The sequence below is a fragment of the Planococcus donghaensis genome (genome assembly GCF_001687665.2).
GTDB lineage: Bacteria > Bacillota > Bacilli > Bacillales_A > Planococcaceae > Planococcus > Planococcus donghaensis.
The window spans coordinates 979,888-1,037,558 of the sequence record NZ_CP016543.2; the positions used below are offsets into that span (position 1 = coordinate 979,888).

The 57,671-nt window shown below is 39.2% G+C and carries 55 protein-coding genes (2 of these 55 only partly in view); 35 read left to right on the forward strand and 20 right to left on the reverse strand.

What is annotated here, in order from left to right:
• Both BCM40_RS04845 and BCM40_RS04850 read left to right on the forward strand, forming a co-directional pair.
• Nucleotides 1-460 carry the final stretch of a GAF domain-containing sensor histidine kinase gene (locus tag BCM40_RS04845; RefSeq protein ID WP_238323771.1) on the forward strand. Its footprint begins 593 nt before the window's first position, so the window shows 460 of its 1,053 coding nt (coding positions 594-1,053); the start codon falls outside the window, past its left edge; it ends in the stop codon at nucleotides 458-460.
• Between the two features lie 13 nt (nucleotides 461-473).
• Nucleotides 474-1,115, forward strand: coding sequence for a response regulator (locus BCM40_RS04850; RefSeq protein WP_065526910.1), 642 nt, complete (start codon nucleotides 474-476; stop codon nucleotides 1,113-1,115).
• 34 nt (nucleotides 1,116-1,149) lie between these two features.
• Here the strand turns inward: BCM40_RS04850 and rsgA are convergent, their stop codons facing one another.
• A complete protein-coding gene (gene rsgA / locus BCM40_RS04855; protein WP_065526909.1) occupies nucleotides 1,150-2,205 on the reverse strand; it encodes a ribosome small subunit-dependent GTPase A in 1,056 nt (351 codons plus the stop codon).
• Between the two features lie 343 nt (nucleotides 2,206-2,548).
• Between rsgA and BCM40_RS04860 the strand changes: the two genes are divergently transcribed.
• From BCM40_RS04860 to BCM40_RS04870, 3 genes are all read left to right on the forward strand, one after another.
• Nucleotides 2,549-3,616: a phosphotransferase family protein gene (locus BCM40_RS04860; RefSeq protein WP_065526908.1), complete on the forward strand. Its 1,068-nt coding sequence runs from the start codon at nucleotides 2,549-2,551 to the stop codon at nucleotides 3,614-3,616.
• 120 nt (nucleotides 3,617-3,736) lie between these two features.
• On the forward strand, nucleotides 3,737-5,029 hold the full coding sequence (locus BCM40_RS04865; RefSeq protein WP_065526907.1) for a DUF2254 domain-containing protein: 1,293 nt from the start codon (nucleotides 3,737-3,739) through the stop codon (nucleotides 5,027-5,029).
• Nucleotides 5,030-5,064: 35 nt separating this feature from the next.
• Nucleotides 5,065-6,117, forward strand: coding sequence for a mechanosensitive ion channel family protein (locus tag BCM40_RS04870; RefSeq protein ID WP_083394474.1), 1,053 nt, complete (start codon nucleotides 5,065-5,067; stop codon nucleotides 6,115-6,117).
• 41 nt (nucleotides 6,118-6,158) lie between these two features.
• Here the strand turns inward: BCM40_RS04870 and BCM40_RS04875 are convergent, their stop codons facing one another.
• The gene (locus BCM40_RS04875) at nucleotides 6,159-7,052 is read right to left on the reverse strand and encodes a cation diffusion facilitator family transporter (protein ID WP_065526906.1); all 894 of its coding nucleotides are present in this window, start codon (nucleotides 7,050-7,052) and stop codon (nucleotides 6,159-6,161) included.
• 334 nt (nucleotides 7,053-7,386) lie between these two features.
• Between BCM40_RS04875 and chrA the strand changes: the two genes are divergently transcribed.
• The 3 genes from chrA to BCM40_RS04890 are packed head-to-tail and all read left to right on the forward strand — an operon-like array spanning nucleotide 7,387 to nucleotide 10,468.
• Complete coding sequence (chrA, locus tag BCM40_RS04880; RefSeq protein ID WP_065526905.1) at nucleotides 7,387-8,559, forward strand: chromate efflux transporter; 1,173 nt, start codon at nucleotides 7,387-7,389, stop codon at nucleotides 8,557-8,559.
• 19 nt (nucleotides 8,560-8,578) lie between these two features.
• Nucleotides 8,579-9,829 carry a kynureninase gene (gene kynU, locus BCM40_RS04885; RefSeq protein WP_420330053.1) on the forward strand — a complete coding sequence of 417 codons (1,251 nt, stop codon included), beginning with the start codon at nucleotides 8,579-8,581 and terminating at the stop codon, nucleotides 9,827-9,829.
• 3 nt (nucleotides 9,830-9,832) lie between these two features.
• A complete protein-coding gene (locus BCM40_RS04890) occupies nucleotides 9,833-10,468 on the forward strand; it encodes a cyclase family protein (RefSeq protein WP_065526903.1) in 636 nt (211 codons plus the stop codon).
• Between the two features lie 53 nt (nucleotides 10,469-10,521).
• Here BCM40_RS04890 and BCM40_RS04895 read toward each other — a convergent pair whose 3' ends face one another.
• On the reverse strand, nucleotides 10,522-10,965 hold the full coding sequence (locus tag BCM40_RS04895) for a phosphatase (RefSeq protein WP_065526902.1): 444 nt from the start codon (nucleotides 10,963-10,965) through the stop codon (nucleotides 10,522-10,524).
• Nucleotides 10,966-11,134: 169 nt separating this feature from the next.
• Nucleotides 11,135-11,653, reverse strand: a complete 519-nt coding sequence (locus BCM40_RS04900; RefSeq protein ID WP_065526901.1) for a universal stress protein — start codon at nucleotides 11,651-11,653, stop codon at nucleotides 11,135-11,137.
• 412 nt (nucleotides 11,654-12,065) lie between these two features.
• Here BCM40_RS04900 and BCM40_RS04905 point away from each other — a divergent pair, with 412 nt between their 5' ends.
• Together BCM40_RS04905 and BCM40_RS04910 are read left to right on the forward strand one after the other, a co-directional pair.
• Entirely contained in the window at nucleotides 12,066-13,802 is a 1,737-nt protein-coding gene (locus BCM40_RS04905) for an ABC transporter ATP-binding protein (RefSeq protein WP_065526900.1), read from the forward strand.
• A gap of 2 nt (nucleotides 13,803-13,804) precedes the next feature.
• The gene (locus BCM40_RS04910) at nucleotides 13,805-15,559 is read left to right on the forward strand and encodes an ABC transporter ATP-binding protein (protein ID WP_065526899.1); all 1,755 of its coding nucleotides are present in this window, start codon (nucleotides 13,805-13,807) and stop codon (nucleotides 15,557-15,559) included.
• 104 nt (nucleotides 15,560-15,663) lie between these two features.
• Here the strand turns inward: BCM40_RS04910 and BCM40_RS04915 are convergent, their stop codons facing one another.
• On the reverse strand, nucleotides 15,664-15,867 hold the full coding sequence (locus BCM40_RS04915) for a YheE family protein (RefSeq protein WP_008430643.1): 204 nt from the start codon (nucleotides 15,865-15,867) through the stop codon (nucleotides 15,664-15,666).
• A 109-nt stretch (nucleotides 15,868-15,976) separates the two neighbouring features.
• On the opposite strand from BCM40_RS04915, the gene BCM40_RS04920 reads away from it, so the two are divergent.
• The 3 genes from BCM40_RS04920 to BCM40_RS04930 all read left to right on the forward strand — a co-directional run bounded on the left by BCM40_RS04920 (nucleotide 15,977) and on the right by BCM40_RS04930 (nucleotide 18,329).
• Complete coding sequence (locus tag BCM40_RS04920; protein ID WP_065527738.1) at nucleotides 15,977-17,092, forward strand: DUF445 domain-containing protein; 1,116 nt, start codon at nucleotides 15,977-15,979, stop codon at nucleotides 17,090-17,092.
• Nucleotides 17,093-17,113: 21 nt separating this feature from the next.
• The gene (locus BCM40_RS04925) at nucleotides 17,114-17,461 is read left to right on the forward strand and encodes a YlbF family regulator (RefSeq protein WP_065526898.1); all 348 of its coding nucleotides are present in this window, start codon (nucleotides 17,114-17,116) and stop codon (nucleotides 17,459-17,461) included.
• An 88-nt stretch (nucleotides 17,462-17,549) separates the two neighbouring features.
• Nucleotides 17,550-18,329, forward strand: coding sequence for an enoyl-CoA hydratase (locus tag BCM40_RS04930; protein WP_065526897.1), 780 nt, complete (start codon nucleotides 17,550-17,552; stop codon nucleotides 18,327-18,329).
• Nucleotides 18,330-18,368: 39 nt separating this feature from the next.
• Here BCM40_RS04930 and BCM40_RS04935 read toward each other — a convergent pair whose 3' ends face one another.
• Complete coding sequence (locus BCM40_RS04935; protein ID WP_065526896.1) at nucleotides 18,369-18,554, reverse strand: YhzD family protein; 186 nt, start codon at nucleotides 18,552-18,554, stop codon at nucleotides 18,369-18,371.
• A gap of 126 nt (nucleotides 18,555-18,680) precedes the next feature.
• On the opposite strand from BCM40_RS04935, the gene BCM40_RS04940 reads away from it, so the two are divergent.
• The 5 genes from BCM40_RS04940 to yhaM all read left to right on the forward strand — a co-directional run bounded on the left by BCM40_RS04940 (nucleotide 18,681) and on the right by yhaM (nucleotide 25,937).
• Nucleotides 18,681-19,580 (forward strand): ABC transporter ATP-binding protein, encoded by a 900-nt coding sequence (locus BCM40_RS04940; RefSeq protein ID WP_065526895.1) that lies wholly within the window; start codon nucleotides 18,681-18,683, stop codon nucleotides 19,578-19,580.
• Complete coding sequence (locus BCM40_RS04945) at nucleotides 19,573-20,823, forward strand: ABC transporter permease (RefSeq protein ID WP_065526894.1); 1,251 nt, start codon at nucleotides 19,573-19,575, stop codon at nucleotides 20,821-20,823. The genes BCM40_RS04940 and BCM40_RS04945 overlap by 8 nt, the downstream gene beginning before the upstream one ends.
• A 116-nt stretch (nucleotides 20,824-20,939) precedes the next feature.
• Nucleotides 20,940-22,157 carry a metallophosphoesterase family protein gene (locus BCM40_RS04950; protein WP_065526893.1) on the forward strand — a complete coding sequence of 406 codons (1,218 nt, stop codon included), beginning with the start codon at nucleotides 20,940-20,942 and terminating at the stop codon, nucleotides 22,155-22,157.
• A 4-nt stretch (nucleotides 22,158-22,161) separates the two neighbouring features.
• Nucleotides 22,162-25,002: an AAA family ATPase gene (locus BCM40_RS04955; RefSeq protein WP_065526892.1), complete on the forward strand. Its 2,841-nt coding sequence runs from the start codon at nucleotides 22,162-22,164 to the stop codon at nucleotides 25,000-25,002.
• Nucleotides 24,999-25,937 carry a 3'-5' exoribonuclease YhaM gene (gene yhaM, locus BCM40_RS04960; protein ID WP_008430630.1) on the forward strand — a complete coding sequence of 313 codons (939 nt, stop codon included), beginning with the start codon at nucleotides 24,999-25,001 and terminating at the stop codon, nucleotides 25,935-25,937. Before BCM40_RS04955 ends, yhaM begins: the two co-directional genes overlap by 4 nt.
• A gap of 65 nt (nucleotides 25,938-26,002) precedes the next feature.
• Here yhaM and BCM40_RS04965 read toward each other — a convergent pair whose 3' ends face one another.
• The 7 genes from BCM40_RS04965 to BCM40_RS04995 all read right to left on the reverse strand — a co-directional run bounded on the left by BCM40_RS04965 (nucleotide 26,003) and on the right by BCM40_RS04995 (nucleotide 30,273).
• Complete coding sequence (locus tag BCM40_RS04965) at nucleotides 26,003-26,893, reverse strand: peptidylprolyl isomerase (RefSeq protein ID WP_065526891.1); 891 nt, start codon at nucleotides 26,891-26,893, stop codon at nucleotides 26,003-26,005.
• Between the two features lie 106 nt (nucleotides 26,894-26,999).
• A complete protein-coding gene (locus BCM40_RS04970) occupies nucleotides 27,000-27,185 on the reverse strand; it encodes a hypothetical protein (RefSeq protein ID WP_006828367.1) in 186 nt (61 codons plus the stop codon).
• A gap of 61 nt (nucleotides 27,186-27,246) precedes the next feature.
• A complete protein-coding gene (locus tag BCM40_RS04975; protein WP_065526890.1) occupies nucleotides 27,247-27,792 on the reverse strand; it encodes a DUF3267 domain-containing protein in 546 nt (181 codons plus the stop codon).
• A gap of 100 nt (nucleotides 27,793-27,892) precedes the next feature.
• Entirely contained in the window at nucleotides 27,893-28,456 is a 564-nt protein-coding gene (locus BCM40_RS04980; RefSeq protein WP_065526889.1) for an HTH-type transcriptional regulator Hpr, read from the reverse strand.
• A gap of 206 nt (nucleotides 28,457-28,662) precedes the next feature.
• Nucleotides 28,663-29,082, reverse strand: a complete 420-nt coding sequence (locus tag BCM40_RS04985) for a YtxH domain-containing protein (protein WP_065526888.1) — start codon at nucleotides 29,080-29,082, stop codon at nucleotides 28,663-28,665.
• A 124-nt stretch (nucleotides 29,083-29,206) separates the two neighbouring features.
• Nucleotides 29,207-29,737, reverse strand: a complete 531-nt coding sequence (locus BCM40_RS04990; RefSeq protein WP_065526887.1) for a tryptophan transporter — start codon at nucleotides 29,735-29,737, stop codon at nucleotides 29,207-29,209.
• 104 nt (nucleotides 29,738-29,841) lie between these two features.
• On the reverse strand, nucleotides 29,842-30,273 hold the full coding sequence (locus tag BCM40_RS04995) for an HIT family protein (protein WP_065526886.1): 432 nt from the start codon (nucleotides 30,271-30,273) through the stop codon (nucleotides 29,842-29,844).
• A gap of 109 nt (nucleotides 30,274-30,382) precedes the next feature.
• On the opposite strand from BCM40_RS04995, the gene BCM40_RS05000 reads away from it, so the two are divergent.
• Nucleotides 30,383-31,132: an ABC transporter ATP-binding protein gene (locus BCM40_RS05000; RefSeq protein ID WP_065526885.1), complete on the forward strand. Its 750-nt coding sequence runs from the start codon at nucleotides 30,383-30,385 to the stop codon at nucleotides 31,130-31,132.
• A complete protein-coding gene (locus BCM40_RS05005; RefSeq protein WP_065526884.1) occupies nucleotides 31,116-32,318 on the forward strand; it encodes an ABC transporter permease in 1,203 nt (400 codons plus the stop codon). Before BCM40_RS05000 ends, BCM40_RS05005 begins: the two co-directional genes overlap by 17 nt.
• A 39-nt stretch (nucleotides 32,319-32,357) precedes the next feature.
• Here the strand turns inward: BCM40_RS05005 and BCM40_RS05010 are convergent, their stop codons facing one another.
• The 3 genes from BCM40_RS05010 to BCM40_RS05020 form a co-directional block, all read right to left on the reverse strand.
• The gene (locus BCM40_RS05010) at nucleotides 32,358-33,530 is read right to left on the reverse strand and encodes a M20 metallopeptidase family protein (RefSeq protein ID WP_065526883.1); all 1,173 of its coding nucleotides are present in this window, start codon (nucleotides 33,528-33,530) and stop codon (nucleotides 32,358-32,360) included.
• Nucleotides 33,531-33,678: 148 nt separating this feature from the next.
• The gene (locus BCM40_RS05015; RefSeq protein WP_065526882.1) at nucleotides 33,679-34,674 is read right to left on the reverse strand and encodes a sodium:calcium antiporter; all 996 of its coding nucleotides are present in this window, start codon (nucleotides 34,672-34,674) and stop codon (nucleotides 33,679-33,681) included.
• A 53-nt stretch (nucleotides 34,675-34,727) separates the two neighbouring features.
• Nucleotides 34,728-35,240: an antibiotic biosynthesis monooxygenase family protein gene (locus BCM40_RS05020; RefSeq protein WP_065526881.1), complete on the reverse strand. Its 513-nt coding sequence runs from the start codon at nucleotides 35,238-35,240 to the stop codon at nucleotides 34,728-34,730.
• A 208-nt stretch (nucleotides 35,241-35,448) separates the two neighbouring features.
• Between BCM40_RS05020 and hemE the strand changes: the two genes are divergently transcribed.
• The 3 genes from hemE to BCM40_RS05035 all read left to right on the forward strand — a co-directional run bounded on the left by hemE (nucleotide 35,449) and on the right by BCM40_RS05035 (nucleotide 38,000).
• Nucleotides 35,449-36,495 (forward strand): uroporphyrinogen decarboxylase, encoded by a 1,047-nt coding sequence (gene hemE / locus BCM40_RS05025; protein WP_065526880.1) that lies wholly within the window; start codon nucleotides 35,449-35,451, stop codon nucleotides 36,493-36,495.
• 24 nt (nucleotides 36,496-36,519) lie between these two features.
• Nucleotides 36,520-37,449: a ferrochelatase gene (gene hemH / locus BCM40_RS05030; protein ID WP_065526879.1), complete on the forward strand. Its 930-nt coding sequence runs from the start codon at nucleotides 36,520-36,522 to the stop codon at nucleotides 37,447-37,449.
• An 80-nt stretch (nucleotides 37,450-37,529) separates the two neighbouring features.
• Nucleotides 37,530-38,000 carry a FixH family protein gene (locus tag BCM40_RS05035; protein WP_065526878.1) on the forward strand — a complete coding sequence of 157 codons (471 nt, stop codon included), beginning with the start codon at nucleotides 37,530-37,532 and terminating at the stop codon, nucleotides 37,998-38,000.
• Between the two features lie 145 nt (nucleotides 38,001-38,145).
• Here BCM40_RS05035 and yhfH read toward each other — a convergent pair whose 3' ends face one another.
• Entirely contained in the window at nucleotides 38,146-38,271 is a 126-nt protein-coding gene (gene yhfH, locus BCM40_RS05040) for a protein YhfH (RefSeq protein WP_065526877.1), read from the reverse strand.
• A gap of 144 nt (nucleotides 38,272-38,415) precedes the next feature.
• On the opposite strand from yhfH, the gene BCM40_RS05045 reads away from it, so the two are divergent.
• The 7 genes from BCM40_RS05045 (at nucleotide 38,416) to BCM40_RS05075 (ending at nucleotide 47,392) form a co-directional block, all read left to right on the forward strand.
• Nucleotides 38,416-39,408 (forward strand): lipoate--protein ligase, encoded by a 993-nt coding sequence (locus tag BCM40_RS05045; protein ID WP_065526876.1) that lies wholly within the window; start codon nucleotides 38,416-38,418, stop codon nucleotides 39,406-39,408.
• 70 nt (nucleotides 39,409-39,478) lie between these two features.
• Complete coding sequence (locus tag BCM40_RS05050; RefSeq protein WP_238323756.1) at nucleotides 39,479-40,186, forward strand: response regulator transcription factor; 708 nt, start codon at nucleotides 39,479-39,481, stop codon at nucleotides 40,184-40,186.
• Nucleotides 40,186-41,214 (forward strand): sensor histidine kinase, encoded by a 1,029-nt coding sequence (locus BCM40_RS05055; RefSeq protein ID WP_065526874.1) that lies wholly within the window; start codon nucleotides 40,186-40,188, stop codon nucleotides 41,212-41,214. Before BCM40_RS05050 ends, BCM40_RS05055 begins: the two co-directional genes overlap by 1 nt.
• Nucleotides 41,192-41,965, forward strand: coding sequence for an ABC transporter ATP-binding protein (locus tag BCM40_RS05060; RefSeq protein ID WP_065526873.1), 774 nt, complete (start codon nucleotides 41,192-41,194; stop codon nucleotides 41,963-41,965). Before BCM40_RS05055 ends, BCM40_RS05060 begins: the two co-directional genes overlap by 23 nt.
• Nucleotides 41,937-43,874: an ABC transporter permease gene (locus BCM40_RS05065; RefSeq protein ID WP_065526872.1), complete on the forward strand. Its 1,938-nt coding sequence runs from the start codon at nucleotides 41,937-41,939 to the stop codon at nucleotides 43,872-43,874. Before BCM40_RS05060 ends, BCM40_RS05065 begins: the two co-directional genes overlap by 29 nt.
• A gap of 97 nt (nucleotides 43,875-43,971) precedes the next feature.
• On the forward strand, nucleotides 43,972-45,525 hold the full coding sequence (locus BCM40_RS05070; RefSeq protein WP_065526871.1) for a fatty acid--CoA ligase family protein: 1,554 nt from the start codon (nucleotides 43,972-43,974) through the stop codon (nucleotides 45,523-45,525).
• A gap of 196 nt (nucleotides 45,526-45,721) precedes the next feature.
• Nucleotides 45,722-47,392, forward strand: a complete 1,671-nt coding sequence (locus BCM40_RS05075) for a S9 family peptidase (protein WP_420330054.1) — start codon at nucleotides 45,722-45,724, stop codon at nucleotides 47,390-47,392.
• A gap of 35 nt (nucleotides 47,393-47,427) precedes the next feature.
• Here the strand turns inward: BCM40_RS05075 and BCM40_RS05080 are convergent, their stop codons facing one another.
• Entirely contained in the window at nucleotides 47,428-48,204 is a 777-nt protein-coding gene (locus tag BCM40_RS05080; RefSeq protein WP_065526869.1) for an enoyl-CoA hydratase-related protein, read from the reverse strand.
• A 102-nt stretch (nucleotides 48,205-48,306) separates the two neighbouring features.
• Between BCM40_RS05080 and BCM40_RS05085 the strand changes: the two genes are divergently transcribed.
• Nucleotides 48,307-49,923 carry an ABC1 kinase family protein gene (locus BCM40_RS05085; protein ID WP_065526868.1) on the forward strand — a complete coding sequence of 539 codons (1,617 nt, stop codon included), beginning with the start codon at nucleotides 48,307-48,309 and terminating at the stop codon, nucleotides 49,921-49,923.
• Nucleotides 49,924-50,041: 118 nt separating this feature from the next.
• On the opposite strand, the gene BCM40_RS05090 is transcribed toward BCM40_RS05085, so the two are convergent.
• A complete protein-coding gene (locus BCM40_RS05090) occupies nucleotides 50,042-50,596 on the reverse strand; it encodes a competence protein ComK (RefSeq protein ID WP_065526867.1) in 555 nt (184 codons plus the stop codon).
• A gap of 177 nt (nucleotides 50,597-50,773) precedes the next feature.
• Between BCM40_RS05090 and BCM40_RS05095 the strand changes: the two genes are divergently transcribed.
• The 4 genes from BCM40_RS05095 (at nucleotide 50,774) to BCM40_RS05110 (ending at nucleotide 57,395) form a co-directional block, all read left to right on the forward strand.
• Nucleotides 50,774-51,016: an IDEAL domain-containing protein gene (locus BCM40_RS05095; RefSeq protein WP_065526866.1), complete on the forward strand. Its 243-nt coding sequence runs from the start codon at nucleotides 50,774-50,776 to the stop codon at nucleotides 51,014-51,016.
• A gap of 228 nt (nucleotides 51,017-51,244) precedes the next feature.
• Entirely contained in the window at nucleotides 51,245-53,227 is a 1,983-nt protein-coding gene (uvrB, locus tag BCM40_RS05100) for an excinuclease ABC subunit UvrB (RefSeq protein WP_065526865.1), read from the forward strand.
• 6 nt (nucleotides 53,228-53,233) lie between these two features.
• Nucleotides 53,234-56,116, forward strand: a complete 2,883-nt coding sequence (gene uvrA / locus BCM40_RS05105) for an excinuclease ABC subunit UvrA (RefSeq protein ID WP_065526864.1) — start codon at nucleotides 53,234-53,236, stop codon at nucleotides 56,114-56,116.
• Nucleotides 56,117-56,216: 100 nt separating this feature from the next.
• Nucleotides 56,217-57,395: a DUF4097 family beta strand repeat-containing protein gene (locus tag BCM40_RS05110; RefSeq protein ID WP_065526863.1), complete on the forward strand. Its 1,179-nt coding sequence runs from the start codon at nucleotides 56,217-56,219 to the stop codon at nucleotides 57,393-57,395.
• A gap of 62 nt (nucleotides 57,396-57,457) precedes the next feature.
• Here BCM40_RS05110 and BCM40_RS05115 read toward each other — a convergent pair whose 3' ends face one another.
• Nucleotides 57,458-57,671: the 3' portion of a DUF1801 domain-containing protein gene (locus tag BCM40_RS05115; protein ID WP_065526862.1), read on the reverse strand. It continues 212 nt past the right edge of the window; 214 of the gene's 426 nt are visible here — the last part of the coding sequence; its start codon lies beyond the right edge, outside the window; it ends in the stop codon at nucleotides 57,458-57,460.

Consider the following 57,671-nt stretch of genomic DNA (forward strand, 5'->3'; position numbering starts at 1 on the left):
ATTTCGCGATATACAGCACTTAACGCAAGAAGCGTTAAATGAAATGAGGGCGTTAATTTGGCAACTGCGTCCAAAGGGACTTGAAAGTGGGTTACTTGAGGCGATTAAAGGTTATGGGGAAATGCTCGGCATCACCGTTGAAACAAAAATGACGGGTGTGATTCAGTTGCCATCTCGTATTGAAGAAACCTTATTTCGAATTGCACAAGAGTCATTAAACAATGTTCGGAAACACGCAGGCGTCAATAAAGTCGAATTGTATTTGTCAGTTACCGCAACGGATGTATTGTTGGTTTTAAAAGATGAAGGTCGAGGATTCGCTTTTGAACATAGCGTAAATCTTCCCTCTATCGGTATTCAAAGTATTCAAGATCGCGCAAAAGCAGAAGGTGGAACAGCTGATTGGTCGAGTGAAATTGGCAAAGGTACAGAAATTTTAGTGCGAATCCCGTATAGATAGAGAGGTGCAGATCATGGTGAAAGTGTTAATTGTAGACGACCATCACGTTGTCAGAAGAGGGTTGCTATTCTTCTTAAAAACACAAAAAGACATAGAAGTAGTAGGAGAAGCTGTAAATGGGAAAGAGGCTGTGGAAATGGCAGCAACGCTTCAGCCGGATATTGTGTTAATGGATTTGGTTATGCCTGTCATGGATGGAATTCAAGCAACGCGATTGATTAAAGAACAATTTCCGCATATCATCGTTTTAATGTTGACTAGTTTTTCTGATCAAGACCATGTAGTGCCAGCAATTGAAGCAGGAGCGGCAGGCTATCAATTAAAAGACATTGAGCCTGATGAATTGGTTGCTTCGTTGCGCAGTTTGATGCGTGGGGAAAACACGCTTCATCCAAAAGCTACATCGGAGCTACTAAAAGCGCCAGCTGAACCTGCTCCGCATACCCTTAACCAACTAACACCGAGAGAACAAGAAGTGTTAGCTGAATTGACAAAAGGCAAAAGCAACCGAGAAATCGCATCTGCATTGTTTGTCACGGAAAAAACAGTAAAGACCCATATTTCTAATATCTTTATCAAACTGGCTGTTCAAGACCGGACGCAAGCAGCGTTGTATGCAGTAAAGCACGGACTAACAGAAGTCGGGAGAAACTAAAAAGCGTGCAACGGAATCTCCGTTGCACGCTTTTTTACCGCTTTTTCACTGGACGTTTGCGGTAGTCTTTGGTCAATTGCTTCCATTTGTTTCGCTCTGCTTTTTGGGCAGCGGCATCGCTTTTACGCTCCATATGAGCAAGTTCGCGTTTGAGTTTTAAATAACTTTGATAACGTGCAGCGTCTAATTGACCATCTCGAATGGCTTCTTGAACGCGACACCCCGGTTCATCGTGGTGAGCACAATCGCGGAATCGACAAGAAGAAGCCAACTCTTCTACATCACTAAATCCTGATGCCACACCTTCTGAGTAATCACCTAGCTGAAATTCACGCATGCCCGGTGTATCGATCAATAACCCACCACTAGGCAACAAAACCATTTCTCGGTGAGTTGTTGTATGACGGCCTTTGCTATCGTCTTCTCGTATATCTTGTACCAGCATCTTGTCGCTGCCTGATAAAGCGTTGATGAGCGAGGACTTTCCAACCCCGGAAGAACCAAGTAAAGCACCTGTTCTTGATCCTGCTAGTTGATTTTGTAGGTTTTCAATGCCCTCGCCCGTAACAACAGAGACAGCAAAGAGGGGAACCCCAAATGCTACACTTTCAACTTGTTGGATAAACGGATCACTATCTACACATTGATCTTTTTTGGTTAATACAATAATTGGATTTGCGCCCGAATCCCACGCTGCCACTAAATAGCGTTCCAAACGCCGAATATTAAAATCATCGTTTAGCGACATGACCAAAAAGACCAAGTCAACGTTGACCGCAATCAACTGAATATCCGTCGTTTCACCAGCTCCTTTTCTAGAGAACTGCGAAGTGCGGGGGAGGACTTGGTGGATAATACCTTTTTCCTCTCCAGGCATTTGCTCAACGATGACCCAATCGCCAACACACGGAAATTCAGTGCCGCTATGTTGATGTCTGTATTTTCCTGATAACGAACAAAGCCATTCGCCGTGATTTGTTACCACACGATATAAATTTTTGTGTTCAAGTGTCACACGTCCTGGAATCCCACTCGTTGTTATTTTTTCTTGCCAGCTGTCGTTCCAGCCGTATTGTTCAATTTTCTTCAATGTAATTTCCTCCTAATTATGCAAAATAAAAAACCACGGATGCGCGCAATTCGCAGTCCGTGGTCTCTGGGCATAATGGAAGAAGCATATCGTTAACGATACACAGAAGGAGACACTATAGACTGGAATTGCGTATTCAAAAATAAAATAGCCATAATGCCTCACCTCTTTCTTCAAGTTAAGTTAACGATAAATTAGTTTCCATTTTTCGTCAAGATAAAAATTAGATAATTGAAAAATAATTTCCTTCAACTTGCATTCAAGAAATGACAACGCTAACATTAAGTGACTATTCCGATTAATTTCAATAGCGATATCTACTGATATGAGAAGAGGTGAAAAAATGGGAGAGCAGCAAAATGGGATTATTCCTGTAAGAGCAGGAGAAGAACTTGATAAAGACCGCCTTGAACAGTTTTTGCGAAAGGAAATAGTAGGGTTACCGAACAATCAGCTCGAAATTCGTCAATTTGGAACAGGACATTCGAATTTAACGTATGCATTGCAAATAGGGGACTGGGAAGCCGTTCTTAGAAGACCGCCACGTGGACCTGTAGCACCTAAAGCGCATGACATGGAACGTGAGTACAAAATTTTATCCGCTTTGCATCCTTTTTTCAACACAGCTCCGAAACCGTTTGTGTTTTCAGATGATCTCTCAATTGTAGGAAGTCCTTTTTTTGTGATGGAGAGACGACATGGCATTGTACTGGATAGCGATTTCCCCGAAGGAGTAGAACCAACTTCTGAACTGGGACGAAAAATATCGGGGAAAATGGTCGACTTGTTAGTTGAACTTCACTCGCTCGATTACAAGAAAACGGGTTTAGCAGAAATGGCTAAACCCGAAGGCTTTATGCAACGGCAAGTTGAAGGCTGGATCGGTCGCTATGAACGTGCGCAGACAGATCAACTGGAAGGTGTAGCTCAATTAACTGAATGGCTGCAAAAGAATATTCCGGTTTCACAAGAACCTGCAATTATCCATTATGATTTCAAACTAAATAATGCTTTATTTTCAGAAGACTTTACAGAAATAACAGGACTGTTTGATTGGGAAATGACGACCGTTGGTGATCCGTTGGCAGACTTGGGAGCTGCGATGAGTTATTGGATTCAAGCAGATGATCCTGAACTGTTAAAAGAAGGACTCGGCAAAGCACCTGTTACAGTGTTAGAGGGCTTTTATAGTCGAGAAGAATTTATCGCCAGCTACGGCAAAAAAAGCGGACGAGATGTATCGGGTATGAATTTTTATTTGACCTTTGCTTATTTTAAGCTCGCGGTTATTGTTCAACAAATTTACTATCGTTACGAAAAAGGACAAACACAAGATCCACGGTTTATGCATTTTAATCATTATGTGAAAAGCTTGATACACCATGCTTTATCAATTGCTTTAAAAAGCTGAATGATAGGGAAGTATAAAAAAGTAGATAGAAAGGCGGATTTGCTATCCGCCCTTTTTGTTTGTCAAAAAGACATCAAGGGAAAAGAAAAAGACAGCGATAGAATAGAGAGGAGAATTTACATGAAAGCATTTTCACTTTGGCTAAAAGAAAAGCTATGGCTTACACCAGCTATTTATATCGTTATGGCTATTTTGCTATCGATTACTTTTTTTTATATAGACTTATTATATGTGGAGAGAATGAAACCATTTATTCCTTCCATTCTTTTAACCAATGTTGATTTAGCAAAAACAATAATGGGGAGCTTATCAGGTGCCCTATTAACCATGACGACCTTTACTTTTTCGACAATTCTAGTCGTCCTAACTATGTACTCATCTCAATTTTCTCCAAGAACGTTAAAAAACTTTGTTCACGATAAAATTACATGGCGTGTGTTAGGAATTTTTCTTAGCGGATTTATTTACAACACCTTGTCATTACTATTCATGAGAGATGATTTATACGAAACTGACATTCTCTCCACTTTTGTAGGGATTGTCCTTGCGTTCTTTTGTCTTTCCACCTTCGCTTACTTTATCCACTACATTGCAACCAATGTTCAAGTTGGACAATTGATCAACCAGTTGATTGCAGATGCAGAAGAAACGATTTCCAAACTAAAAGATTTGCAGGAAGAAGAAGAGGCAACTACTGAAGAAACAGCTTGGTATCCTGTAGGTATTAAAGAAACCCATCAAGCTGACCAAGAAGGCTATATTCACTATATTTCTTTTGATCGATTAGTGGATTATGCACAAGAACAAGAACTTAAAATAGAAATTCTTGTAAATCCGGGTGACTATGTATACGAAGGAAAAGAAATTTTCCATATTTACAAAACGAGTGAAGCAGAACTGTCTGTCGGTAAATTTTACTCACTTGGTAATTCTAGAACTTCAGAACAAGATTTGGATTTCGCCATCCAAAAAATGGTGGAAGTAGCGCTTCGTGCGATATCACCGGGAATAAATGATCCAAATACAGCCAATGACATCATTATCCGTTTAGGAAGGTTACTTGGCCAATTGGGTTGTTTGAAAACCGGCACAATTTTGTTAGGGGACAAGCACGTATTGTATCGTTTTCCTTCCTACAAAAAAGCGTTATATAAAACCTTTTATCAATTGTCGCATTATGGAAAAGAAGATATATCAGTTTTGATCTCCATATTGGAATCTTTACAAGTGACTGCTGACGTAGTACCTAATCGGCATCATATAGAATTATGGGAAATTCATAGTTATATTCTAGAAGGGGTAAATATTCTAGAATTAAAGACATTAGACATTGAAAAACTGCAAGAGAAAGTAGACGTCTTAGCTGTAGCTACGGGTCAGCACTCGTATAATTTACGTTTAGCGGAACAATAAGGATCTAGTGTAATAAGCTGAAAAGGGGAAAGTCTATGCAGGGAAATCAATTGTTTGAAGGAATTGGCTTTTTGAAAAATTTATCTATGTCTGAATTTCTCATGTTCTTTGTTTATTTAGCTATAATTTTTGCTATGAAATTTATTGGGTTATTGCTATTGAGAAAGCTCATTCCTTCTAAAGATTTCAAACTGCGTGTTTATCCGGTAATTGAAGACATCTCAAATTGGCTGGTCTTATATGGCGGTATTCTATTCTTTGTGTTTTATTTTTCAAAAGAACAATGGTTAACTTCTGCTTTTTATGAAACAGAAGGCGTGGAAATATCCGTATTGCTCATAATAGTTGCCGTACTGATTGTGACTTTTGCAAATCGGATTACAAAAGCGCTTACTCGTTATGTTATGCCATTTATATACGAGCAATTTGATGTCGATATTGGCATGAGCTATACCATCAATCGGGTCTTGTATTACATGGTAATGGTGTTGGCTTTAGCAATCAGTTTTACCACAGTCGGTTTAGACTTAACAGCGCTCGGGGTTGTTTTTAGTGTGCTCGGCATCGGTATAGGCTTTGGCGTTCGTAATATTGCCGCCAACTTTGTTTCCGGTATTATCATTTTGTTTGAACGGCCAATGGAAGTCGGGGAAATGGTAGAAATCGATGGGAAGATCGGGCGTATTTCGAAAATTAAACTGAGGTCTACAGTGATAGAAACCTTGAAAGAAGGGACGCTTGTTGTACCCAATCAATATTTTATCGAACAGATCGTTAGAAATCGTTCAAGTGCGCAACTCTACGCTAGAGTAATAGTCAGCGTGCAATATGGTAATGATACAAAAAAAATTGAACAACTCCTTACCGAATCAGCTTTAAAAACGATAAGTGCAATGGACCAAATGCCAGAAAAAAGTGTAGAAGTCCAGTTTATTGATTTTCGGAATTCGGCTTTAGATTTTCAAGTAGAAGTACAAGTAATTGATGTGGAGATGAAAGAAAATCTAGAAAGTCGAATTCGTCATGAAATTGCCGAATCTTTTCTCCACAATAACATAAAGTTAGCTGAAGAAACTTCTGAGGAATAGAAAAGGCGATGGATTGCAACCCATCGCCTTTTCTAATTTGTTTAATCGTCCGCTTCATCCATAGAAAATGAAGAGTCTGGTTCAATGTGTACGAGAATGACACAGTTTGGTTTTACTTTTTGTATTTTCTTTTCAATTTCTTCGGTAATCCAATGACTTTCAATTACATTCAAATGAGGCGCAACGCTAACCGTTAAGTCGATAAACATAACATTGCCGTGATTGCGGCCTTTAAAGTCGCGTAATGTAATGACGCCAGGTACTCGACGAACCAATACAGACAAGGTTTCGACTTCGTCTTCATCAAACCCATCCGTTAAAGTCATGACAGACTCTTTAAATATATCCAACGCCGTTTTTATAATAATCAATCCAATAATAAAGGCGGTGATAATATCCAATATGGGTGCTCCAAACACTGCGCCAAATATCCCGATACCAGCACCCACACTAACGAGAGCATCGGAACGGTTGTCGTACGCTGCAGCACGAACAGCAGAACTCTTGATTTCTTGACTGAGTTTTAAGTTATAGCGGTAGACGCCGTACATGATAATGGCGGAGAAAAAAGCAATCCATGCAGTAATTAATGAAGGTGCTTCAGCAATCGGTTCGAAGATCGAACGAAATGCATTGGTTAAAACTTGTAAGCCAATGACCGCCATAATAAAAGAAGCCAAAAGAGAGGCAATGGTTTCAGCGCGCAAATGACCGTAATGATGATTTTCATCGGGTGGCTTCTGAGAAATTCTAAGTCCTACTAATACGGCAATAGAAGCAAGAATATCGGTCAAGTTATTAAAGCCATCCGCTTTTAATGCTTCAGAAGATCCCAAAAAACCAAAGGTCAACTTAATAGAACTAAGAAATATATAAGCACCAATACTGATCCAAGCGCCTTTTTCCCCTTTGCGTAAATTTGTATACAGGTCCATAATGTTTCCCACCTCCAAGTCGCTGAAACAAAGTGAAACGACCCTCACATGAGGGTCGTTTCACTCTTATTATTTATAGTCGCGTTATTAAAATATCCTCTTAAAAAAGCAAATCTCATATTAAAGTAAAAAGAGTCTGCATATATGTTTAGCAAATGAAATGGCTCACTGTTTTTACAGTTGGTCCTTTAATAGTATCAAGCTCTTTATAACCGTTGTCAACACTGAAAGAACTTTCCGGATTGTTTGTTAAGAATTTTACACAATTTTAATGTTGAAACATATAAGTGAACGGTTATGCTTAAAGAAGATGAATTATGTAAAGGAGAGACTTATGACGAAGAAAAACAACTATCTAGAGATACTCAAAGCTTCTACGAAATTAGGATTAACGTCTTTTGGAGGACCAGTTGCGCATATTGGTTACTTCCGAGATGAGTATGTCACGAAAAGAAAGTGGCTAGATGATAAAGCTTACGCAGATATAGTCGCGTTATGTCAATTTCTTCCTGGACCAGCAAGTTCTCAAGTTGGGATATCGGTTGGTATGTTGCGCGGTGGAATATTTGGAGGGTTTTTGTCTTGGTTTGGATTTACGATGCCTTCAGTTATTTTATTGTTGTTATTTGCACTTGTTGTCACAAATGGATCTTTTGATAGCGGCTGGATTCAAGGGTTAAAAATTGTGGCAGTAGCAGTTGTGGCACATGCTTTACTTGGGATGGGCAAAAATTTAGCGCCTGATCGCCAGCGAATTGCTATAGCGGTTGGAGCAGCTATCTTAATTTTATTAATCCCTGAGACTTGGGCGCAAATTGGGGTCATTGTTTTGGCAGGGGTTCTTGGGTATGCAATTTATCGAAAAGAAGAAGCGCCTAAACCTGTAAACTTAGCATTGAGTTTTGGTAAGAAAACAGGAATTGCTGCATGGGGGATTTTTGCAACATTGTTAATCGGATTGCCACTTGTACGTCCATTTATCGAATCGACATCGTTTGCGATATTTGATGTGTTTTATCGAGTAGGTTCTATTGTATTTGGTGGGGGACATGTCGTGTTGCCAATGTTAGAGAGAGAGGTCGTCCCGAACTGGATGACAGCAGATGCTTTTATCGCAGGTTATGGTGCAGCTCAAGCAGTACCGGGTCCACTTTTTACTTTAGCAGGATATTTAGGTCAATTGATGAATGGTGGCTGGGGCGTTGTCATTGCAGTGATTGCTATGTTTTTACCGTCCTTCTTATTGATCATTGGAACATTGCCTTTTTGGAGCATGATTCGTACAAAATCTGGCGTGCAAGCAGCATTAAAAGGCGTCAATGCAAGTGTGGTTGGAATTTTGTTGGCGGCATTATACGATCCTGTTTTCACCTCGGGAATTCGAGGGCCAGTCGATTTTGCAATTGCGATAACAGCCTTTACAATGTTAGTCTATTTTAAACTAGCTCCATGGATTGTTGTTTTGGTGACGACCATTCTTGGCGCAATTACTTACGCAGTTTTATAACTAAAGGGGGATGGATTGGATGGCGGGAAAAGAGTTGGACCGACAAGATGTTATGGCAAAATATAAGGAAGAGTTTTTTGTAGAAAAAGATACAATCTATATGGACGGAAACTCTCTTGGCCTAATGTCTAAACGGGCTGAAGCAAAACTACATAGTGTAATGGAGAGCTGGAAGACATTCGGAATCGACGGATGGACAGAAGGAGAGCATCCTTGGTTTACTTTAGCAGAAGACATGAGTACACGTATTGCTCCTTTAGTTGGGGCAAAGGCTCATGAAGTGATGGTAACGGGATCCATCACGTCAAATATCCACCAAATGCTATCAACCTTATTTCAGCCGACGCCAGAGCGTTTTGCAATTCTTGTAGATGATTTAAACTTTCCGTCGGACATTTATGCGGTAGAAAGCCATCTTCGTCTACGTGGCCTCGATCCATCTAAAGCACTGAAGAAAGTTGGAAGTCGAGACGGGTATACATTACAACTAGAAGATATTATCGAACAATTGACCGACAATATAGCCATATTATTATTGCCATCTGTTTTGTACAGAAGTGGCCAATTGTTAGAAATTCGAGAAATTACAGAAGCCGCACATAAAAAAGGGATCTTGGTGGGTTTTGACTTGGCGCATTCGATTGGCGCAATGCCGCATCAATTGCATGATGACGGAGTTGATTTTGCTATATGGTGTCATTATAAATACATGAACTCAGGTCCGGGTGGAACAGGTGGACTTTATATTCATGAACGTCATCATCATTTACTGCCTGGAAATGCAGGATGGTTTGGTTCTGATAAAACACGTCAATTTGATATGGACCATGAATTTTCCAAAGCACAGGGAGCAGGTGCTTATCAAATTGGCACACCTCATATTTTCAGTATGGCTCCTTTACTGGGTAGCTTGGAGTTGTTTGAAGAAGCAGGAATTCAAACAGTTCGTCAAAAATCACTTCAGCTAACTGCGCTTTTAAGAAAGTTGGTCAACCAGCAAATTCCTGAGTTAACTGACGTTACACCTGAGCAAGATGATAAACGGGGAGGACATATTGCTTTAGCCCATCCGGAAGCCGCAAGAATTTGCAAAGCCTTAAAAAAAGCGAAAATCATACCCGATTTTCGTGCACCGAACATTATCCGATTGGCACCTATCGCATTTTACACATCGTTTAGTGATGTGGAACAAGTAGTTGCTAAACTACAAGACATTATGGAAAATGAAACGTATAAAAATTTCAGCAATGAACGAAATGTGGTGGCGTAAGTCATGACTAAAAAAATTATCGATATTTCCATGGAATTAAACGACAGGACTCCGGAATGGCCTGGAGATACGCCGTTTAGCTACGAGTTATCTGTAACAAAAGAGCAAAGTGGTTCTGTTAATATTGGAAAACTACAAACGAGCACTCACATTGGCACACATATCGATGCTCCTTTTCATTACAATGAGCAAGGATTGAAAACGCACGAGTTGCCGCTTGATGTCTATTTAACGCAAGCGCAAGTAATGGATGTTAGTGGCTTAGAAAAGATTAACCTCTCGGATTTAAAGCCGCTTGAAAAAAATGTTGAAGCAGTATTACTGAAAACGACTTCTTGGCAAGATCGGGACCAATTCCCTGGTAAATGGCCTGTTTTTGATGAGTCGATTGCAAAATGGATGGCTGAAAACGGGGTAAGCTTGCTTGGTGTAGACGTCCCATCTGTTGATCCAGAAATGAGTAAAGACCTACCCATGCATCAGGCTATGAATCAACAACAGCGTTTTATTTTAGAAGGCATTGTGTTGGATAAAGTCTCAGAAGGTGTTTATCAATTAGTAGCGTTGCCGTTGAAGATTAAAGGCGGGGAAGGCAGTCCAGTACGTGCAATTCTCTATACGGATACCGACCAGAACTAGTAAATAACATATACAGACAAATAAAACCTTCACCCGTTTTTCAGGTGAAGGTTTTATACATAGTCTGCACGGAAGTAAGGTTCCATATTTTTTATATTCATCGCGATTTCATCACAAATCTCTTGATAAAGCGCCCATTGTTCCGTACTGTCGTTGCTACGTAATTCTGGATTGCGGATATTCCAGCGCAACAACTTTTGACTAGGCAAATCTGATGGAATGTCTCCATCTTCAAACTCACCATCGTGTAAAGCGATGATTAAATCTGCTTCTCCTACTTCTTGTGGGTTGTAAGAACGTGCTTCGACTGAAGGTAACTCTAAAATAATTTCTTTCATTATTTCTAAGGGCATTTCGTTAAAATCTGATTGAGAACCTTGCGTCCATGCAGCACTGCGTATTTCCCAATCGGGAAGCATTAGCCGATTAGCCCAAATTTCAGCCATTAACCCGCGATGTTGATGAGGAGATATAAAATATACTGTTTGTCTTGACATGGGAAACCCCTTCTTCCTATAGAACAAACCGTTTCTTACTGTTAGTAATGTTTACCCACTATTAGTGAAATAAAACTACTAAATTTATGACGAAATAGTGAATTTGATGCAATAAGTGTAAAATCCGGATTTGTGGACTATAAAATTCTAGTCCGCAGATCCGGATTTTTTATTTCACTACTAGTACTGAACATGATGAATCTTGGATCAGTTTTTTACTGACAGATCCGATGAAAAATTTTTGCAAACCTGATTTTCCGCTATTGCCGATAATCAGTAAGTCGATGTTTTGTTCTTCGATAAAAGCCGCAATCGTTTTAGCCGCATTTCCTTCTAGCGCAAGTACAGAAGCTTTTGTATTGTGTGCGTCAAGCTGTCTTTGAATAGAATGCTGAAGGTGTTTTGAGTATTCAGCTGCTGTGTTGTCGTAATTTTTTTCGTGAGAAATCTTGCTGTCACCCACTCCGTAAGGCATGTACTGTGCATAATTGCTATCGACGTTAGCTGACACTACAGGAGCAGAAGCGTTACCTGCATCCATATAACCAACGCTTTCCCGGTAATCTTCGTTTACATAGATTACCGAAAGCTTAGCCTCAGGCAAAATGCCTACTAATTCAATTGCCTTATCGAATGCCATTCGACTACCATCAGACCCATCATAAGCCATTGCGATGTTCGTATACATTCCTCTCACCTCGTCTTATTACTCTTATTTGTAAATTACCCTTCAAGAATTAAATGAAACCTCTATACGTTTTAAGAGAAATATTTTCAAAAAAAGTTGACAATTCAAAAAAGTTTTTGCTATTCTAGAATTAACTAATAAAAGGGAATGGAGGTAATGATGATGAAAAAAATGGAAATGAACATTCAAATCAATTTAATATCACCATCAGACCTTCCTATAGTTTTTCTCTGACTTTACTTCGAGAATAGAATTATTCAGGACAAGTCTGTAAACTTGTCCTGTTTTCATGAGCGTGCGCCCATAAACTAGGCGTGCGCTTTTTTATGGTTATTTGCCAAAAAATAAAGTTGGCAATAGAGAATTGCAAATAGGGACCAAAAGATCGGGAAATTGAAAGAGGGTGGGAAAAATGTTTGACGTATTATGGAAATTAAAATGGTTTTTTAAAGAAAATTGGTTACGTTATACAACAGCGGTTGTTTTGTTGTTTGTGGCAAATATATTAGAGATTATTCCGCCTTGGCTTATTGGCAAGGCAATTGATTCGATCGCCCAAGGGCAAATAACGTCAACATTAATGTGGCAATATGTTGTGGTTCTTTTTATAGCATTAGTATTAGCGTATTTAATCAATTTTGTTTGGCAATATCAATTGTTTGGAGGAGCGTATGTCATCGAACGGCAACTTCGTTCTAGTTTAATGGGGCAATTTTTAAAAATGTCACCAACTTTTTATGAGAAAAATCGCACAGGTGATTTGATGGCGCGTTCCACTAATGATTTAAAGGCCATTTCAGAAACTGCTGGATTTGGTATTTTAACATTAGCAGATTCGACATTATATATGGCGACAATCATCGTAGCGATGGGAGTTCTCGTTTCTTGGGAGCTGACTTTTTTAGCGATGTTACCCTTGCCGATATTAGCGATTATCGTTCAAATACTGGGCAAGAAAATTCATGTGCGTTATATGGAAGCGCAAGAAGCTTTTGGGGATTTAAATGATAGCGTACTAGAGTCAGTCGGTGGCGTGCGAGTTATTCGAGCGTATGTTCAAGAGCGTGCTTCAGAAAAAAGTTTTGCCGAAATGACTGATGATGTTTTTGAAAAAAACATGGCAGTTGAACGAATAGATGCATTGTTTGCACCCGTAACTAAGGTGCTGACGTCGATTAGCTATATGATCGGACTTGGCTATGGTGCATTTTTGGTTGCAGATGGCAAAATGACCTTAGGAGATTTAGTTGCGTTTAATGTTTATCTCGGCATGATTGTGTGGCCAATGTTTGCCATCGGAGAAATGATCAATATTTTGCAGCGTGGGAATGCTTCAATAGATCGAGTCAATACAACTTTAGATTATCCAGAAGATGTAACTGATCACAAAAAGCCAATCGTGGCAAATAAGCTTGAAAAAATTGGCTTTAAAGATTTCAGCTTTACTTATCCACAATCAAGTTCGATCAACCTTCAAGGTATTAACTTGTCGATGAATAGTGGTCAAACATTAGGCGTTGTTGGGAAAACCGGCAGTGGGAAAACTACGTTTATCAAACAACTGATGAGAGAATACCCAATGGGTGAAGGGGCAATTTTAATAAATGGCATCGAATTAAAAAGATTAACAAAAGATCAATTGCGCAGTTGGATTGGTTATGTGCCACAAGACCATGTTTTGTTTTCACGAACAATTCGAGAAAACATTTTATTTGGTAAGTCAAACGCAACGGAAGAAGAGTTAATAGAAGCGCTTCGCTTATCTTATTTTGAAAAAGATTTGGCATTATTACCGAATGGGCTTGATACACTTGTCGGCGAAAAAGGAGTGGCATTATCAGGTGGCCAAAAGCAGCGCATATCGATTGCACGTGCGTTGATTAAAAATCCGGAAATTTTAATCTTAGATGATTCCCTTTCAGCAGTAGATGCAAAAACAGAAGCACGGATTATAGAAAACATTCAATCAGAGCGTTCTGGAAAAACGACAATTATTACGACCCATCGATTGTCAGCTGTCAAACATGCAGATTGGATTGTCGTACTAGATGACGGCAAAATTATAGAAGAAGGAACTCATGAGGATTTGCTAGAAAAAAACGGCTGGTACAATGAACAATTCCTCCGTCAGCAAATCGAGGAGGTGTAAGCATGGGGACAGGAAAACGATTATTACAATACGCGTTGAATTTTAAACGAGTACTGATAACAGGGTTAATCATGCTCGCTATTGCAGTGGCCGCTGATTTAGCAGCTCCATTAATTGCCAAAGAAATTATTGACAATCATATAGCTGTATCGGGGAGTGCGGTAGAGTTTGAGCCGATTGCCTACTTATTAATCTTGTTTTTCATATTAGCGATTGTTACAGCGCTATTTCGCTATTGGCAATCTGTTTATTTACAAAAAGGGGCCAATGGAATTATTCGGAAAATGCGTAACGATGTATACGAGCATACACAAACTTTGCCGATTCGATACTTTGATAATTTGCCAGCAGGTAAGGTGGTTGCACGCATTACAAATGATACGGAAGCGATCCGTGATTTGTTTGTAACAGTGTTGTCTCAATTTGCGACAAGCTTTATGTATATGGGTGGTATTTTTATTGCTTTGTTTTATCTCGACTGGAAAATGGCCGCCATGACACTAGTGCTAATCCCACTGCTATACATTTGGATGTTGGTTTACCGAAAATATGCAGCTCGCTATAACCATATTGTCCGTGAGAAAGTCAGTGAAATGAATGCCATGATTAATGAGTCGATTCAAGGAATGACAATTATTCAAGCATTTCGACGTGAACGCAAAATGAAAGATGAATTTGAACAACTAAACGATGAGCATTACAAATACCAAAAAAAATTACTCGTGCTTGAAGGTGCTGCTTCTTATAATTTAGTCGGTGTACTTCGTTCGATGACGTTCATCCTTTTTGTTTGGTATTTTGGAAGTGCATCTATATCCGGAAATACGGTTGTTACAGTCGGAGTTTTGTATGCGTTTGTTGATTATATTATCCGACTGTTTAATCCAATTAGTGGGATCGTCAATCAGTTTGGACGATTAGAGCAAGCGTTAGTAGCAGCGGAAAGAGTATTCCGCTTGCTTGACCAAAAAGGAGAAGCAGTGGTTGATAAGAAAATTGCACGCTACAAAGGCAATGTTCAGTTTGAGAAAGTCTGGTTTGCTTATAAGGAGAAAGAATATGTATTAAAAGATATTTCTTTTTCAGCCAAACAGGGAGAAACTATAGCACTGGTTGGTCATACTGGATCAGGGAAAAGTTCGATAATGAATTTGCTGTTTCGTTTTTACGACGTGTCTAAAGGCGCGATTACCATTGATGGAGTCAATATCAATGACATGCCGAGACAATCGGTCAGAGAGCATATGGGGATAGTTTTGCAAGACCCTTATTTGTTCAGTGGGACGATCGAATCGAATATCACATTAGGCGATGAGCGAATTACGCGGGAAATGGTAATTGATGCATTGGCTGCAGTCGGGGGTGAGCGTGTCTTAAATCATTTGCCAAAAGGAATCGATGAACCGGTTGTTGAAAAAGGAAGCACGTTGTCTTCAGGTCAGCGTCAATTAGTATCTTTTGCACGCGCGTTAGCATTTGATCCGGCGATTTTGATATTGGATGAAGCCACTTCTAATATTGATACAGAGACAGAAGAGATTATCCAACACGCCATGGACGTATTGAAAAAAGGCCGGACAACATTTATCATTGCGCATCGGTTATCTACAATTAAAAGCGCCGATCGCATACTGGTATTAGAAAAAGGCACAATCGCTGAAGCAGGCAGTCACGAAGAATTGATGAAGCTTGGCGGTATCTATTATCAAATGTACAAAATTCAATCAGGAATGTCCCACACCCAATCTATTGGGTAAAGGACATTCCTTTTTTCTAGGGAAAGAAGCTATCGCTGTTAAATTGAGCGAGCCTTCCTTATAATTAGAAGAACGTAAAAAAAGCACTGGAACATTCCAGCGCTTTAATCGTATACATGATAGAGCATTAGCTCGTGAATCATTGTTTTAATGGTTTCTTCATCTTGAGGAGTCTTTGACTTCCAAACGATGCTGCCATCGGGATGGTATTCTCCTGTTATGCGTTCGTTTTTATAAAAGAAGGAAATGTCCCACCCTGGTAGTTGATCATTTTCAAACATCGGCTTAAATTTAAAATGCTGAAGCATGTAGATCCTCCTTTGCGTTCTTCTTTTCATTATAGGGGAATATACGGAATACACAAAGCAGAAAAAGAAATGAGTGACAAAAGTGAACATACTAGTGACCTTAATTTTTATGGCAATCGTTGGAGCGTTAATTGGTGGAGTGACCAATCACTTGGCCATTAAAATGCTCTTTTGGCCTTATGAGCCCAAATATATTGGGAAATGGCGAGTGCCACTGACACCCGGACTCATACCGAAACGGCGTGATGAACTGTCCCGTCAACTTGGACGAACGGTTGTCGAGCATTTATTAACACCGGATACATTTAAAAAACGATTTTTTAATCAGGAAATGCGGTCGAAATCCGAAAAATGGATAAATCGTCAGTTAAACAAGCATTTGTTTGACTCACCGAAAACATTTAACGATTGGCTGCAAGCAGCTGGACAAACAGAAATGGATACAAAAATTGAAGCAAAACTAGATGAATTGGTGGAACTTCAAAAAGAAGCTTTGCAACAGTATATTGCGGGAAAAACAATCCGTGAATTGATGCCAGACAAGTGGAAAGCTGAAGCAGAGACGAAATTGTTTGAAGGTGTGCAATATGCATTAGATCAAGGAATCGATTATTTTGAATCTTCACATGGCAGACAAACGATTAAGTCATTACTGGATGAATTTTTGGAATCACGTGGACGTTTTGGTCATATGCTGCATTCATTGCTCGGGGAATCGAAACCTTTGGTTGACCGTATTCAACCAGAAATCATTAAATTTCTCAACTCTCCAAAAACCTTCGAGCTTGTAGGAACATTAGCGTATAGCGAGTGGGATAAAGTTCAAGATCGGAGAGTGGATGAGTTACTAAAAGAGTTTGATTTTGACACAGCAATGAGTTCGGTCAAACAATATGTCCGTGAAAAAGCAGCAATTTCTACGCGTTTAAACACAACACTTGCAGAGACTTGGCCTGGAGGGTTAGAATGGACAAGTGTCAATATTACGCCCCTTGTAATAGACTTTGTCTTTGAACAAGGAGAGCATAAACTGGAAGAAACCATATTGAAAATTGATATGGAAGGTATGGTAAAAGAGCAAGTCGATTCTCTGCCGCTCAGTCGCTTAGAAGAGTTGGTGCTTGGGATTTCACGGAGAGAATTTAAAATGATTACCGTATTGGGCGCATTTCTCGGAGGCTTTATTGGCGTCTTCCAAGGAATCATCGTCATGATACTAAACTAAAATTAGAGGAGATGGATGAACATGACAGTAAACATTTATGATGACATTAACAAATTGGAAAGCACATTCCGCTCAACAGACGAGTTCAAGAAATTAGAGGAAGCTGTTGCGCAAGTAACTGCTGACCAACAAGCAAACGAATTGTTCAAGACTTTCCGTGATTTACAAATCACACTTCAGCAAAAACAAACACAAGGCGAAGAAATCACTGAAGAAGAAATGATGAATGCACAAAGTACAGCGCAAGAAGCTCAACAAAACGAAAAAATTCTTGCAATGCTAGAAGCTGAAATGGGCTTAAGCCAAATGATCGAAGAAGTTAACCGTGTCTTGATCAAGCCGGTACAATCTTTATACGAAAGCATGTAATTTTACAAAAATAAAGGAATAACAAAGAGAGACGCCGAATACGTAAAGGTGAATGACAATTCATCTTTACGAAGGGGTGTCTCTTTTTATGTTCGAAACAATCGAATTAACAAAACGAGGACGGATCGCTCAACTGCTTTTGAATCGTCCAGACTCAATGAACGCCATGAACGGGAAAATGATGAAAGAGTTGGCGGATTGCTTTGAATCACTACAGCAAGATAGTACGGTTCAAGTGTTAATTATTAGAGGGGAAGGAAGAGCATTTTCAGCTGGTGGGGACATTAAAGAAATGATGGATCCAGAAAATCCAATGGATATTGATGTAGTCATGAAAGATGTGAGCCGTTTGGCAAAAGCGTTATATACATTGCCTCAAATTACGGTTGCGGTTATTCATGGTGCATCAGCAGGACTTGCTTTTAGTATGGCATTAGCGTGTGATTATGTAATCGCTGAAGAGAATAGTAAGTTAGCGATGAACTTTATCGGTATCGGTCTAGTGCCAGATGGCGGAGGCCATTTCTTCATGAAAGAACGTGTCGGCGTAGCAAAAGCGAAACAAATCATTTGGGCTGGCCAAAAATTAAAAGCACACGATGCACTTTCAAAAGGATTGATCGAGGAAGTGACAGCAGAAGGACGCGGACTTGAGCATGCTGAAATATACGCTGCAGTCGCAATTGCTTCTCCACTGAAAGCGAAATTAGCAACAAAACATATTCTGCACCAAACAAAAGTTGAAGAATTAGTACATGTATTAGAAATGGAAGCAGCCGCACAGTCTGCAATGCGTAAGTCAGCAGACCATATAGAAGGCATTCAAGCTTTTGTCGAGAAAAGAAAGCCTGAGTTTAAAGGTCATTAAAAAGCATGGCGGGATTTTTCCGCCATGCTTTTTAAATGCTTATGAATGGAAAAGAAGAAGTTTGCCAGCAGGTGATGCTAAGCGGTGCGTGAGGTTAATCATCTCTTTTTCTTCTAGCATCGCCTGTCCTTTACCGCGTGCTTCTTCGTCAGTTTCAGCAGTAAATGTTTCGTCTAGAAGCTGTTTGCCTGTTTTTTCGAATACAGTCAGTTTGTAAGTTCTCAATTCAAATCAATCCTTTCTGAATGCATATTCATTTCAAGTATAAAGGCTATCGTTTAAAAAGTCCTGTAATTATTGAAACATTTTGGCAGTTGTTTCGTAGTAAATAGAAAGAAAGGAGCGAATGAAATGGCTTTGCAAGTTGAACACGTAACAAAAAAGTTTGGAGATTTCACAGCAGTGGACAACCTTTCGCTGTCAATAGAAGAAGGCGGAATGCACGGATTTCTTGGGGCGAATGGAGCTGGGAAAACGACAACATTTCGAATGATTTTGGGGTTATTAGATCCGACCCAAGGGTCTGTCCGTTGGAAAGGAAAACCCATTACATATGCAAATAGTCCAGAAATAGGGTATTTACCCGAAGAACGTGGACTTTATCCCAAAATGAAAGTAGAAGAGCAACTAGTTTATTTGGCGCAACTGCGCAAAATGTCTAAAGGAGATGCAAAGCGGGAAGCGACTGCTTGGTTAGAGCGTTTTGAAGTGCCGCATTATGGACAGAAAAAAGTAGAAGAACTATCAAAAGGCAATCAACAAAAGATTCAATTGATTGCATCACTCTTACATAAGCCATCGTTATTAATACTAGATGAACCGTTTTCAGGGCTAGATCCCGTGAATGTTGAAATGTTAAAAAAAGCAATTTTAGACTTTCAAAAACAAGGAGCAACGATTGTTTTTTCTAGTCATCGCATGGACCATGTAGAAGAATTATGTGATAATATGAGCATTTTGGACCGGGGAAAAGTAGTGGTGGGTGGATCAATAAAAGATGTGAAACGTTCTTTTGGTAAACAAAGTGTTCGCATAAATATGGATGCAGATCTTAGTCATTTATGTGAAATTGCAGGAGTCGATAACTTTACAAAAACAAGAGATGGTGCTGTTTTTCAAATTACCGATGAGCAAGTTGCGCAGGTATTGTTGACTGAAGCGATGAAACTCGGCACACTTCGCCATTTTGCAGTTGAAGAACCTTCTCTAGAAGAGATTTTCATCGCAAAGGTGGGAAAACAACATGCATAGTTTTTGGATCATTTTCAAGCAAGCATTTATTACAAAAGCCCGGACAAAATCATTTCTTATTACGACAGCTATAGTCGGCGCTGCTTTTTTCTTATTAGCAAACATATCGAATATTTTTTCAATTTTTGCTGGAGAAGAAAATGAAGAGAATACACTTCATGTCGTTAGTGAAAATGCAGAGTTACTCGAAAAGCTACAAGCACAATTAGTATTAATGAATAGTGAAATCGAAGTTGTACCCACTCCCTTAACCGAAGTAGAATTGCAAGAAAGTATTACATCAGGCACCATTGATGATTATTTGGTGTTAATGATAGACGAGCAATTAACTGCACGGTACGTATCCGAATCTGCCAATGAAATGGGTGGAGGGGCTGAAATTGAAAATGCAGTTCAAGCAATACATACTACAATTACCGCTGAATCACTCGGATTGGATGAAAGCCAAGTAGATCAATTGTTCATGCCTGTTGAATTTGAACGCCAAGCGGTTTCTGAATCCTCTAAATCACAAGAAGAATTGAGTCAGGCAAGAGGGCTTGTTTATGTATTGATTATGTTGATTTATGTCGCTGTTATTTATTATCCCAATATGATTGCCATGGAAGTCGCAACAGAAAAATCATCACGTGTTATGGAAATTTTAATCTCGAGTGTGTCACCTGTTAAACACATGTTTGCAAAGATTGCAGGTATCGGCAGTCTTGGTATTTTACAAATGATGATTTTTGGAATCGCTGGTTATTTTGCGATAAAAACAGTCGGTACGGATTTGACTGAAGGAGTATTTAGCGTCATGGGTTTTTCAGAAGTGAAAATCAGTACATTCTTGTTTGCGGTACTCTTTTTCCTACTCGGCTATTTTCTTTATGCGGTACTTGCGGCATTGCTTGGGTCATTAGTTAGTCGAACAGAAGATGTGCAGCAGCTTATGTTGCCCATGATGATTTTAATCATTATCGGGTCGCTAATTGCATTTTCCGGCATTTCAGTGCCTGAAGCTAGTTATGTCACCATTGCATCCTACATTCCATTTTTCGCCCCGCTAGTGATGTTTTTACGCGTTGGTATGCTCGACTTGCCATTATGGGAGCCGTTACTGTCGATTGGGATTATGCTGTTGACGATAGGTATTCTTGGTTGGTTTGGTGCACGTGTTTACCGTGGAGGCGTTTTAATGTATGGTTCTTCACAGTCGCTAAAAGATATTCGAAAAGCCATCCATTTAGGCAATAAAAAATAAAACTATTGGTTTGAGCTATTCGGCTGTTTGCGGGAAACTTTCTGCAAACAGTTTTTTAAATAACCGGGTCATGGTAAAATAAGAACAAATATTCGGTAGTTAAAAGGGGATTATTTATGGAGTCGATTCGATTTATCCACACAGCAGATTTGCATTTAGGTAGCCCTTTTATCGGCATGAAGGACTTGCAAAAAGAACAGTGGAATCAGTTGAAAGACAGCACATTAGCGGCGTTTGATCGACTGATTCAATATGCACTACAAACTACACCAGACTTTGTGTGTATTGTAGGCGATATTTATGACGGAGAAGATCGGAATATTCGGGCGCAAGCTCGTTTTCAAAAAGGAATGCAGCAACTCGCGGAGCAAAACATTCCCGTTGTTATGTGTTTTGGTAACCACGATCACTTGAGTGGGAATTGGACGCGCTTTGAACTTCCAAAAAATGTGCATGTTTTTGATAAAGCGGTTTCTCAGTTCACGCTACACACAGCTGCTGGTCCTGTTATTTTTACAGGTTTCAGCTATGGCAAACGCCATGTGAGCGAATCCATGGTTGATCATTATCCACTTGCGGAAAACTTAAACTGTTATCATATTGGTCTTCTCCATGGCAGCTTAGAAGGAGACGCTACACATGCTGTGTATGCCCCGTTTAAAAAAGAGCAGTTACTTAGTAAGCAATATGATTATTGGGCATTAGGGCATATCCACAAGCGCCAAGAGCTCTATCTTGAGCCTGCGATGGTATATCCCGGGAATATTCAAGGTCGCCATAGGAAAGAATCGGGTGAAAAAGGCTTTTACGAAGTGACGTTATCAAAAGCAGCGACCCAATTAGAGTTTGTATCAACTTCTGTTGTTCAATTTGATCAAGTAGAGGTATTTGGCAAAGGCATTATTCATATGAATGAACTGATTGAGGCTTGTCAAAAACAGCTAAGTCTTTTTAGTGAAACAGTAGGACCAGCCATTATAGAATTGATATTTACCGAGTTAGACCAAGATAGTTTCGAGTTGCTTGCTAAAATTCCAGAGAGTGAACTGTTAGAGTTGCTCCGAGAATCCGTGGAAGAATTGGATTCTTTTGTTTGGATTCAAGCGGTACATCTGCAGCAAGCAGCACAAGATAGAGGGCTTTCACCGTTAGGCGCTACATTAATCGACACAATGGAAAGTTGGAAAACAGATGACTGGAAAATAGTGTTACAGGACTTGTATCAACATTCGAAAAGCAGTCGTTTTTTGGAAGCTGTAGAAGAGCAAACCATTAAAGAGCTCCAACTAACAGCTGCTCAAAAAATTCGACGCACGATGCAGGCGGGAGAGTGATCGCATGAAAATCGATAAATTAGTGATTTACGGCTTCGGCAAACATGAAAACCGAACCATTGAATTAGGACAACAAATGATTTTGTTTGATGGACCGAATGAGGCTGGAAAAACGACCATTCAGCAATTTATCATTCAAGTTCTTTTTGGATTTCCAGCACGCAACCAAATACAACTTCGTTATGAGCCGAAAAGTGGTGGGAAGTATGGCGGACAGCTTTACTTAACAGATCCTCAATACGGCAAGTTGGTCATTGAACGGATTAAAGGAAAATCAGCTGGGGATGTAACGATAACGTTTGAAGACGGTCGACGAGGTGGAGAAGCTGAGTTGAAACAAGTATTACGAAATTACGATCGCGCTTCTTTTGAAGCGATTTTTTCGTTTTCGGTTCATGAATTACAAGGACTCGATCAACTGAGTGAAACCGAACTCAGTCGCACACTACTCGCTTCAGGTACCACAGGTATTGATGCCTTAACGCATTTAGAAAGCCAGCTGGAAAAACAAATGGGAGAGCTATTTAAAAAAAGTGGTCGCAAGCCGTTAGTAAATGCATTAGCTGAAGAACTTCGTGAAATGGAAAAAGAGTTAAAAGACTACCGACAGCGAGCCGAACTTTATAGCCCCTCAATTGAACGGTTACAGGTTATTGCACACCGCTTACAGGCGATAGAAGATGAAGAAATGACAAAAGATCAAGAGCTTAAAGAAATTACAAAATGGCAACAAGCAGCGCCATTATTTGCGGAGAAATTGACATTGACTAGTCAGCTAGACAAATTGGAAATCGATCAGTTTCCTGCTGAAGGTAGAAGACAAATGGACCGTTTAGTAGATCAGGTGACGCAAACTAAAGCAGAGATGGAGTATGTAACCAATCAGCTCAATCGTTTAGCTAATCCGGAAAAAGCAGACTCCATGGAGCTTATTGAGAATTTGTTAAACCGTGAATCCGATTGGCATCAATTAAACGTTCAATTGGTTCAAAAACAAAATGAGGCAATCGAGTTAACGGAAGAACGAGACGAACTATTAGCTCTTCTCGGACTTACTGAACAACAAGCGATGAATGTGGATGTTTCTTTAAACCAAGAAGAGCAGTTAGCAGAGCGGTTAAAAGAGTTAGATTTAGAAGATGAAAATCAGCGTTTTACTCAACGTAGTTTGCAAGAAGAAAAAAATAACTTGGCACGCGCAGAACAAGATTTAGCAAATTTTCTAGCGCAAGAACCAACAGAAAAAGAACGACTAGCTGCAGAAGAGTGGCCGCGAATCTCGTCTCAGTTAGCAGAAGCTAAAGCCGCTTTAAATTTTCAAAATGGCAGCGCAGCCCAAGACCGACTGGTTACATTTGCGTTAATAGGCGTCGGGTTACTTGTTGCAATTTATGGTTTTTTTCAGGCCACTATTTTACTAATCGTGATTGGCCTAGCAACTTTGGGTACGGGTCTATGGCTTTTTGCAAAAACGGCAAAATCTGACGAGTTGCCAGCAAACTATGCTGAACTACTCGAAAGATACAATGGTAAAGAACAAGAATACGAAACAATTTTGAAAAAAGTGGCAGAGTTTGACTTGCAACTGGATGCATTGATGAACAATGTTGAGAAGAGCAAGAAAAATGTAGCCAATTACTCTTCTATCAAGTCAAATTCTGAAGCTGAAACAGCTTATCAGCAATTGTTGCTTGAAATTGGTTTGAGTTCAACGGTTCGGCGCACCATGGCAATGGAGCTTTTTGAAAAGTTGAGAAAAGTTCATGCTTCTTCTTCACGTCTATTGCGTATTAAGGACGAGATTGAGCAATTAAAAGCCCAGCAAAATGAATGGCTAGCCAAAGCACAAAAAGCATGCGGAAAAGACATAGCAATTGAAGGACTGATTGCATCATTACGCTCAGAATTATCGGTACGAAAACAAAAGCAAGAACACTGGAATAAAGTCAAAAGTGAACAAAACAGTTTGCAAGAAAAGTACGATCAATTACGTGCACTCCAGAAACAGCTTGAAAAAGATCAACAAACCTTATTGACATATGCTCATGCGGAAGAAGTATTTGATTTTTATCGATTAGCTGATCAGTGGGAGAAAAAACAGGAAATGAAACGAGCACTCCAATTGACCCAAGCGCAATTACAATCGATTGGTAATGTAGAAGGGCGACCAAACTGGGAGCTTGAAGATGCACAACGAGCAATCGAACAAATTCAATCAGCTTTAAACCAGTTAAAAGTGGAGCGGAATGAGTTGTTGAAAGAGCAAGCGGACAAACAACAACTGACACAAATGCTAGTATCAGATACATCGTATGAAGAAAAGCTCCAGCAATTCGAAGAAGCTAAAGCAAGGTTTGTTGATTTAGCCAAGCAGTGGTCCGTAAACAAAGCGATAGTCGAAGCGATCAACCAAACTATGAATGAACTGAAAGAGAAAAAACTTCCTGCTGTATTGACCAATGCCCAGCGTTATTTTAGTAAACTAACCAATGGGGCATACCAAAAACTGAGCATGAATCAAACAGGCTTTTTTGAAGCTAAGCGTCAAGACGGCACTTACTTTCCGATAGCAGAACTAAGCCAAGCGACAAAAGAACAAGCTTATTTGGCATTGAGACTGTCATTAGCTGTTTCTATGAAACAAAGCCATCCGTTTCCTTTTATTATGGATGATGCTTTTGTCCATTTTGATCGCAGTCGGTTGCAGCAAATGATAAACTTAGTAAAAGAGTTGCAAGAAGAGCATCAATTCATTTATTTTACATGCCACGAAGACATGCAACAGGCTTGGCCATCTGCACAAATCATTCATTTGGCCAATACCGAAAGGAGCGTTCATTCATGACCAAGGGAATTACACAGTACGCAGTCGGAGAAACAGTCGATGTATTCTTACTGATCAAGCAATCAGTTAAAGGAGTCACGACTACTGGAAATCCATTTATTTCGCTCGTGTTACAAGATAAGAGCGGAGATATTGAAGCGAAATTATGGGACACAAAAGATGAACAGGAAAAAATGTTCGCAGCTGAAGTAATTGTTCGCGTTGGTGGAGAAATCCATAATTACCGTGGAAAAAACCAATTACGCATTAAAAGCATTCGCCCAGCGAAACCAGAAGAAAATCAATCAATCTCTGATTTAATGCCTTCTTCTGAAAAATCAGCAGATGAATTACTCGAAGAAGTGATGAAATATTTGTTCGAAATGGAAAACCCTCAAATCCAACGAATCACGCGTTTTATGCTGAAAAAATACCAGCAGCAATTTTTAACATATCCAGCAGCAACACGTAATCATCATGATTATGTTTCGGGATTAGCAGATCATGTTGTATCGATGTTGAAATTAGGAAAGTCTTTAACAGAGATTTACCCTGGACTGAACAAAGATTTGTTATTTGCAGGAATCATCTTACATGATATTGGTAAAGTCATCGAGTTATCTGGACCTATCGCGACCACTTATACAGTAGAAGGTAATTTAATCGGTCATATATCAATCATGGTAACCGAAGTTGCGAAAGCTGCAGAAGAGCTAGAGATTGAGGGAGAAGAAGTCATGCTCTTACAGCATATTATCCTGTCACATCATGGCAAAGAAGAGTGGGGAAGCCCGAAAAAACCAATGCTCAAAGAAGCCGAAATGCTTCATTATATTGACAACATCGATGCGAAAATGATGATGTTGGATCGAGTACTTGGCAAGACTAAAGAAGGCGAGTTTTCTGAGCGAGTTTTTGCGCTAGACAATCGTTCGTTTTACAAACCGAAAATTTAATAAGCATGTAACGAAAAAGCCGCCTCAACAAGTTATGAAGATAACTGTTGAGGCGGTTTTGTTTATTATTCAGCTGGAGCTTCAGGAGTTTCTGGATTTAAGATATCATCCAAAGCACCTTCAAGATCTTCGTCTTTAATTTTAATATTGGCTTCTTTCATTAGTTCAGCAACTTTAGGAAGCAACGTCGTCTGATCTGCTTTTGAAAGGGCTAATTCTGTACGCAGCTCTTCTTTTTGATCTTCTAAAGCTGGTTGGTCTTCAATTTGACGTTTCTCAAGAACTTGGATGATGTGGAAACCATATTCTGATGCTACAGGCTCACTAATTTCATCGACTTCAAGTCCATAAGCAGCTTCTTCGAATTCAGGAACCATTGCTCCTGGTCCGAACCAGTCAAGGTTACCACCGTTTGCACCAGAGCCAGTATCCGTTGAATTTTCTTCGGCTAATTTCGCAAAATCTGCGCCTTCATCTAATTGCTTTTTAAGCGAGTTCGCAGTTTCTTCATCAGCAACAAGAATGTGACGAGCATTTAACTCCGTACCTTGACGGTCGTAGTAATCTTGTATTTCTTGGTCAGTTACTTCTACGCCTTCAGTTAAAGCTTTTTCTTGTAATAAGTTTAAACGAATTACTTTTTTATAGCTTTCTTCTGTTTGGTTATTTTGAGCAAGAAACTGATCAAATTCTTCGCCAAGTTCTTCTTTGTTACTGTCGTATTCAGCGTTTACTTCTTTGTCAGTAACTTCGTATTTGTCAGCAAGTACTTTTTCGATTAGTAAAATCTGAATCGCTTGCTCACCAATAGAAGTTTTCATTTCTTCATAAAGCTCATTTTTTGTGATATCGCCAACATCAGAAGTTACGATAGCTTCTCCATCACCGCTGTCGCTACAAGCAGATAAAGCTAGTACAGATGCTGCTAAGGTAAATGTTAAAAAAGACTTTTTCATAAAATTCGCTCCCAACTTTCTATGTACATGCAGTAGTTACTATACTATAAATGTAATGAAGTATGCAAAGTTCCTAAAAAAATACACTTGCCAGGAGGCAAGTGATTTAAGGTGTAAACTCTACGCCTACATACAACGATACCAGTAGTATTGTAATTAATATATTAATTGTCCGGAATATTTTTTGATGATTTTCTTCCGGGATTTCCCGAGAAGTAACTAATGCCAATGTCATCCGATTGATCTGAAAAAGATAAAATACGGAGAACATAACGATAAACGCGATAATCATGAATTTCCTCCCCTCTAACTTTACTTCCTAGTATAACAAAAAAGGAAAGAAAAAGCAGATATCAGCTCATCACCGGAGGCACAAGAATTTCAAAACCTGTATCTGTTTCTTCAATTAGCGCATACTTAGGTGAACGCGCCAAGTTACGAAGATAGATGATGTCTGTTAAACATAATGCACAATGATAAGCCAAAAGCATAGCAAAGTAATGAGTAAAAGCCGGATACATCACACTTAGCGTTACCAAAACCGTATTTAGTACGAGAAAAGGGGTTGCCAGTGATAATAGAAACCGAATTTTTGGCACGGGCTCGTTAATATGAAGCGATATAGCAGGACAAACCTTCATTTGTTTGCGAATAATAAATTTTAATGATTTATAACATCCAATTAATGGTAAGAAATGCAAAAGCTTATGAAGTGGATAAATGCCAAGTACGGCCAGTATAAAAAAGAGGAAATACTGATCGGATAAAGGAGTGGCATATATGATTGTAAGTCCTATATAGGCAGTCATAAACACAGCGATTCCAAAAAGTGCCGAAATCATGAAAAGCCGGTCAAATCCATATTGTTTTTTTAAGTTAATTGTTTTCCAGCAGTGCATGTTTGCATCCCCTATTACTAAATTCATTTTTGATTCGCTACATACAATACAATGATTTATAAGGAAATGCAACCATAAATTTTTTTTAGCAAATTACTTGTTATTGCTGGGTTTCTTGATGCGTGATTACGTGGTTTTCTTCATTGAATTTATTCTCAATATTTTTGAAAGAAGCTTCAAAAATTTCCATGAAATCATCTCCATAAATATTGCGGATTACTGCCATAATATCCATAAATTCTGGGAACTTTCCATATAGCTCGCGTAAAGGCAAAGAACCGTCAATCACAGAATGAGGCGTTTCGTGATAGTTCTCAATCATTTCTTGCATTAAAGCCTCGCCTTTTTCAGTTAGCTGTACATAAGTATTCCTTTTATCTGTGTCGCGTTTTGAAAAAGAAAGCAGTTCGCGTTCTTCTAATTTTTTTGAGAAGTTAAAAGCGGTCGAAACATGCATTACCCCAAATTTGGCTACATCTGAAATTGAAGCTCCTTTTAAATGATAAGAGATCCAAAGAATGTGGTGTTCATTGATATTCAAATCATAAGGTTTTATCCACATTTGCCAATCTTTTTCTACCGCTTTCCACAGTGCTTTTGACAATTGACCAATGCGTTGACTAAACAGCATAGCTTCTTTCATCGAATATTCTTTTTCGCTCACACAGGCACCAACTTTCCTCCAAAATCTTTTCTTTATTATAGCAGTAAAGCAAACGTAATAAAAGTAAGAATAGTAAAATAATTTACAGAGAGAAATTTTTATGACAAAAGGGAGAGGAGAACCAGTTTAAAGTGTTCACAAATAAGTGTCATGAAGCTTTTCTTGCATAAAAAGAATAAAAAAACAGCCACCCGAAGGTCGCCGTTTTAAGCACTTTCTGTATCATTATCTACTTTTTCTGATTTTGGTTTATTATCGGGTTTAGCTTTTTTGTCTTTGCTAATGGTGTTTTGCAATTCTTCGATTGCATTTTGAATAGCCATGATTTCGAGTTGGAGATGCTCTTTTGCGGGAGCAGTGCTTTCTGTCCAAGTTTCTAAAGAAGCTTTTAATCCTTCAACTGCTTCAGGCAATTGTGATTTAGCTTCTTCTGATAAATGGTTGATCGATTCTTTCAAGCCATTTACTTTGTCTTTTAGTTCAGTTAAATAATCTTTCCATTCAGATGATGCCGATTTCACACTAGAGCGAAAATCCTGTCCTGATTGTGGAGCAGAAAATAATGCCGCTGCAGCTCCAGCTGCTAACCCAGTTGTAAGTCCTAAGAAAAATCTTGATGCTTTCATATGTGAAACGCCCCTTTCTTCCTATGTACTTCTTTTCCTCTATTATACCTAATTGAAACCTATTAATGAATGACTATTCAATAAAAAAAGCTTTCCCCTGTTAAAACAGAGGAAAGCTTTTGTCTTATGCAGCTGGTGTAGCAGCTGTTTCAAATTTTGACCGTTTGACCAATGTAATCACAATTGGATAAATAAAAGCGAAAGCAACTCCGTTTAATAAGACTGCAGGTAAGACTACAGTAACTAGCAATAATGTAAAAGGAATATTGGCGCCAATTACAAAGATCGCTGCAGAAAGGAAAATTGCTCCGGACAATAAAGTGCCAATTGCAACAAGGGCGATCGTTACAGGTAATTTAGTTACGAATTTCTTCAAAATCATCACCAAAGCTAGAAAAACGAAAGCCGTGATGAATTTGTCAATGACATTCGGGAAAAATCCACCTGGGAATGTTGAGAACAGACCTGATAATACACCAGTTGTGACTGCTAACAAAAAGACATTTTTTACATTTGGAAATAAAAGAATGCCGACAAACATCATGGTTAACATAAAGTCGGGCTTCATCCCGCCGTTGATGCCTGGAATTACTACATATAGTGTGGCTCCGACGCTAACCAACAACGCCATTAAAACTAGATTTTTTGTATTCATTTCTCATCTCTCCTCAGCTCTACGCTATTTTCTTTTTCCCGGTCGTGTCCTCGTGACCGCCGGCGAAAAACTTATATTGATTCTATCTTGTCTAGTGGAGAAAATCAAGCATCTGCGTTTAGCTTAGTTTTTACGCTTTCTGCAAGTTCTTGAATGCGCTCAGAAGTAAACTCTTTTTCTTTTGTTACCCATTTTGCACCAAAGCCGTCTGTTTGACCATAGCGGGGGATAAAGTGTAAGTGAAAATGAAATACACTTTGTCCTGCTTTCGCCCCATTATTATTTAATAAGTTCATGCCTTCGGGTTGGAAAGTGTCATTGATTGCTTTCGCAATTTTAGGAGCGACAGCAAATAAATTACCCGCTTCTTCTGGTGTCATGTCATAAACAAATTCACGATGAGTTTTTGGAATGAGTAGGGTGTGTCCTTTTGATAAAGGCATAATGTCCATAAAGGCGAATACATGTTCATCTTCATAAATTTTTACGCTAGGAATTTCACCTGCAATGATTTTGCAGAAAATACAATTTGTCATTCGTATCATCCTTTCCATTTTTCTCATTTTACCATATTTGCCATATCAAAAAAGAATTCGACAGCTAGTTTTGATACAATAGTTTAATAGAAAGAAAGAGGTGTAGTGGATGGCTATTTTGGAAGTAGATGCGTTAACAGGTGGATATACACGAAAACCTGTTTTGCAAGAAGTGACCTTTTCGATTGGAAAAGGCGAACTTGTTGGACTAATCGGCTTGAACGGTGCTGGCAAAAGTACCACAATCAAACACATTATTGGAATGATGCAACCAAAATCGGGGCAAATCCGTTTGAATGGAAAAACATTCGAAGAGGACATGGACAGTTATCGTTCATCGTTTTCGTATATTCCCGAAACACCAGTATTATACGAAGAACTAACGTTGCGGGAGCATCTTGAACTTACTGCTATGGCTTATAATATAGATCCGAAACAGTTTGAAAAACGATCTGCCGAGCTTTTAAAGGAATTTCGAATGGAAAAACGTTTGAAATGGTTTCCGTCGCATTTTTCAAAAGGAATGCGTCAAAAAGTAATGATTATGAGTGCATTTTTAGTCAATCCTGCACTGTATATAATTGACGAACCTTTTGTTGGACTCGATCCACTGGGGATTAAATCTTTATTGGATCAAATGGAACAACAAAAGAAAAAAGGCGCATCTGTATTAATGTCGACACATATTTTGTCGACAGCTGAACGCTATTGCGATCGAATCATTTTGCTTCATAATGGGCGCGTTCGAGCAAGTGGAACAATGGCTGATTTACGGGAGGCGTTTCAAATGCCTGACGCCTCACTAGATGATTTGTACATTGCGATGACCGAGGATGAGCTAAATGAAGAATTTGCATGATATTTGGTCGAAAAGACTTCATAAGTACACCGTTGAAGTTCAAAACTATTTAAAATATATTGTGACAGGGCATATCGCTGTGGTTATGCTATTTGCTTTGGGCGCAGCGGGATTTGCGTATAGTGAATGGATTCAAGATGTCCCACCGGAATTTCCGGGAGCGTTATTGCTTGCTGTGATTTTTGGATTTTTATTGGCGCTCAGTCCGCCATCCACTTTATTAAAAGAAGCAGACATGGTGTATTTTTTACCATTGGAAAGCATATTAGATGACTTTTTAAAGCCGGCTTTAAGATGGTCGTTTTTGTCACAATTGTATTTGCCGGTGATTGTCTTTATTGTGTCATTGCCAATGGTGAATGCACTATATGGGTTGTCGTCATCGTTTTTAATTGGTTTTCCGATTTTGCTCTTGCTGATTAAATGGTGGAATGTTCAAACGGAATTTGCTTTTCGACAGCAAGGGGCAGGAGAGCAGGTTTGGCTTGATCGGCTGGTTCGTTTTCTATTAGTTGGATTGTTTGTCTACTTTTATATTGAAAACTTATTAGTAGTCGCAGTGATTATATTGTTTATCATTATTTTTTATGGCAAATGGATTGCTCGTAAAGCAGTAGGAAAGCCGTTTGCTTATGAACATTTTATTGGCTTGGAAGAAAATCGCATGTTACGCTTTTATCAATTTGCTAATTACTTTACCGATGTGCCTCATTTAAAAGGCAAGATAAAAGCTAGAACTTGGTTGAATTGGGTGTATGGATGGATCCAAACGGGTCCGAGAAATGCTCATTTGTATCTTGTGTGCAGAACCTTTATTCGTTCGGATGAGTTGTTTTACTTATGGATAAGGTTAACTGCAATTATAATGATAGGTGCTTGGTTTATTCCGTTTCAAATAGGAGTTGCTTTGTTTGCAGGTGCATTAGCCTTTGCAACGGCGATTCAAATTTGGCAAGGACTGACTCATACGCAGCATTTCCGAATGGATAACTTATTTCCGTTGACACAATTCAGCAGGCAAGGAGCGGTATGGAAATTAATCACTGCTTTGCAATCTCTGCAAAGCTTGTTCGCAGCGGGAGTTCTAATCGCTCTCGGCGAACCTGTTACAGCATTGCTGACATTTGTCGTTATTTTAACCGTTTCATTTGTTACAGTTACTGTTTTAAAAAACAAAAAAAAATAAACAAAGCCCACCATCTAAAAAAGATGTTGGGCTTTGTTTTTATTCTTTATTAAAATGAATGGCAGCTGATCCTAATGTTTTTGCGGCAATTAACATTGCTTCTTCTTTAAAATCGAATTTTGGGTGATGGTGCGGGTACGCGTCTCCGTCAGGCATTGCACCAGTAAAGAAGAAAGAACCAGGGATTTCCTCGAGGTAGTAAGCAAAATCTTCGCCACCCATTTGAGGAGGGCAGTCATACACTTCAGTAACCCCAGGAATTGTAGCTGCAATGTCTTTCACAAACAAAGTTTCATTTTCGTGATTCATAACAGCAGAGTAGCCACGCTTGTAAGTAAATTCATAATCGCTATTATTGGCTAAACTTGTTCCGTTAATCACACGTTCCATTTCTGTTTCCATTAAGCTTCGGACATCTTCTTTAAATGTACGAACAGTTCCCGATAACACTGCTTGGTCCGCAATAATATTGAATGGGTTTTGTGCCACAAACGAACCAATGGACAAAACAGCAGATTCTAATGGATCTACACGTCTTGATACTAAAGTTTGAAGGTTCGAGACCATTTGAGCACCGATTACAACAGCATCAACCGTTTCATGGGGACTTGCACCATGACCACCGCGGCCCTGTACTTTTAATGTAAAGCTATCAGCCGCAGCCATAAGCGGACCGACACGCGTATCAATTCGACCAAATGGCGTCATCGACCAAAGGTGGGTACCAAATATGGCATCGACTCCGTTTAAAACACCAGCTCTAATCATCGATTTTGCACCACCAGGTACGAGTTCTTCGGCATGTTGATGGATCAATACATAAGTTCCTTCTAATTCATCGCGCATGTCAAAAAGCGTTTTACCGAGTACTAAAAGAGTAGCTGTATGGCCATCGTGTCCACAAGCATGCATGACGCCATCAACAGTAGAACGATAAGGGGCTGATTCTTTTTGATCTTGTATTGGCAAAGCATCGAAGTCAGCACGCAATGCGACTGTTTTTCCAGGTTTAGCTCCTTGGATCGTAGCGACAACACCATTCCCACCAACATTGCCTTTCACATCAACGCCTAATTTTTCGTAATAAGAGAGAATATAGCGTGCTGTTTCCGTTTCGTGAAAAGAAGGCTCCGGGTGCATGTGCAAATGACGACGTATCTCAACCATTTCAGGATATGCAGCATCTAAGGCTGCGTATAATTTAGTAAGCATATGTAAGGCTCCTTTTTTTAATTAAGCATATCACAAAAAATTCCGAATATGAGAAAGCGTCCATATTGGTGGGTGCTAGTACGGCGTATAGATGCACGAAAAAAACGCAGTACATGCCGGAAACCAGCATGTACTGCGTTTTTAGTTATTAATAAGTGAAATTTAAATAAGATGCTGCAAAGTAGACAATGAGAATGATTACGGATGGGATGGCATAAGATAATGTAGTTGCACTTTCTTTTCGGTAAAGTGAAAACAAAGCCAATAACGACATAATTAGCACTCCAACAGCGATAATCATATTGGCACCAGAAACATCCAACATAATAGGTCCGGCAGTATAAACAGGATCTGATAATGCAAGGATGATCATATTAAAAATATTACTACCTAGAATTGCACCAACAGCCATATTAACATTGCTCAATCTCAAGGCAATAAAGACAGAAATAGCTTCTGGTAAGGAAGTTGCGGCCGCAATTAGAAAGCTACCGATGAAACTTGATCCAATGCCTGTAATAATCGCAATTTGATCTCCTGTAATCGATAGGGCAGTACCTGCTGCTAAAATAACTAAAGCTGCAATGATAAAACGGACAATTGCGGCTTTAGGTGATAAAGAAGCACTTGGATTTTCGGGTTCTTCCTCGGATTCAACAATCGCTTCTGCTTCAGGGTCTAATGAAGGAAGTTTGTTAATAACCACCATCCCGATAATATAGGTGACAGCAATTAACAAGGCATCTAGTCCTACGCCTAAAATTTGTGTATCTAAACGAAGTAAAAGAGCCATAACAACGAGAACCGTCAATAAAATACCAAGAAGGGCAGTGTAAATATTGTTTCGTGAAGCCCTGTTTAAAATTTGGCGTCTTCTAAGAAGAAAATCGAATCCTGCAAGAATGAACAAATTAAATAAATTCGAACCGATCATGTTTCCAACAGCAATATCCGCATTGCCAATAGCTGCTGCTGAAAAACTAGTCGAAACTTCGGGTAAAGAAGTTGCGCCAGCCAATAATAGCGTACCAACCATCATACCGCCCATAGCCGTTTTTGAACTGATCACATCGGCATATTGCGAAAGTTTGATGGATGCAAACACAGTGAGTGCAGCTGCTAATATGAAAATAACGAAAACCAAGTAATTTCCTCCTTAACTTATCAACCCCTTAGTAGTCTATAAGGGGAAGTTCTTCATTCTTCTTCAGGTTTTGCTCGGTAAGTGCTGACATACGATACACCTGAGAAAATGTTTGGTCGCTGTGCACTTGTCTCAGCTTCTGGCTTCGCAGAATGAGCTTTTGCAAATGCTTGAGATTCTTTCCACTTTTCATAAAAAGCTGGAGATTCCCACTCAGTCAAAACAATATACGTATCTGAATCAAGTGGTCTCAGGACACGAAAAGCAATATATCCAGGTTCATTTTCAATAGCCCCTGCTCTATTTTTAAAACGATGTTCGAAAACAGGACGACCTTCTTCCGAAACCGGAATATTATTTAAAACAAAAAAACCTTTTTCATTAAATTCTCCTGTTCCATCCACAACCTCGTAGCGGCGAGGTGTTTGGAAAATTGTTTTGCCTTCTGTCTCATGAATCATTAAGGTAGTACCTTCACCTTGCATTACTACCATATTTTCCTCTGGGTGTTTATCACGCATTTTCTTCATATAATCATATGTTCCTGTTGTCATGTAAAAATTCATTAAAACCCCTCCTAAGTAAATATATATACTATTATATACTTCCCTATTGAAATCTACATGAAACAGGTTTGTCGAACAAGTGAAAAGAGAAGCGTCAAATTTATGACAAATGCGTTTGGAATCTATACAATATAGTACGGAACGTCTATAGTATAGACGGATATAGGTAGACAAAAGTAGAGTAGCACATCGAAGGGATGAAACATTCATGACATTTAATGATACTTATCTTCGCGCAGCCCGTGGAGAAAAAACAGATCACGTACCGGTTTGGTATATGCGACAAGCAGGACGTTCGCAACCAGAATACCGCAAAATTAAAGAGAAATATTCATTGGAAGAAATTACGCATCAGCCAGAGCTATGCGCTTATGTAACAAAGCTTCCAGTAGATCAATACAATAACGATGCAGCAATTCTTTACAAAGATATCGTTACACCACTACCAGCAATCGGTGTTGACGTAAAAATCAAATCTGGAATTGGTCCAGTTATCGACAATCCTATTCGCACAATGGCCGATATTGAACGTTTAGGAGAAATCAATCCAGAGCAGGATGTTGATTTTGTTCTTGAAACAATTCGTTTATTAACACAAGAACAATTAAATGTCCCATTGATTGGTTTTTCAGGCGCGCCTTTCACATTAGCGAGCTATATGATTGAAGGTGGACCTTCAAAGAGTTACAACAAAACAAAAGCGATGATGGTTTCAGAACCAGCGATGTGGTTTGCGTTAATGGACAAATTAGCGGACACGATTATTCCATATGTAAAAGCACAGATTAAAGCAGGCGCAAAAGCTATCCAGATTTTCGATTCATGGGTGGGCGCATTAAATGTGGAAGATTACCGTATTTTTATCAAACCGGTAATGGATCGTATTTTTGCTGAATTGCGTACAGAAAACGTCCCGTTGACAATTTTTGGAGTAGGCGCAAGCCACTTAGCAAAAGAATGGCATGAGCTACCTGTAGATGTAGTTGGTCTAGATTGGCGTTTGCCGATTTCAGAAGCACGTTCGATGGGATTAACAAAAGCATTACAAGGCAACTTAGATCCATCTTATTTATTGGCAGATTGGTCTGTTATAGAAGAACGCACGAAAAAGATTTTAGATATGGGCATGCAAAATGACGGCTACATCTTTAATCTAGGTCATGGTGTGTTCCCAGAAGTTAACCCAGATACATTGAAACGCCTAACTTCATTTGTTCACGAATATAGTGCTGCACATAAAAGTAATTTAAAATAAGATAAAATTTATGTAGAGGTGATTATGTTGAAGAAGAAAATGGGATTATTAGTGATGGCATATGGAACGCCATACTCAGAAGATGATATAGAACGTTATTACACACATATCCGTCGCGGACGTAAGCCAAGCGAAGAAAGTTTAGAAGACTTACGTAGCCGTTATAAAGCGATTGGTGGCCTTTCACCGCTTGCCCAAATTACATTAGACCAAGCAAACGGTTTATGCGATCGTTTAAATGAAGTTCAAGATGAAATTGAATTCAAGATGTATTTAGGTCTTAAACACATCGAACCATTTGTAGAAGACGGCATTGAAGAAATGAAAAAAGATGGCATTACAGAAGCGGTATCAATTGTTTTGGCTCCTCATTTTTCTACTTTCTCTGTGAAATCATATAATGGGCGTGCAGCAGAAGCGGCTGAAAAAGTAGGTATATCCCTAACTTCGGTTGAAAGCTGGTATAAAGAACCAAAATTCATCCAATACTGGACTGAAAAAGTAAATGCAGCATTTGCTGAAATGTCTGAAGAAGAACGCGCTAAATCTTGCTTAATCGTATCTGCACATTCATTGCCAGAGAAGATTATTGCAAGTGGTGATCCATATCCAGACCAGTTAAAAGAAACAGCTGAAATGATTCAACAAGCTACAGGTGTTGAAAACGTTGAAGTTGGTTGGCAAAGTGCTGGACAAACAGGCGAACCTTGGATCGGACCAGATGTTCAAGATTTAACACGTGATTTGTTTGAAGAAAAAGGATACACCTCATTTGTTTACACGCCAGTCGGGTTTGTAGCAGATCACTTGGAAGTTCTTTTTGATAACGATTATGAATGTAAAGTAGTTTGCGATGACATCGGAGCAACTTACCGTCGTCCAGAAATGCCAAATGTTCAACCATTGTTTATTGATGCTTTAACTGATGTAGTTTTGCGTAAATTAGCTGAATAAGGTTTGGATGTAAAGAGCGATTCATTAATGAAGCGATCGATTCACTAGCGAATTGTCCGTAAGATAGAGGAGAAATGGTTATGAAAAAATTTGCATGGCTTGGAATACCATTACTTTTGCTTGCTGCGTGTGGTTCAGAAGAAGCTGAATCTTCTGGTACCGGTCCTCAAGTAGAAGAGGTAAAGGTGGCATTTAATACTGAAACTCAAGCAGAGCCAGCCGAAGAGGTTGTCTTATCCGTTACAATAACACAAGGTGACGAAGCGGTAGAAGACGCAGATGAAGTGGTTTATGAAGTATGGCAATCAGGTGATCGCAACAATAGCGAGATGATTCCAGCGGAGCACACAGAAAATGGTGTTTATGAAGCGCAAATCAACTTTGAAGAAGAAGGTTTGTATTATATGCAAGCACACACCACAGCCCGATCTTTACATGTAATGCCAAAACAAGAACTAACCGTTGGTGATCCAGATCCAGCCTCAATCATTTCTGATGATAGTGATGATGCACAAGGGATGGATAAAATGGAAGATCACTCTGAACATTGATAAAACAAAAGACATCGCTGTGGCGGTGTCTTTTTGTTCGAATTTTTATAAGTGAACAAGTCGTTTTCTGTTATGGTACAGCACATAAAAAACGAAGCGGTGCTTTGTTGAGCACCGCTTCGTTTAATCATAATTTTAGCTGATTTTATAAATTATTGCAGGAATCACATTTAGTACCATAACATTCATGCTGTTCTTCCATTTTTTCTCCACATGATACGCACTGTTTCGGGGGCAAGTTCTTGAAAAATTCAACTACGTTTTCAATCATAACTTCCATCTCCTTTTTGTTATAGTACTGTTGGTGTTTAAAACAGTGTATTATAACAGTTTGGTTTCGTCAACCCTAAATAGTGAATTAATTTAAATAATCCGTTAAACTATAGATAGGAACAAAGTTAAAAGGAGAGAGAATATGTATTTTGTAGACAACAAAGGTATCACAGACCCACGAATCAACTTAGCAATCGAAGAATATTTGTTGAAAACAATGGATGTTGAAAAAGATCCATTTCTTTTATTTTATATTAATGAGCCCTCTATCATCATCGGTAAAAACCAAAACACCGCTGAAGAGATCAATACTGATTATGTAGATTCTAATGGTATACATGTAGTTCGTCGTTTATCTGGTGGCGGAGCAGTTTATCACGACTTAGGCAATTTAAATTACAGTTTTATCACGGTAGATGATGGAGACAGTTTCCGTAACTTCCGTAAATTCACTGAGCCTGTTGTACAAGCGTTGCAGAGCCTTGATGTAAATGCGGAACTTTCTGGACGCAACGATTTAATGGCAGAAGGTCGAAAAATATCAGGTAATGCACAGTTTTCAACTAGAGGTCGGATGTTCAGTCACGGAACGTTATTATTTGATACTGAAATTGAAGCCGTAGTATCTGCATTAAAAGTAAGCAAAGAAAAAATCGAATCAAAAGGCATTAAGTCGATTCGCAGTCGAGTGGCGAATATTTCTGAGTTCTTAAAAGAGCCTATGTCAGTTGAGAATTTCCGCCATGCGATTTTACATTCTATCTTCGAAGGTGAAGAAAATGTTCGTCATTACGAATTGACAGAAGAAGATTGGAAAAATATACACGAATTATCAAACGAACGCTATGGCAATTGGGATTGGAATTATGGGAAGTCTCCTAAATTCAATATTAAACATTCTCATCGCTTCCCAGTTGGTGGCATTGATGTCCGCTTACAAGTAGAAAAAGGGATTGTTCAAGACGCTCATATTTTTGGCGACTTTTTTGGTGTCGGAGATATAGCGGAAGTTGAGCAAGCAATTGCTGGTTCTAAATACGAGCGTGCTTCTTTAGAAGAAGCCATTGCAGGAATTGACATACCGAAACTTCTTGGTGGGATTACGACAGAAGAATTTTTGAAATTAATTTATTAAGAACTTCTGGGGAGTCTGCATTTATGCAGGCTCTTTTGTTAAAATGGAAAGAAAAAGGAAAGGGGGAATCATGGTGGCTATTCAACGAATCTTCATTGTAGAAGACGATTTGAAAATTGCGGAGTTGTTGGCTGAAACGTTAAGGAAATACCATTACGAAGTAGAGACCGCAAAAGATTTTGATCAAATCATCGAAGAGTTCGAAGCTTTTGATCCCCATTTGATTTTACTGGATATTAACTTGCCGTCTTATGACGGTTATTATTGGTGCCGTCAACTTCGGCAGCAAACTACTTGTCCCATTATTTTTATCTCCGCTCGTTCAGGTGAGATGGACCAAGTCTTTGCTTTAGAAAATGGTGGAGATGATTTTATTACGAAACCTTTCCATTATGAAATCGTCCTTGCAAAAATACGAAGCCATTTACGTAGAGCTTATGGAGAATATGCACCGAAACAAGAAGAACGGTCTATTAGGGCTGGGCGTATTGTTTTATATATGGAGCGAATGGAGTTGCACATTAAAAAAGAAGTTATTCCATTGCAAAAAAAGGAATGTACAATATTGGAACTGTTGTTAACACATTATCCAAAAGTAGTTTCGCGTGAGCAGTTGCTAGAAGAGTTGTGGGACGACCAAGCCTTTGTCGATGAAAATACGTTAAATGTTAATATGACGCGCGTCCGGAAAAAACTCTCTGATTATGGTGTGTTATCAATTATTGAAACTGTAAGAGGAGCCGGATACCGCCTTTTACTTCATGAGGAGGAAGCATAATGCTGCGATTATTTATGAAAGAACATGCAGCATTTATCGTTTTCCAAGTGGTACTGGTCGCATTTATTATGTTGTTGTATTGGTTAGATGGTTTTCGAAACGTAGATACGGCGATTTACTCGTTTGTTATTAGCACAGTATTGGTCATTACGTTCTTATCGGTGCGCTTTGCGAGACGATACCAATATTACCAACGAATATTATCGGCTCCACAAAATTTGGAACATATGCTTCAGCGTGAAGGGAAATCACCTGAACAAGTACAAAACGAAATTTATTTGCAAAAATTATACCGCTTATATCAACATGAAGTGCAATCGTTATATGCAGCTCAAAATCGATATTTGCAGTTTATGAATCAATGGGTTCATCAAATGAAAACCCCTATTTCAGTTATGCATTTATTGCTTCAAGAAGAAAAAGAATTAGATAAAAATAGCGTTCGCGAAGAAATGGAGCGTTTAAAAGCAGGATTGGATACCGTATTGATGAATGCCCGACTAGATACTTTTGAGCAGGACATGCAAATAGAACAACTTAAGTTGCGGTCTTTAGTCAGTGAAGTCGTAACAGAAAACAAACGCCTTTTTATTTCTAAACAAGTCTATCCAGAAATTTCAATTGGTGAAGAGCATTTAGTAGCGACCGATCAAAAGTGGATGAAGTTTATTATTGGGCAGTTTTTAACAAATGCAGTGAAATACACGTTCGAACCAAATAAGAAGGTTTTTATTGCTGCTGAATGTTCAAAGGGAAACACATTGCTAACAATTCGGGATGAAGGAATTGGGATTTCGTCTTCAGACTTGCCACGTGTGACAAAGGCATTTTTTACGGGCGAAAACGGCCGGAAAATTGGGGAATCTACAGGAATGGGATTGTACTTAGCAAAAGAAATATGCACCAAATTGGGTCATGAACTAACAATTTCTTCAGTGCAAGGAGAAGGTACGACCGTTTCTGTTTTATTCTTTAACCAAGATTTCGTAACACAGGAGGAACATGATGACAGTAGTAAAAATCGATGAAGTGACAAAAGTGTATGAAGGGAAAGTGACGCACCGAGCAGTCAATCAGCTAAGTTTTACGGTGGAAAAAGGAGAATTTCTTGCAGTTATGGGGCCATCCGGTAGCGGAAAAACGACTTTGCTTAATTTGATTTCAACCATAGACTCACTGACATCGGGTGAGATATTGATTGATGGCATCAATCCGCATTTATTGGGTAGAAATGAGTTAGCTTTGTTTCGTAGAAGAGAAATGGGCTTTGTTTTTCAAGACTTTAATTTACTTCAAATGTTAACTGTCGAAGAAAATTTAGTACTGCCATTAACGCTCGATTATTATCCTGTTGATGAGATGGCTAAGCGCGTATTGGTGATTGCGGAGCGCTTAGGTTTGACGTCGCTTCTACATAAAAAACCAAACGAAATTTCAGGTGGAGAAGCTCAACGGACAGCAATTGGTCGCGCACTCATTCACCAGCCAGCGATTATTCTAGCGGATGAACCAACCGGGAACTTGGATTCTAAATCTTCCCGCGATGTACTTGAAATTTTATCGAATGCTACTAAAGAAGACGAAACGACCATTATTATGGTAACGCATGATCCGATTGCAGCGAGTTATTGTGATCGTGTTCTTTTTATTAAAGATGGTGAATTTTTCAATGAAATCTATGGGGATGAACGGCGACAGACTTTTTACCAGCGAATTTTGAATGTCTTGTCGTTGTTGGGAGGATCCGTAAATGACATTTCGACAACTCGCTTACCATAATGTTTTTCGTAACCGAAGAAACTATGCAGCCTTCTTTTTAGCCAGTGTGTTCTCGGTTATGGTGTTTTTTGTTTGCTCCATGTTTATTTTTCATCCATTATTTGAAAAAGATGCATTGCAGCTGTTGGCCATACGCGGCATGATGATTGCGGAAGTGGTTTTATATATTTTTACATTGTTTTTCTTGTTTTATTCGATGAGTGCATTTTTACAAGCTCGTTCAAAAGAATTTGGTGTGCTCATGCATTTAGGCATGACAAAGAGACAATTGAACACTTTAATCTTTTTTGAAATGCTAATTATCGGTACAGTTTCAACTGCTACAGGAATAGTGTTTGGTTTTGCTTTTTCTAAATTCTTTTTCATGGTAGGTCGAGAAATTATGGAACTCGACTCATTGCCATTGTATGTTTCATGGCAACCTTTTTTACTGACGATAGTGGCATTTGCTAGTTTATTTATCATTATTTCTTTCATTAGTGTCGGATTTATCCGCACGAAGCGCGTGATTGACTTGTTGCAAGGTTTTTGGAAGGTCGAAGAAGAAACAAAATCCTCTACACTGCTTGCGATTATGGGAATTGTTTTTCTAGCAGTTGCATACGCATTTGCAGTAAATGTATCCGATGATACGGTGTATTACATTATTTTTATTGTTCCTCCACTAGCTACGTTTGGTACTTACTTATTTTTTACTCATACGCTTAGTTTCTTATTGGGATTGTGTAAACGAAAAAAAAGAGTGTACTGGAAAAAAATGCGTTTAGTTTCATTAGCCGAAGCATCGGTCAAATTAAAAGACAGTGCACAAATGTTTTTTATCGTGACCATCGTCTCAACTATTGCGTTTTTAACCGTCGGAACGTTAGCGTCATTTATGTCCTATACAGGTGATTTTCGCGAATCCAATCCGCTTGGTCTCATTTATATTTCTTTTGACGGCAATACGCAAGAAGCAGAACATATCGAGCGGCTCACGAGTCAATTAACAAGTGAACAATTGTCTTATGATCTAGTGGAGTTGACGGTGAAACGACAAACTTCAGAAGCATCTGGTAACGATGTCGATATTTTGGCATTGTCAGAATTTAACCGTTTAGCTACTGCGCTTGATTTTGAACCGGCCCAATTAGTACCAGGTGAAGGCATGTTTGTACCATTTTCCTTGGATTCTGTAAAAGAGTTGGGAAATGTAAGCGTTGATACTGCATTAATAGAAAGCGACGTGCCGCTATCCATCCGATCAACGTATCCACATGTCGTTTTTCCTATTCATACGTTAAATATCAATACGATCGTCGTGAGCGATGCCGATTATGAAGCACTCAATCAACCGCTATTTGGGTATGAAATGGGGAGTTCGGATTTTACTTACTATGCATTTGACATATTAAATTGGACTGAAACAATGAATATTGGAACTCGTTTAACAGATACCATGTCTGAAGCTGTAGAAAAGACGGATTTTAATGGCGTCAATTATTTCTTTGAAAATCCAGGTGCAGATTATCGCTGGTTTAAGTCCTCGTTTGCGTTGTTATTATTTATTGGCGTGATGGTAGCTGCGGTCTTCTTGTTAGCAGCTGGCAGTTTTATTTACTTTAAATTGTATACAGGTTTAGAGCGAGACCGAAAGCAGTACAAGTTGCTGACACGCATGGGGATGACTGAGAAAGAACTGGGTAAAATCGTTAACCGGCAACTTATTCCTCAATTCTTTCTGCCATGGGTAATTGCTTTGTTGCATAGCGCTTTTGCTTTTATTTCGTTACAAGTAGTATGGGATGAATTTGCAGAGCTATCAATACTCGGCGAAATGGCTATGGTACTTGGAGGCTTTACAATCGCTCAAATTTTATACTTTTTCTTAATACGTTGGCGCTATGTCGCTCACTTACAGGCACCGTAATTTAACGGTGCCTGTTGTATTGTCTGAAGATTTATTTTATAATGAAAATAGATTGAAATATGAATGAGTATTCATTCAACGCGAAAGAGGGATGAAGATGAGTTTAATGACACGTGTTCATGAAATTGCAGAACAAAATCCTGCCAAAGCAGCTTACAGCTTTATGGGGCAAGATACGAGCTATGGGGAATTTGATCAAAAAGTTGCGCTTTTTGCTGGCGCTTTAAAAGATTTGGGCGTGGAAAAAGGGGACCATGTCGCATTTCTTTTAGGCAATACACCACATTTTTTAATCTCACTTTATGCAACAATGCGTTTAGGTGCAACAGCTGTTCCGGTTAATCCTATTTATACGCCTGATGAAATCGCTTACATCGTTAACAACAGCGATGCGAAAGTAGTCGTGGCACTTGATATGCTACTTCCATTAATAGAAAAGGCGCATGTTGCATTACCGGCAGTAGCATCTTATGTTATCTGTGAAACCGATCCAACAACGCCAGAAAAAATGGCACAGTTGCCTGAAGCAGTAAAAGGCAAAATCCATTCGTTCACGAAACTGTTAACAAATTCTACAGCTAATAGTGAGTTTGCGGAAGTTGAAGCAGACGATACAGCAGTTATTTTATACACATCAGGCACTACTGGGAAACCTAAAGGTGCGATGCTGACACATCAAAACCTTCATTCAAATGCACGAGATGTTGGAGCATATCTTCAAATTGGTGAAACCGATCGTGTAGTAGCGACTTTGCCGGTGTTCCATGTGTTTGCATTAACCGTCGTTGTAAACGCCCCTTTATTACAAGGCGCAACCATTATTTTGGTGCCGCGTTTTAATCCGAAAGAGGTATTTGAGGCGATTAAAGCGAGCAAAGCGACCGTTTTTGCAGGAGTACCAACAATGTTCAACTTTATGAACCAGTTGCCAGATGTTGACCCAGCAGATTTTGCTACTGTCCGTCTTGCCGTATCAGGTGGTTCTGCAATGCCTGTTGCTTTGCTCCATAGTTTTGAAGATAAATTTAATGTTCGTATTTCAGAAGGATACGGTTTGTCAGAAGCTTCTCCTGTTACTTGCTTTAACCCGATTGATCGCGAACGAAAAGCGGGTTCAATTGGGACATCCATTATCAATGTGGAAAACAAAGTTGTTAACGAACTAGGCGAAGAAGTCGCAGTAAATGAAGTAGGCGAATTGATTGTACGGGGACCAAACGTCATGAGGGGTTATTACAAAATGCCAGAAGAAACAGCCGCAGCAATTCGTGACGGTTGGTTGTATACAGGAGACTTGGCCCGTGTGGATGAAGAAGGCTATTTTTATATTGTCGACCGTAAAAAAGACATGATCATTGTAGGCGGATATAATGTCTACCCACGAGAAATTGAAGAAGTATTATTTGCACATCCAGCTATTTTGGAAGCAGCTGTAGTTGGTTTGCCTGATCCCGATTTTGGAGAAGAGGTAAACGCGTACGTAGTACTAAAAGATTCGACAGTTTCTATTGAGGATTTGAAAGATTACTGTGCAGAGCATTTAGCAAAATACAAAGTGCCAAGACAGTTTGAAGTTCTCGAAGAATTGCCGAAAAATACTACAGGTAAAATTTTGCGCCGCTCGTTAAAAGATCAGGCAAGACAGAAATAAGCCTATCTTCACGTTAAATTAATTCATAAAGAAGCGATGCTCTTTAGCATGGCTTCTTTTTTTTGAAGCAAAGTTTTGTTAAATTCGTGTAACAATCTAAAAAGAGTACGAGTACTCTTTTGTGTCTTTTCCTAAAAGTCTTTATTATAGTTAAAGAGTGTATAGGAGAAGTCAGATGTAAGAAGGGGAATGTATGGTGAAAAAAACAGTGGAAATTCAAGATATCACAACAGTGGTTTCTGTAACCAATCCTCAGTTATCTCCAAATGGAAAAAGAGCAGTATACGTTCATACCACAATAAATGAGCAAGAAGATTCATATATCGCAAATCTTTTTCATATCAATTTGGAAACGCTTCAACATAGTCAGTGGACTTTTGGAAAAGGTCGAATCAGTTCGCCACATTGGTCTGTAGACGGGACAGCTGTCGCGTATTTAGCAGAAGAAGATGGCCACAAGCAGCTGTACGTTTTAACTGTAGCGGACGGGCAAATAAACGAAATGACTAATCTGGCAACTAGTATAGAGCGATTCCATTGGTCGCCTTGTGGAAAAAAGATTTGGGTTAACGGCATACTGGATAAAGAACAAACTACAAAACAACGTTATCAACAAATAGGATTTTTAACAATTGAATCGAAAAAGATAGAACAAGTATTAGTCGGAGACGATCATTATCGCTTAGAAGCCATATCGCATGATGAGGAAAAACTCGTTTATGCGCTAGTAAAAGAGAGAGAGCACGATTTTGTACCTGGTCAACCTCTTTATTTGTATAACCTTCAAACTAACGACCAGACAATGCTTACAGAAAACCAAGGACATTTTAGTGGTGCGACATTCTCATATGATGATTCAAAGCTTGCGTATTTTGGAAATAGACGACAGTACGGAGACGCGACTCAAAATGAACTTTATATCGCAGATTTACAAAATCAAACGAATAGTTGTTTAACGGAAGGTTTAGATGCACCTGTTGGAGATTATGCAGTAAGTGATTATCAAGAACTAACTGCCGGAAAGCCTGTCTGGACCAAAGATGATCATTTGTATTTCCAAGTGTCTACTATGGGTGATGTTCGCCTATATTTTGCATCGCTTGATGGAATGATTTTTCCAGCATCTCCTGAAATGGAGCATGTCATTGGTTACGATGTTTCACATGATGGAGAAATTGCGATTCTTTCCATCAGTAAGCCAACTCAACCAGTAGAGCTTTATCGGTTGAAAATCACCACGGGAGAAGTAGAACAGTTGACGTCTTTTAATCAGGACTATGTTGAACATACGAAATTGCTCGAAGGACAACCGACAATTACAATAGGTGCAATTGAGCCGGTACATAGTTGGTTAATAGAACCAATTGATGTTCAACAAGGAGAAGAGTATCCGTTAATTGTCAAAGTTCATGAGGGTACTAGGAGGATGTTTGCTAATACTTTTTATCACGAACTGCAATTACTCGCAGCACAAGGGTATGGGGTTCTTTACGTTAACCCAAGCGGACATCATGGTTATAGCCAGGAATTTGCAAAAGCCACAAGTGAATTCACATATGAAGATACAATGAATGCAATAGCTGAAGTGGTAGAAACAATTGACTGGATCGATGAAAATCGATTAGCTGTAATAGGGAATTGTTATGGGGGGCTGTTGACGAAGCTGCTTTTTCTTTACTCCAAAAAAGCAGATCGTTCTACAAGTGAGAAAACAGAACAATTGGCTTTGAAATTAGAAAACATGGAGAAGGATACAAAATTTGTCCGTTTTCTAGAAGTGTCTACGAATGATTCACAGACGTACAAACCAAGTTACCGCACTCAACGGTTAGAACAATTTATGAGTTGGGTGAAAAAATACGTATAAAAAGAGCGGCTGAAAAAGCCGCTCTTTTTATATGGTTACTTTCCTTTGAACACAGGTTTTCTTTTTTCTCCAAAAGCGGCAAGCGCTTCAACTCGGTCTTCAGTGGGTATAGTGATTTCATAAGCCTTGCGTTCGATTTGCAGGCCAGTATGTAAATCGGTGTTCATGCCGTTTTTAATTGCGAATTTAGCTTGCTGAAGGGCAATTGGACCATTTGCAAGAATAGAATCGGCAAAATTACCCGTCACTTCAGCAAGCTCATCACGTGCTGCAATTCGCGTTAACAATCCGTAATCCAATGCCTCAACAGATTTTAAGCGACGTGCAGTCAATATCAATTCCAGTGCTTTTGTCTCGCCGATTAAGCGAGGTAGGCGTTGAGTGCCGCCAGCTCCAGGAATAATGCCTAAACTGGTTTCAGTTAGTCCGAGAAGTGTATCGTCGGTTGCAATTCGGAAATCACAAGCGAGTGCTAATTCCATACCTCCGCCAAATGCAAAGCCGTTAATCATAGCGATCGTTGGTTGTGGCAAGTTCTCAATTGTGGAAAACACTTCTCCGATTTTGTAAATATTGCGTTTAACATGCTGGTCCGTTAAATTTTTGCGTTCTTTCAAGTCCGCGCCCACACTGAATGCTTTTTCCCCTGCACCAGTGAAAACAACAACGCGAATATCTGGATTAATGCGAATTGCTTCTACAACCTGCCCTAGCTCATTTAACATGTCATAGTTAAAAGCATTCATGGACTCAGGTCTATTTAATGTGATAAAAGCTAAGTTGTTTCGTTGTTCATAATGAATTGTGTCCATTTTTCATCCCCCTAGTATCGTTCCATCCACTAAAAACATATCACTTTTTGGACTATTTCGCCATCAGACTCTATAATGAACTCCATGGGAGGGACTGCATTTATGAATCAAATAACGTTTATACGTATCTTCCGGATTGTCTGGTTGGCAGTCAAAATCTTTTTGCAAGTAACGATTTTCCAAAAGCGCAATCGAGGCAAATGGACGCCGTTAGTTGAAAAAAGATGGAATGAGATGATTACAAAGCAAGCAAAAGAATACAAGAACCTCGCATTAAAGCTGGGTGGACTTATGATTAAACTGGGTCAGTTTCTCTCAACGCGAGCGGACATCATGCCTCCGTCGTTTCTTGAAGAATTAGAAGGCTTAACAGACCGTGTCCCATCTGTTCCTAGAAAAGACATTGTCTCCGTACTTGAACAAGAATGGAATACGGCTCACACAGACTACTTAAGTCATTTATCAGAATCAGCAATTGCGTCTGCTTCTATTGGGGAAGTATATAAAGGTGTGCTGAAAAATGGTTTGGAAGTCGCAGTCAAAGTTCAGCGACCAGGAACTGATCGTATTTTACGAGCCGACTTTAAAGCCATTCGCATTGTAATATGGTTGGCTGAAAAATTTACCCCGTTTGGTAAACAAATAGACTTTAAGCAATTATATGTAGAAATGACCGAAACCATCGGCAATGAATTAAACTTCTTAAAAGAACTTCAAAATGGTCGTTCTTTTGCTGATCGCTTTGATGCGATGGAGGGAGTCCGGATCCCGATGTATTTCGATGAATTTACTACGCGACGCGTGTTAGTAATGGAATGGATTGAAGGAGCGCGCATCACGGATTTGGCTTTTATCGAAAAAAATGAGTTAGATCGACATGAGATATCTGAGCGTTTGTTTATTTTGTTTTTGGAACAAATTTTATACGGTGGCCAATTCCATGCTGATCCACATGGTGGCAATATTTTACTTGAACCAAATGGTGGAATTGTGTTAATCGATTTTGGGATGATTGGTACGATAACCAAAAAAGACTCGCAATCCGTATTACGTGCGGCAGAAGGAATTATTTTTAAAAATTATGAGCAAGTACTAGATGCATTGGAAGAGCTACGCTTTTTATTGCCGCAGGCAGATCGCGCTGTGTTAGAAGACGCTATATCACGACTTGTGGAAGCTTATGAGTCAAATGAATTGTCACAAATGGATAGTTTTGTAGTTGAACGTTTACTCGACGATATTCAGGACATTGTTCGTACACAGCCGGTTCAATTACCAGCTGAATTTGCCTTTTTTGGACGAGCAGCTTCTATTTTTGTGGGGGTCTTGCATATTCTAGATCCTAATGTTGATTTAATGGCATTGGCTCGACCACGAATTTTGGAATGGGCTTCGTCACAAAAAGAAGGTAAAGGGATGTTTGGCAAAGAAGATGTTCTGCGCTGGGTATTAAATGGAACTGGCCCACTACGCGTATTCCCTCAGAAAGTGATCAATTATTTAGAAGAACCAGAGCGTCTTCGTCGCTATTTTGAAAACCGCGACGGCAAAGAACGCGAATACCGCCGTGACTTGCAATCCCGTATGTTTGCGGGAGTGTTCACCATCTTGTCATTTGTCGGAATTTCCGTATCGGTTTGGTTTTGGAATGAACCTTATATGTGGGTTTCTTCCGTATTCTTCGTAGGATCACTATGGGCTTATCGCTCAATAAAATAAAAAAAGTAGTAACGTTTTGAAACAAGGTTAAAAGTGCCAACAAAAAGAGCTTTCGATTAAAGTCATGAACTTTAATCGAAAGCTCTTTTGCGTTGATCTTTACCGTGAGCAAATCCACTTACTCTAGAGGTTGCTGTTTGCGTGGGGGAAATGTACGTGTTGTCACATAAGCCATTGGACGATTATGTACACGCTGCGCCTTTTTGAAAAAACGACGAAGAGAACCGGCGAAAGAATGTTGATTTCGTAAAGCAATAGGCGATACATCTAAATAAACGGTTACGTTATTGCTTAAATAAATGATACTTCCTTTGCCACTGCTATCACTTTCGATAAGGTCGATGGCATCATAATTAAACCAAACGCATTCTTTGTTTTTAGGAGAGTGTGTCGGAAAGAAAATAAGTGGATTGCCGTAATACTCACCTACAATAATGGGGGGTTTATGTTTTACACCGACAGCTTTTTGCGCATAAAGCGTGGCGCTTTCCAGTGAAGCACGGTAAAAGCGGCAGGAAGTGGTTACCGTTTTGTATACAGCATCTTCAACCACAAATTCATTGCGGTCTTCAATCACACGCATCCAGGTGCGGTGGCCGTCCGTATAGGGTAAAAGGGCATACGTATTTGTACAAATCGTATACGAAGACGGTCTGTGATTCTTTTTACTCATGAAGAATAACCCCCTAAATTTACTTTACATACCCTATTATAATAAAAAATGGAAATTTGGCAACGTCAATTAAATTGAAAATAAAATTTTTTCTATTTTATTGTAATTTTCAAATAAGTCTTGATTTTTATTATTCCTTTCATGTATACTAATGAAAAGCATTCGGGGTGAGGAAGAATGGAAAACTATTATTCTTATGCTGATTTCATGAAGGCAATGGCTCAAACAAAAAAAATTACGGAAGCAGAAAAATTGCTAAATGATATCTATTTAGATTTGTTCTTGAAGCATGTTCACCGTTCTCAACAGGAAGAACAGCTGATGACCCTTATTGATGAGGCCCTGGATAATCACGATCAAAAAGCATTCACTAAATACACAGCTCAATTACAAACTTTAAATCACGAAGAAACAGAATAAATTTCTAACTAAAATAGTTAGAGAAAAAGGAAACTAGAATCGATTCTAGTTTCCTTTTTCTATGCGCATATTTAAGAAGGACTTTGCTTGAATGTGAATCGTAACGTTCTTGTCAGGCTATATATATTCCTAAATTCACGATAAAAAACATATGTTCGCTTTTTGTTAGGGGTTTTTTAGGGCATATGTTAAAGTAGAAGTATTGAAAGAATGGGAGGATGCCTCATTATGAAACAAGAATTTAACCTACAAGCTCCATATGAACCGGCGGGCGATCAGCCACAAGCGATTGCTGAATTGACCCAAGGCATCATCGATGGCAAACGTTGCCAAACCTTATTAGGGGCAACGGGTACCGGGAAAACGTATACAATGTCAAACGTCATTCAGCAAGTGAAAAAACCAACACTTGTCATGGCTCACAATAAAACTTTAGCAGGTCAGCTCTACAGCGAATTTAAGGAGTTTTTTCCCGACAATGCTGTAGAGTATTTTGTCAGTTACTACGATTACTATCAACCGGAGGCATATGTACCTCAATCGGATACATTTATCGAAAAAGATGCGAGCATTAATGATGAAATTGATAAATTGCGTCACTCTGCAACCAGTTCGTTATTTGAACGTGATGATGTCATTGTTATCGCATCGGTTTCCTGCATTTATGGTCTCGGCTCTCCTAAAGAATATCGGGAATTAGTCGTTTCTTTACGTAAAGGCATGGAAATTGAGCGAAATCAATTGTTAAGAAAGTTAGTTGATGTTCAATACGAGCGCAACGATATTAACTTTATCCGCGGGACATTCCGTGTCCGTGGAGATGTGGTAGAAATATTCCCGGCATCACGCGATGAAAGGTGTTTACGTGTTGAATTTTTCGGCGATGAAATTGATCGCATTCGTGAGGTAGATGCACTGACAGGTGAAATTATTGGTGAACGTGACCATGTTGCGATATTCCCTGCATCTCACTTTGTTACGCGTGAAGATAAAATGGTCAAAGCCATTGAAAATATTGAAATAGAATTAGAAGAACGGCTAAAAGAAATGCGTGCCGAAGATAAATTATTAGAAGCACAGCGACTGGAACAACGAACACGTTATGATTTGGAAATGATGAGAGAAATGGGCTTTTGTTCAGGGATTGAAAACTACTCACGTCATTTGACACTTCGTCCTGCTGGCGCACAGCCGTATACATTAATTGATTATTTTCCAGAGGACTTTTTACTAGTTGTGGATGAAAGCCACGTAACATTGCCGCAAGTGCGCGGAATGTTCAATGGTGACCAAGCGCGTAAAAAAGTACTAGTGGATCATGGCTTCCGTTTGCCTTCAGCTATGGATAACCGACCGTTAACATTTACAGAGTTCGAAGAACATATTAGCCAAGCGGTTTTCGTATCCGCTACACCAGGGCCTTATGAGTTAGAACATACACCTGAAATGGTAGAGCAAATTATCCGTCCGACAGGATTGCTTGATCCAACAATTGAAATTCGGCCGATTGAAGGTCAAATTGATGATTTAATGGACGAAATTCGGCAACGATCGGAAAAAAATGAGCGTGTATTGGTCACGACATTAACGAAAAAAATGTCGGAAGATTTAACCGCTTATTTAAAAGATGCGGGGATTAAAGTGAATTACTTACACTCTGAAATCAAAACACTCGAACGCATTGAAATTATTCGCGAATTGCGGATGGGTGTTTACGATGTACTTGTTGGAATTAACTTGTTGCGTGAAGGACTAGATATTCCAGAAGTGTCGTTAGTAACCATTTTAGATGCTGACAAAGAAGGATTTTTACGTTCTGAGCGATCGCTTATCCAAACAATGGGACGAGCGGCGAGAAATGCAAATGGCCGTGTCATCATGTATGCTGACAGAATAACTGATTCTATGCAAAAAGCAATGGATGAGACGACGCGACGCCGTACCATCCAAGCTGAATACAACGAAAAACATGGAGTAACACCCATTACTATACAAAAGAAAATTCGTGACGTCATTCGTGCAACTAACGCAGCAGAAGAGTCAGAAGAATATATTTCAAAAGCAGTATCAGGCAAGAAGCTCAAAAAAGAAGAGCGCGTAAAACTGATCAGCTTGTTGGAAACCGAAATGAAAGAAGCAGCAAAAGCACTCGATTTCGAACGAGCTGCAGAGCTGCGTGATACGGTGCTTGAATTGAAAGCGGAAGGATGATGCAACGTGAAGAAACAAGAAATACGCATACAAGGCGCACGCGCGCATAATTTAAAAAATATAGATGTCGTCATTCCACGAGACAAACTGGTTGTTATGACTGGTTTGTCGGGGTCAGGTAAATCATCATTAGCATTTGATACAATTTATGCAGAAGGTCAACGGCGATACGTCGAGTCTTTATCTGCTTATGCTAGACAATTTTTAGGACAAATGGATAAGCCGGATGTAGATTTGATTGAAGGTTTATCACCAGCCATTTCAATAGATCAAAAAACTACGAGTAAAAACCCACGATCGACCGTGGCAACTGTAACAGAAATTTATGATTATATGCGTTTAATGTTTGCTCGAATTGGCAAGCCGATTTGTCCCAATCATGGCATTGAGATTTCCTCTCAAACCATCGAGCAGATGGTCGATCGTATTGTGGAATATCCAGAACGCACCAAAATGCAAATTTTGGCCCCAATTGTCTCTGGTCGAAAAGGAACGCACGTTAAATTACTTGAAGACATTAAAAAGCAAGGCTATGTCCGTGTTCGTGTAAATGGCGAGTTAATCGACTTAGATGACGATATTACATTGGATAAAAACAAAAAACACAACATCGAAGTGGTGATTGACCGAATTATTATTAAAGAAGGAATTGCTCCACGTTTAAGTGATTCTTTAGAATCGGCTCTTCGTTTAGCAGAAGGACGGGTTTTAGTCGATGTCATGGAACAAGAAGAATTATTATTTAGTGAACATCATGCTTGCCCGATTTGTGGATTTTCCATTGGCGAATTAGAACCGAGAATGTTTTCGTTTAACTCTCCCTTTGGTGCTTGTCCTGATTGTGACGGTTTAGGGATGAAACTTGAAGTTGATCCTGAACTCGTTATTCCGGATTGGAGTGTGTCATTAAATAAAGGCGCAATTGTGCCATGGCAGCCGACAAGTTCGCAATATTATCCGCAATTACTAAAAGCAATTTGTCATCATTACAAAATTGATATGGACGTACCGGTCAGTGATTTACCGGAAGAACATATTAATGTCATTATGCGTGGATCTGGAAAAGATAAAATCCGTTTCCGCTATGAAAATGACTACGGTCAAATTCGAGACAATCACATTCATTTTGAAGGAGTTTTGTCGAATGTTGATCGGCGCTACCGTGAAACATCATCTGATTATATTCGTGAGCAAATGGAAAAATACATGGGACAGCAAGCATGTCCTACGTGTGAAGGATATCGCTTAAAACCAGAATCTCTATCAGTCAAAGTAAATAACTTACACATCGGTACAGTAGCAGAGTTTTCAATTGTCGAAGCGTACGAATTTTTTGATCACCTGAAATTATCAGAAAAAGATATGCAAATTGCGAAATTGATTTTGCGGGAAATTCAAGAACGTATCGGTTTTTTGATTAATGTTGGGTTAGACTACTTAACATTGAACCGTGCTTCTGGAACTTTATCAGGGGGAGAAGCGCAACGAATTCGTTTAGCCACTCAAATTGGCTCAAGGTTGACCGGCGTATTGTATATTTTGGATGAACCTTCAATTGGTCTGCATCAACGTGATAATGACCGTTTGATTGAGACGCTTAAAAGTATGCGAGACATCGGCAACACCTTAATTGTCGTTGAACACGATGAAGATACGATGCTGGCAGCAGATTATTTAATCGACGTTGGACCGGGAGCGGGGGTCCATGGGGGTGAAATTATTGCTGCAGGGACACCCGACAAAGTGATGAAAAATAAAAAATCATTAACGGGACAATATTTAAGCGGTAAAAAGTTTATTCCGTTGCCGGCAGAGCGAAGAATGCCAAGTGATCGTAAAATATTAATTCGCGGAGCTAACCAAAACAACTTGAAAAAAGTTGATGTTGATATTCCACTTGGTTTATTCACAGCCGTAACAGGTGTGTCAGGCTCAGGGAAAAGTACGTTGATCAATGAAATTCTTTATAAAACATTGGCACACCGATTAAACCGAGCAAAAGCAAAACCAGGTCAATTTGATTCAATCGAAGGCACACAAGAACTCGAAAAAGTCATTGAAATCGATCAGTCGCCAATTGGTCGAACACCTCGTTCAAATCCAGCAACTTATACTGGCGTGTTTGATGATGTACGAGATGTCTATGCCACAACAAACGAAGCAAAAGTTCGTGGGTATAAAAAAGGACGTTTCAGTTTCAATGTCAAGGGTGGTCGCTGTGAAGCTTGCCGTGGGGATGGTATTATAAAAATAGAAATGCATTTCCTTCCAGATGTTTATGTCCCTTGTGAAATTTGTCATGGCAAACGATATAATCGAGAAACCTTGGAAGTGAAATACAAAAACAAAAGCATTGCCGATGTCCTGGCTATGACAGTAGAAGACGCTTTATCATTTTTTGAAAACATTCCAAAAATTAATCGGAAACTGCAAACCATTGTGGATGTCGGATTAGGCTATATTACAATGGGACAACCTGCGACCACATTATCAGGTGGAGAGGCGCAACGGGTTAAGTTGGCTTCTGAGCTCCATAAACGCTCAAACGGTAAATCATTCTATATTTTAGATGAGCCCACAACGGGTCTTCATGCCGATGATATTTCACGTCTACTGCTTGTGTTGCAACGTCTTGTTGAAAATGGCGATACGGTATTAACCATTGAACACAATCTTGATGTGATTAAAACAGCAGACTATATCATCGACCTAGGTCCTGAAGGTGGAGACAAAGGCGGAACTATTTTGGCTACAGGTACTCCTGAAGAAATTGCTGCGGTTGATGATTCCTATACTGGAAAGTATTTAAAACCGATTCTTGAACGGGACCGTGCCCGTATGGAGTCTTTAGTTAAAGGAGCAAGTCGTAAGAAAAAAGCAGTTAAATGAAACTTTTCTTGCTAATAAACGTAAGAAGTATAAGAACCTATTTGTTAATGAGGTAAGCTCTTGCTTATTGATATTTAGAAAAAAGAGGAGGCCGCAATACATGCAAAGCGAAAAAGAACGCATTTTAGACATGGTTGAGAACGGTACGATTTCAGCGCGGGAAGCAGTTGAATTGTTGCGAGCAATAGATGGTAACAGTTCTTCGTCTTCTTCAAATGAGCCAAACTACGGCCGAAACAGTCAGCGAGATAAACAAAGCAAGCGTGGGTTTTTCAGACCTGAAGACATTGTGAAAAAAGTGTCACAGGATTTTTCGAAAAACGTATCGAAAAACGTTTCCAAAAATGTCTCACGCGACATCAACGATTTCGGCAATCGCATGATGGAATTTATGCAAACTTCTGTCGGCAAGTTAAAAACAATGGAATTTGATTCGCCATTTGGCGAAGCCGTTCAGTTTCACCATACCTTTACAGATGAAATGACAGATTTGGATACGATCATAGCAGATATTGCGAATGGACAATTAGAGATTTTCCCAGCACAAGATGGATTGTTACGTGCAGAGTGTAGCGTGAAAGCTTATCGTGCAGAATCTGCAGCACATGCAAAAGAAGATTTCCTTGATAAATTTGTTTTTATCGCGGATGACCGTAAATTACGGATCATTAGTGATTTAAAAACAACTCAAGTAAATGTTGTTCTTTATGTACCCGACGCTGCATATGAGCACATAACAGCTCGCTTGTTTAATGGTGGATTTACGATGAAGCGATTAAATGCTGAGTTGATAAAAGTTAAAACAGCAAATGGTAAAATTGATTTGAAAAATGTAGAATTTGCTGATGCTGAGTTAGAAACGGCTAATGGTGCGATTCACGTGAATGAAACAAAAGGAAAAGTGTTAGAAGCTGAAACTTTAAATGGTCGTATTTATGTTGATGGCGATATACAAACGATTGTTGCCAAGTCGTTGAATGGCAATATTGTTGCTACAACAAGATGTAAAGAAGCACGAAAACTGGAAACAAAAACCTTAGCAGGAAATGTAGAAATCTATATTCCAGCTCATTTGCCACTAAAAGGTGAAGTATCATCTAACCTTGGCAAAATGGATGTGTTGCTTTCGGATATCGATGCTACACATGAGCAAGGACAATTTATGCAAAAGTCGATTCGTTTCTCGAAACAAGGAACTGAGCCAGCAGCGGCTCCATTACTTGTTTATGGGGAGACTAAAACAGGATCCGTTTTACTTCGTTATTTAACAATCGAATAAATAGTAAAAAGCCGACACCAATCAATCGTGTCGGCTTTTTTTTACGGCAATTAGTAAAAGTATTATTTTTGTTCTGGATATAAATCTTGCAAAAACTCAATGGATTGTTTGATCAATTGTTGAAGTATATCCAGATCGATGTCTTCGATTTTATTAATATAAACACAAGATTTTCCGGTGGTGTGCTTGCCGAATTTCTCTAACAAAGGGCCACGGTTCTCGTCACCGGTCGCAAAATACAAACTAATTTTTGCTTTACGGGGAGAAAAACCGACA

What these genes read in the sequence shown, in the direction of transcription:
- BCM40_RS05095 (WP_065526866.1), top strand. Translation starts at nt 50,774, where the DNA reads ATGGAAAACTATTATTCTTATGCTGATTTCATGAAGGCAATGGCTCAA.
- BCM40_RS05060 (WP_065526873.1), top strand. Translation starts at nt 41,192, where the DNA reads ATGACAGTAGTAAAAATCGATGAAGTGACAAAAGTGTATGAAGGGAAA.
- BCM40_RS04985 (WP_065526888.1), bottom strand. Translation starts at nt 29,082, where the DNA reads ATGAAAGCATCAAGATTTTTCTTAGGACTTACAACTGGGTTAGCAGCT.
- BCM40_RS05010 (WP_065526883.1), bottom strand. Translation starts at nt 33,530, where the DNA reads ATGCTTACTAAATTATACGCAGCCTTAGATGCTGCATATCCTGAAATG.
- BCM40_RS04905 (WP_065526900.1), top strand. Translation starts at nt 12,066, where the DNA reads ATGTTTGACGTATTATGGAAATTAAAATGGTTTTTTAAAGAAAATTGG.
- yhfH (WP_065526877.1), bottom strand. Translation starts at nt 38,271, where the DNA reads ATGATTGAAAACGTAGTTGAATTTTTCAAGAACTTGCCCCCGAAACAG.
- BCM40_RS04970 (WP_006828367.1), bottom strand. Translation starts at nt 27,185, where the DNA reads ATGATTATCGCGTTTATCGTTATGTTCTCCGTATTTTATCTTTTTCAG.
- BCM40_RS04850 (WP_065526910.1), top strand. Translation starts at nt 474, where the DNA reads ATGGTGAAAGTGTTAATTGTAGACGACCATCACGTTGTCAGAAGAGGG.
- BCM40_RS05110 (WP_065526863.1), top strand. Translation starts at nt 56,217, where the DNA reads ATGCAAAGCGAAAAAGAACGCATTTTAGACATGGTTGAGAACGGTACG.
- BCM40_RS05085 (WP_065526868.1), top strand. Translation starts at nt 48,307, where the DNA reads ATGAATCAAATAACGTTTATACGTATCTTCCGGATTGTCTGGTTGGCA.
- BCM40_RS04995 (WP_065526886.1), bottom strand. Translation starts at nt 30,273, where the DNA reads ATGACAAATTGTATTTTCTGCAAAATCATTGCAGGTGAAATTCCTAGC.
- BCM40_RS04900 (WP_065526901.1), bottom strand. Translation starts at nt 11,653, where the DNA reads ATGTATACGAACATCGCAATGGCTTATGATGGGTCTGATGGTAGTCGA.
- BCM40_RS04925 (WP_065526898.1), top strand. Translation starts at nt 17,114, where the DNA reads ATGACAGTAAACATTTATGATGACATTAACAAATTGGAAAGCACATTC.
- BCM40_RS04860 (WP_065526908.1), top strand. Translation starts at nt 2,549, where the DNA reads ATGGGAGAGCAGCAAAATGGGATTATTCCTGTAAGAGCAGGAGAAGAA.
- BCM40_RS05045 (WP_065526876.1), top strand. Translation starts at nt 38,416, where the DNA reads ATGTATTTTGTAGACAACAAAGGTATCACAGACCCACGAATCAACTTA.
- BCM40_RS04940 (WP_065526895.1), top strand. Translation starts at nt 18,681, where the DNA reads ATGGCTTTGCAAGTTGAACACGTAACAAAAAAGTTTGGAGATTTCACA.
- BCM40_RS04890 (WP_065526903.1), top strand. Translation starts at nt 9,833, where the DNA reads ATGACTAAAAAAATTATCGATATTTCCATGGAATTAAACGACAGGACT.
- BCM40_RS05020 (WP_065526881.1), bottom strand. Translation starts at nt 35,240, where the DNA reads ATGAATTTTTACATGACAACAGGAACATATGATTATATGAAGAAAATG.
- BCM40_RS04965 (WP_065526891.1), bottom strand. Translation starts at nt 26,893, where the DNA reads ATGAAAAAGTCTTTTTTAACATTTACCTTAGCAGCATCTGTACTAGCT.
- BCM40_RS04975 (WP_065526890.1), bottom strand. Translation starts at nt 27,792, where the DNA reads ATGCACTGCTGGAAAACAATTAACTTAAAAAAACAATATGGATTTGAC.
- BCM40_RS05065 (WP_065526872.1), top strand. Translation starts at nt 41,937, where the DNA reads ATGACATTTCGACAACTCGCTTACCATAATGTTTTTCGTAACCGAAGA.
- BCM40_RS04945 (WP_065526894.1), top strand. Translation starts at nt 19,573, where the DNA reads ATGCATAGTTTTTGGATCATTTTCAAGCAAGCATTTATTACAAAAGCC.
- BCM40_RS05035 (WP_065526878.1), top strand. Translation starts at nt 37,530, where the DNA reads ATGAAAAAATTTGCATGGCTTGGAATACCATTACTTTTGCTTGCTGCG.
- BCM40_RS05005 (WP_065526884.1), top strand. Translation starts at nt 31,116, where the DNA reads ATGAAGAATTTGCATGATATTTGGTCGAAAAGACTTCATAAGTACACC.
- BCM40_RS05055 (WP_065526874.1), top strand. Translation starts at nt 40,186, where the DNA reads ATGCTGCGATTATTTATGAAAGAACATGCAGCATTTATCGTTTTCCAA.
- BCM40_RS05080 (WP_065526869.1), bottom strand. Translation starts at nt 48,204, where the DNA reads ATGGACACAATTCATTATGAACAACGAAACAACTTAGCTTTTATCACA.
- BCM40_RS04955 (WP_065526892.1), top strand. Translation starts at nt 22,162, where the DNA reads ATGAAAATCGATAAATTAGTGATTTACGGCTTCGGCAAACATGAAAAC.
- uvrB (WP_065526865.1), top strand. Translation starts at nt 51,245, where the DNA reads ATGAAACAAGAATTTAACCTACAAGCTCCATATGAACCGGCGGGCGAT.
- BCM40_RS04950 (WP_065526893.1), top strand. Translation starts at nt 20,940, where the DNA reads ATGGAGTCGATTCGATTTATCCACACAGCAGATTTGCATTTAGGTAGC.
- BCM40_RS04915 (WP_008430643.1), bottom strand. Translation starts at nt 15,867, where the DNA reads ATGCTTCAGCATTTTAAATTTAAGCCGATGTTTGAAAATGATCAACTA.
- BCM40_RS04910 (WP_065526899.1), top strand. Translation starts at nt 13,805, where the DNA reads ATGGGGACAGGAAAACGATTATTACAATACGCGTTGAATTTTAAACGA.
- BCM40_RS04865 (WP_065526907.1), top strand. Translation starts at nt 3,737, where the DNA reads ATGAAAGCATTTTCACTTTGGCTAAAAGAAAAGCTATGGCTTACACCA.
- BCM40_RS04990 (WP_065526887.1), bottom strand. Translation starts at nt 29,737, where the DNA reads ATGAATACAAAAAATCTAGTTTTAATGGCGTTGTTGGTTAGCGTCGGA.
- hemE (WP_065526880.1), top strand. Translation starts at nt 35,449, where the DNA reads ATGACATTTAATGATACTTATCTTCGCGCAGCCCGTGGAGAAAAAACA.
- BCM40_RS04870 (WP_083394474.1), top strand. Translation starts at nt 5,065, where the DNA reads ATGCAGGGAAATCAATTGTTTGAAGGAATTGGCTTTTTGAAAAATTTA.
- BCM40_RS05000 (WP_065526885.1), top strand. Translation starts at nt 30,383, where the DNA reads ATGGCTATTTTGGAAGTAGATGCGTTAACAGGTGGATATACACGAAAA.
- BCM40_RS04895 (WP_065526902.1), bottom strand. Translation starts at nt 10,965, where the DNA reads ATGTCAAGACAAACAGTATATTTTATATCTCCTCATCAACATCGCGGG.
- yhaM (WP_008430630.1), top strand. Translation starts at nt 24,999, where the DNA reads ATGACCAAGGGAATTACACAGTACGCAGTCGGAGAAACAGTCGATGTA.
- BCM40_RS05050 (WP_238323756.1), top strand. Translation starts at nt 39,479, where the DNA reads ATGGTGGCTATTCAACGAATCTTCATTGTAGAAGACGATTTGAAAATT.
- BCM40_RS04875 (WP_065526906.1), bottom strand. Translation starts at nt 7,052, where the DNA reads ATGGACCTGTATACAAATTTACGCAAAGGGGAAAAAGGCGCTTGGATC.
- hemH (WP_065526879.1), top strand. Translation starts at nt 36,520, where the DNA reads ATGTTGAAGAAGAAAATGGGATTATTAGTGATGGCATATGGAACGCCA.
- BCM40_RS05090 (WP_065526867.1), bottom strand. Translation starts at nt 50,596, where the DNA reads ATGAGTAAAAAGAATCACAGACCGTCTTCGTATACGATTTGTACAAAT.
- chrA (WP_065526905.1), top strand. Translation starts at nt 7,387, where the DNA reads ATGACGAAGAAAAACAACTATCTAGAGATACTCAAAGCTTCTACGAAA.
- BCM40_RS05070 (WP_065526871.1), top strand. Translation starts at nt 43,972, where the DNA reads ATGAGTTTAATGACACGTGTTCATGAAATTGCAGAACAAAATCCTGCC.
- BCM40_RS04920 (WP_065527738.1), top strand. Translation starts at nt 15,977, where the DNA reads ATGGCAATCGTTGGAGCGTTAATTGGTGGAGTGACCAATCACTTGGCC.
- kynU (WP_420330053.1), top strand. Translation starts at nt 8,579, where the DNA reads ATGGCGGGAAAAGAGTTGGACCGACAAGATGTTATGGCAAAATATAAG.
- BCM40_RS04930 (WP_065526897.1), top strand. Translation starts at nt 17,550, where the DNA reads ATGTTCGAAACAATCGAATTAACAAAACGAGGACGGATCGCTCAACTG.